Source organism: Devosia sp. RR2S18 (assembly GCF_030177755.1).
Lineage (GTDB): Bacteria > Pseudomonadota > Alphaproteobacteria > Rhizobiales > Devosiaceae > Devosia > Devosia rhizosphaerae.
Window position 1 is genome coordinate 3401889 of record NZ_CP126539.1, and the last position, 55971, is coordinate 3457859.

Annotated in this window: 54 protein-coding genes, 1 tRNA gene and 1 riboswitch (2 of these 56 running past the window's edge); of the genes, 21 read left to right on the plus strand and 34 right to left on the minus strand. The window is 62.1% G+C overall.

All coding sequences use genetic code 11. From position 1 onward, the window contains the following. A protein-coding gene (locus QOV41_RS16725) for a CbtB domain-containing protein (protein ID WP_284577931.1) crosses the window boundary here: on the minus strand, positions 1 to 36 show its 5' end (the start). It extends 144 nt beyond the left edge of the window; 36 of the gene's 180 nt are visible here — the first part of the coding sequence; its start codon is at positions 34 to 36; its stop codon lies off the left edge, out of view. Between the two features lie 37 nt (positions 37 to 73). After that, positions 74 to 291, minus strand: a riboswitch (cobalamin riboswitch). 63 nt (positions 292 to 354) lie between these two features. On the opposite strand from QOV41_RS16725, the gene QOV41_RS16730 reads away from it, so the two are divergent. Next, entirely contained in the window at positions 355 to 609 is a 255-nt protein-coding gene (locus tag QOV41_RS16730) for a DUF2164 domain-containing protein (RefSeq protein WP_284577932.1), read from the plus strand. A gap of 58 nt (positions 610 to 667) precedes the next feature. Continuing rightward, a complete protein-coding gene (locus tag QOV41_RS16735; RefSeq protein ID WP_284577933.1) occupies positions 668 to 1024 on the plus strand; it encodes a DMT family protein in 357 nt (118 codons plus the stop codon). Here QOV41_RS16735 and QOV41_RS16740 read toward each other — a convergent pair. After that, entirely contained in the window at positions 1005 to 2093 is a 1089-nt protein-coding gene (locus tag QOV41_RS16740; protein ID WP_284577934.1) for a zinc ABC transporter substrate-binding protein, read from the minus strand. The genes QOV41_RS16735 and QOV41_RS16740 overlap by 20 nt on opposite strands. A gap of 97 nt (positions 2094 to 2190) precedes the next feature. Between QOV41_RS16740 and QOV41_RS16745 the strand changes: the two genes are divergently transcribed. From QOV41_RS16745 to QOV41_RS16755, 3 genes are read left to right on the plus strand one after another with little or no spacing between them, the layout of a single operon-like run. Further along, positions 2191 to 2973 (plus strand): ATP-binding cassette domain-containing protein, encoded by a 783-nt coding sequence (locus QOV41_RS16745; RefSeq protein WP_284577935.1) that lies wholly within the window; start codon positions 2191 to 2193, stop codon positions 2971 to 2973. Next, on the plus strand, positions 2963 to 3781 hold the full coding sequence (locus QOV41_RS16750; RefSeq protein ID WP_284577936.1) for a metal ABC transporter permease: 819 nt from the start codon (positions 2963 to 2965) through the stop codon (positions 3779 to 3781). Before QOV41_RS16745 ends, QOV41_RS16750 begins: the two co-directional genes overlap by 11 nt. Further along, complete coding sequence (locus tag QOV41_RS16755; protein WP_284577937.1) at positions 3771 to 4187, plus strand: Fur family transcriptional regulator; 417 nt, start codon at positions 3771 to 3773, stop codon at positions 4185 to 4187. Before QOV41_RS16750 ends, QOV41_RS16755 begins: the two co-directional genes overlap by 11 nt. 9 nt (positions 4188 to 4196) lie before the next feature. Here the strand turns inward: QOV41_RS16755 and rsmD are convergent, their stop codons facing one another. The 9 genes from rsmD to QOV41_RS16800 all read right to left on the minus strand — a co-directional run bounded on the left by rsmD (position 4197) and on the right by QOV41_RS16800 (position 15761). After that, on the minus strand, positions 4197 to 4751 hold the full coding sequence (gene rsmD / locus QOV41_RS16760) for a 16S rRNA (guanine(966)-N(2))-methyltransferase RsmD (protein WP_284577938.1): 555 nt from the start codon (positions 4749 to 4751) through the stop codon (positions 4197 to 4199). Positions 4752 to 4754: 3 nt separating this feature from the next. Then, a complete protein-coding gene (locus QOV41_RS16765; protein ID WP_284577939.1) occupies positions 4755 to 6512 on the minus strand; it encodes a pseudouridine synthase in 1758 nt (585 codons plus the stop codon). A 107-nt stretch (positions 6513 to 6619) separates the two neighbouring features. Continuing rightward, a complete protein-coding gene (locus QOV41_RS16770; protein WP_284577940.1) occupies positions 6620 to 7318 on the minus strand; it encodes a hypothetical protein in 699 nt (232 codons plus the stop codon). Positions 7319 to 7402: 84 nt separating this feature from the next. Next, positions 7403 to 7987 carry a signal peptidase II gene (gene lspA / locus QOV41_RS16775; protein ID WP_284577941.1) on the minus strand — a complete coding sequence of 195 codons (585 nt, stop codon included), beginning with the start codon at positions 7985 to 7987 and terminating at the stop codon, positions 7403 to 7405. A 127-nt stretch (positions 7988 to 8114) separates the two neighbouring features. After that, entirely contained in the window at positions 8115 to 11087 is a 2973-nt protein-coding gene (ileS, locus tag QOV41_RS16780) for an isoleucine--tRNA ligase (protein WP_284577942.1), read from the minus strand. Between the two features lie 193 nt (positions 11088 to 11280). After that, the gene (locus QOV41_RS16785) at positions 11281 to 12255 is read right to left on the minus strand and encodes a bifunctional riboflavin kinase/FAD synthetase (RefSeq protein ID WP_284577943.1); all 975 of its coding nucleotides are present in this window, start codon (positions 12253 to 12255) and stop codon (positions 11281 to 11283) included. Positions 12256 to 12259: 4 nt separating this feature from the next. After that, positions 12260 to 13126, minus strand: a complete 867-nt coding sequence (locus QOV41_RS16790; RefSeq protein ID WP_284577944.1) for a TIGR01459 family HAD-type hydrolase — start codon at positions 13124 to 13126, stop codon at positions 12260 to 12262. Positions 13127 to 13228: 102 nt separating this feature from the next. Next, positions 13229 to 14449 (minus strand): EAL domain-containing protein, encoded by a 1221-nt coding sequence (locus QOV41_RS16795; RefSeq protein ID WP_284577945.1) that lies wholly within the window; start codon positions 14447 to 14449, stop codon positions 13229 to 13231. Positions 14450 to 14552: 103 nt separating this feature from the next. Continuing rightward, positions 14553 to 15761 (minus strand): ROK family transcriptional regulator, encoded by a 1209-nt coding sequence (locus QOV41_RS16800; protein ID WP_284577946.1) that lies wholly within the window; start codon positions 15759 to 15761, stop codon positions 14553 to 14555. A 181-nt stretch (positions 15762 to 15942) separates the two neighbouring features. On the opposite strand from QOV41_RS16800, the gene QOV41_RS16805 reads away from it, so the two are divergent. After that, positions 15943 to 17370: a sigma-54-dependent transcriptional regulator gene (locus tag QOV41_RS16805; protein WP_284577947.1), complete on the plus strand. Its 1428-nt coding sequence runs from the start codon at positions 15943 to 15945 to the stop codon at positions 17368 to 17370. Positions 17371 to 17373: 3 nt separating this feature from the next. Here the strand turns inward: QOV41_RS16805 and QOV41_RS16810 are convergent, their stop codons facing one another. The 3 genes from QOV41_RS16810 to QOV41_RS16820 all read right to left on the minus strand — a co-directional run bounded on the left by QOV41_RS16810 (position 17374) and on the right by QOV41_RS16820 (position 19484). Further along, positions 17374 to 18339: a DMT family transporter gene (locus QOV41_RS16810; protein ID WP_284577948.1), complete on the minus strand. Its 966-nt coding sequence runs from the start codon at positions 18337 to 18339 to the stop codon at positions 17374 to 17376. Between the two features lie 22 nt (positions 18340 to 18361). Next, positions 18362 to 18553 carry a hypothetical protein gene (locus tag QOV41_RS16815; protein WP_284577949.1) on the minus strand — a complete coding sequence of 64 codons (192 nt, stop codon included), beginning with the start codon at positions 18551 to 18553 and terminating at the stop codon, positions 18362 to 18364. A 568-nt stretch (positions 18554 to 19121) separates the two neighbouring features. After that, on the minus strand, positions 19122 to 19484 hold the full coding sequence (locus QOV41_RS16820) for a DUF427 domain-containing protein (protein WP_284577950.1): 363 nt from the start codon (positions 19482 to 19484) through the stop codon (positions 19122 to 19124). Between the two features lie 178 nt (positions 19485 to 19662). Between QOV41_RS16820 and QOV41_RS16825 the strand changes: the two genes are divergently transcribed. Together QOV41_RS16825 and groL are read left to right on the plus strand one after the other, a co-directional pair. Further along, the gene (locus tag QOV41_RS16825) at positions 19663 to 19953 is read left to right on the plus strand and encodes a co-chaperone GroES (RefSeq protein ID WP_284577951.1); all 291 of its coding nucleotides are present in this window, start codon (positions 19663 to 19665) and stop codon (positions 19951 to 19953) included. Between the two features lie 52 nt (positions 19954 to 20005). After that, on the plus strand, positions 20006 to 21646 hold the full coding sequence (gene groL / locus QOV41_RS16830; RefSeq protein WP_284577952.1) for a chaperonin GroEL: 1641 nt from the start codon (positions 20006 to 20008) through the stop codon (positions 21644 to 21646). A gap of 189 nt (positions 21647 to 21835) precedes the next feature. On the opposite strand, the gene QOV41_RS16835 is transcribed toward groL, so the two are convergent. The 6 genes from QOV41_RS16835 to QOV41_RS16860 form a co-directional block, all read right to left on the minus strand. Continuing rightward, positions 21836 to 22585 (minus strand): TSUP family transporter, encoded by a 750-nt coding sequence (locus tag QOV41_RS16835; RefSeq protein WP_284577953.1) that lies wholly within the window; start codon positions 22583 to 22585, stop codon positions 21836 to 21838. A gap of 130 nt (positions 22586 to 22715) precedes the next feature. After that, on the minus strand, positions 22716 to 23423 hold the full coding sequence (gene hisG / locus QOV41_RS16840; RefSeq protein ID WP_284577954.1) for an ATP phosphoribosyltransferase: 708 nt from the start codon (positions 23421 to 23423) through the stop codon (positions 22716 to 22718). Next, the gene (locus QOV41_RS16845; protein ID WP_284577955.1) at positions 23420 to 24484 is read right to left on the minus strand and encodes an ATP phosphoribosyltransferase regulatory subunit; all 1065 of its coding nucleotides are present in this window, start codon (positions 24482 to 24484) and stop codon (positions 23420 to 23422) included. Before QOV41_RS16845 ends, hisG begins: the two co-directional genes overlap by 4 nt. Next, positions 24481 to 25977: a histidine--tRNA ligase gene (gene hisS, locus QOV41_RS16850; protein WP_284577956.1), complete on the minus strand. Its 1497-nt coding sequence runs from the start codon at positions 25975 to 25977 to the stop codon at positions 24481 to 24483. The genes QOV41_RS16845 and hisS overlap by 4 nt, the downstream gene beginning before the upstream one ends. Positions 25978 to 26093: 116 nt before the next feature. Continuing rightward, positions 26094 to 26354: a hypothetical protein gene (locus QOV41_RS16855; protein WP_284577957.1), complete on the minus strand. Its 261-nt coding sequence runs from the start codon at positions 26352 to 26354 to the stop codon at positions 26094 to 26096. Positions 26355 to 26698: 344 nt separating this feature from the next. Continuing rightward, positions 26699 to 27307 carry a DNA-3-methyladenine glycosylase I gene (locus tag QOV41_RS16860; protein ID WP_284577958.1) on the minus strand — a complete coding sequence of 203 codons (609 nt, stop codon included), beginning with the start codon at positions 27305 to 27307 and terminating at the stop codon, positions 26699 to 26701. Positions 27308 to 27456: 149 nt separating this feature from the next. Between QOV41_RS16860 and QOV41_RS16865 the strand changes: the two genes are divergently transcribed. The 3 genes from QOV41_RS16865 (at position 27457) to QOV41_RS16875 (ending at position 29926) form a co-directional block, all read left to right on the plus strand. Continuing rightward, complete coding sequence (locus tag QOV41_RS16865; RefSeq protein ID WP_463054431.1) at positions 27457 to 28071, plus strand: L,D-transpeptidase; 615 nt, start codon at positions 27457 to 27459, stop codon at positions 28069 to 28071. Between the two features lie 63 nt (positions 28072 to 28134). Next, positions 28135 to 29229 (plus strand): TadE/TadG family type IV pilus assembly protein, encoded by a 1095-nt coding sequence (locus QOV41_RS16870; protein ID WP_284577960.1) that lies wholly within the window; start codon positions 28135 to 28137, stop codon positions 29227 to 29229. A 151-nt stretch (positions 29230 to 29380) separates the two neighbouring features. Next, entirely contained in the window at positions 29381 to 29926 is a 546-nt protein-coding gene (locus QOV41_RS16875) for a hypothetical protein (protein ID WP_284577961.1), read from the plus strand. 15 nt (positions 29927 to 29941) lie between these two features. Here QOV41_RS16875 and QOV41_RS16880 read toward each other — a convergent pair. Continuing rightward, positions 29942 to 30018: transfer RNA gene (locus tag QOV41_RS16880), tRNA-His, on the minus strand. 273 nt (positions 30019 to 30291) lie between these two features. Here QOV41_RS16880 and QOV41_RS16885 point away from each other — a divergent pair. The 5 genes from QOV41_RS16885 (at position 30292) to QOV41_RS16905 (ending at position 37825) form a co-directional block, all read left to right on the plus strand. After that, positions 30292 to 32850, plus strand: coding sequence for a sensor histidine kinase (locus tag QOV41_RS16885; protein ID WP_284577962.1), 2559 nt, complete (start codon positions 30292 to 30294; stop codon positions 32848 to 32850). Positions 32851 to 32977: 127 nt separating this feature from the next. After that, entirely contained in the window at positions 32978 to 34459 is a 1482-nt protein-coding gene (locus QOV41_RS16890; RefSeq protein WP_284577963.1) for an ABC transporter substrate-binding protein, read from the plus strand. 27 nt (positions 34460 to 34486) lie between these two features. Then, positions 34487 to 35440 (plus strand): ABC transporter permease, encoded by a 954-nt coding sequence (locus QOV41_RS16895; RefSeq protein ID WP_284577964.1) that lies wholly within the window; start codon positions 34487 to 34489, stop codon positions 35438 to 35440. Continuing rightward, complete coding sequence (locus tag QOV41_RS16900; RefSeq protein WP_284577965.1) at positions 35437 to 36276, plus strand: ABC transporter permease; 840 nt, start codon at positions 35437 to 35439, stop codon at positions 36274 to 36276. Before QOV41_RS16895 ends, QOV41_RS16900 begins: the two co-directional genes overlap by 4 nt. After that, entirely contained in the window at positions 36263 to 37825 is a 1563-nt protein-coding gene (locus tag QOV41_RS16905) for a dipeptide ABC transporter ATP-binding protein (protein ID WP_284577966.1), read from the plus strand. Before QOV41_RS16900 ends, QOV41_RS16905 begins: the two co-directional genes overlap by 14 nt. Here the strand turns inward: QOV41_RS16905 and QOV41_RS16910 are convergent. The 7 genes from QOV41_RS16910 to QOV41_RS16940 form a co-directional block, all read right to left on the minus strand. Beyond that, the gene (locus tag QOV41_RS16910; protein WP_284577967.1) at positions 37822 to 38049 is read right to left on the minus strand and encodes a DUF3072 domain-containing protein; all 228 of its coding nucleotides are present in this window, start codon (positions 38047 to 38049) and stop codon (positions 37822 to 37824) included. The genes QOV41_RS16905 and QOV41_RS16910 overlap by 4 nt on opposite strands. Before the next feature lie 50 nt (positions 38050 to 38099). Further along, a complete protein-coding gene (locus QOV41_RS16915; protein WP_284577968.1) occupies positions 38100 to 39416 on the minus strand; it encodes a GH1 family beta-glucosidase in 1317 nt (438 codons plus the stop codon). Between the two features lie 81 nt (positions 39417 to 39497). Continuing rightward, complete coding sequence (locus tag QOV41_RS16920; protein ID WP_284577969.1) at positions 39498 to 40577, minus strand: Mrp/NBP35 family ATP-binding protein; 1080 nt, start codon at positions 40575 to 40577, stop codon at positions 39498 to 39500. Between the two features lie 116 nt (positions 40578 to 40693). Continuing rightward, a complete protein-coding gene (gene fsa, locus QOV41_RS16925; protein WP_284577970.1) occupies positions 40694 to 41347 on the minus strand; it encodes a fructose-6-phosphate aldolase in 654 nt (217 codons plus the stop codon). 68 nt (positions 41348 to 41415) lie between these two features. Next, positions 41416 to 42600: an amino acid aminotransferase gene (locus QOV41_RS16930; RefSeq protein ID WP_284577971.1), complete on the minus strand. Its 1185-nt coding sequence runs from the start codon at positions 42598 to 42600 to the stop codon at positions 41416 to 41418. Positions 42601 to 42660: 60 nt separating this feature from the next. After that, on the minus strand, positions 42661 to 43602 hold the full coding sequence (locus QOV41_RS16935; protein WP_284577972.1) for an electron transfer flavoprotein subunit alpha/FixB family protein: 942 nt from the start codon (positions 43600 to 43602) through the stop codon (positions 42661 to 42663). Next, the gene (locus tag QOV41_RS16940) at positions 43602 to 44360 is read right to left on the minus strand and encodes an electron transfer flavoprotein subunit beta/FixA family protein (protein ID WP_284577973.1); all 759 of its coding nucleotides are present in this window, start codon (positions 44358 to 44360) and stop codon (positions 43602 to 43604) included. Before QOV41_RS16940 ends, QOV41_RS16935 begins: the two co-directional genes overlap by 1 nt. Positions 44361 to 44553: 193 nt before the next feature. On the opposite strand from QOV41_RS16940, the gene QOV41_RS16945 reads away from it, so the two are divergent. The 3 genes from QOV41_RS16945 to QOV41_RS16955 all read left to right on the plus strand — a co-directional run bounded on the left by QOV41_RS16945 (position 44554) and on the right by QOV41_RS16955 (position 47172). Beyond that, positions 44554 to 45723, plus strand: a complete 1170-nt coding sequence (locus QOV41_RS16945; RefSeq protein WP_284577974.1) for a M20 aminoacylase family protein — start codon at positions 44554 to 44556, stop codon at positions 45721 to 45723. Between the two features lie 79 nt (positions 45724 to 45802). Then, positions 45803 to 46873, plus strand: a complete 1071-nt coding sequence (locus QOV41_RS16950; RefSeq protein ID WP_284577975.1) for an AbrB family transcriptional regulator — start codon at positions 45803 to 45805, stop codon at positions 46871 to 46873. Then, positions 46870 to 47172 carry a hypothetical protein gene (locus QOV41_RS16955; RefSeq protein ID WP_284577976.1) on the plus strand — a complete coding sequence of 101 codons (303 nt, stop codon included), beginning with the start codon at positions 46870 to 46872 and terminating at the stop codon, positions 47170 to 47172. Before QOV41_RS16950 ends, QOV41_RS16955 begins: the two co-directional genes overlap by 4 nt. 1 nt (position 47173) lies before the next feature. Here QOV41_RS16955 and QOV41_RS16960 read toward each other — a convergent pair whose 3' ends face one another. The 4 genes from QOV41_RS16960 to QOV41_RS16975 all read right to left on the minus strand — a co-directional run bounded on the left by QOV41_RS16960 (position 47174) and on the right by QOV41_RS16975 (position 51625). Then, positions 47174 to 48814, minus strand: coding sequence for an alpha-glucosidase (locus QOV41_RS16960; RefSeq protein ID WP_284577977.1), 1641 nt, complete (start codon positions 48812 to 48814; stop codon positions 47174 to 47176). Between the two features lie 61 nt (positions 48815 to 48875). Beyond that, on the minus strand, positions 48876 to 49631 hold the full coding sequence (budC, locus tag QOV41_RS16965; protein ID WP_284577978.1) for a meso-2,3-butanediol dehydrogenase: 756 nt from the start codon (positions 49629 to 49631) through the stop codon (positions 48876 to 48878). A gap of 61 nt (positions 49632 to 49692) precedes the next feature. Then, complete coding sequence (locus QOV41_RS16970) at positions 49693 to 50622, minus strand: 2-hydroxyacid dehydrogenase (protein ID WP_284577979.1); 930 nt, start codon at positions 50620 to 50622, stop codon at positions 49693 to 49695. Positions 50623 to 50680: 58 nt separating this feature from the next. Next, complete coding sequence (locus QOV41_RS16975) at positions 50681 to 51625, minus strand: AEC family transporter (protein ID WP_284577980.1); 945 nt, start codon at positions 51623 to 51625, stop codon at positions 50681 to 50683. A 178-nt stretch (positions 51626 to 51803) separates the two neighbouring features. On the opposite strand from QOV41_RS16975, the gene glpD reads away from it, so the two are divergent. Both glpD and glpK read left to right on the plus strand, forming a co-directional pair. Further along, a complete protein-coding gene (gene glpD / locus QOV41_RS16980) occupies positions 51804 to 53306 on the plus strand; it encodes a glycerol-3-phosphate dehydrogenase (protein WP_284577981.1) in 1503 nt (500 codons plus the stop codon). A gap of 49 nt (positions 53307 to 53355) precedes the next feature. Beyond that, positions 53356 to 54849, plus strand: a complete 1494-nt coding sequence (gene glpK / locus QOV41_RS16985; protein WP_284577982.1) for a glycerol kinase GlpK — start codon at positions 53356 to 53358, stop codon at positions 54847 to 54849. Here glpK and QOV41_RS16990 read toward each other — a convergent pair. Beyond that, positions 54846 to 55343 (minus strand): CAP domain-containing protein, encoded by a 498-nt coding sequence (locus tag QOV41_RS16990; RefSeq protein ID WP_284577983.1) that lies wholly within the window; start codon positions 55341 to 55343, stop codon positions 54846 to 54848. The two genes, glpK and QOV41_RS16990, sit on opposite strands and share 4 nt — an antisense overlap. Positions 55344 to 55358: 15 nt before the next feature. After that, on the minus strand, positions 55359 to 55971 hold the 3' portion of the coding sequence (locus tag QOV41_RS16995) for an aminoglycoside phosphotransferase family protein (RefSeq protein ID WP_284577984.1). 239 nt of this gene lie beyond the right edge of the window; 613 of the gene's 852 nt are visible here — the last part of the coding sequence; the start codon falls outside the window, past its right edge; it ends in the stop codon at positions 55359 to 55361.

A 55971-nucleotide genomic window follows, 5' to 3' on the forward strand; every position in this document is an offset into this window, starting at 1 on the left:
GAGAGACTGGAGGCCAGTCGAAACAGTGGTATTCATGCGGCACCCTCCGTGCGCGGAACAATCATGGGCTCTTCGCCCGGCTTGCGTGCCGGCAGGTCTCCTGGCTGGCGGTGAATGCAGCACTCTCGCCTTCCCGGCTTCCTCAGAAGCCAGTGGCAGAATGAGAGCGCCCACCGCTTACAGTTGCGGGGGCAGCCACGGATTTGGTCCCTTCTGGGTACGCCGCACCGTGTTCCCTTTTGATTCCCTTGCCACTCATGGGCGCGGGAAACCAACACGGCTCTAGCTTTGCCACTCTTTGCCCCTGCTGGCAACGCCGACTCGCGCTAGAGCTGCACGCAAAGGAGATGACCGATGCAGCCAATCAAGTTCAGCCGCGAGGAAACCAGGGCCCTTGTCGGCGAGATCCAGGACTATTTCCGCGAGGAGTTGGACCAGCAGATCGGCGCCATTCCCGCCGAAATGCTGATGCAGTTCTTTGCCGAGAAGATGGGCGCCTATTTCTATAATCGCGGTCTTTACGATGCGCAGGCCCTGGTGCGCAAAAAGCTCGACGATGTCAGCGACGAAATTTTTGGATTGGAGCAGCCGACCAAGCATCTCCGCTAGACCAGATTGCGGCGCGGCAGCGGCATGCTAGACAGGTGCCGCTGCTCCGGAGACAGAATTGGGCCTCAACGTTGCCACCCTCGCCCCGATCGGGCTGTTGCTCGCATCCAACCTCTTCATGACCTTTGCCTGGTACGGGCACCTCAAATTCCCCAGCGCCGCGCTGTGGGTAGTGGTGCTGGTGAGTTGGGGTATAGCCTTTTTCGAATATTGGCTGGCGGTACCCGCCAACCGCATCGGCTATGGCGTTTATTCAGGCGCCGAGCTGAAGACGATCCAGGAGGTTATTTCCCTCTCAGTCTTTGTGCTCTTTGCCGTGTTTTACCTGGGCGAAAAGCTCACCTGGAACCACGGTATCGGCTTTGCGCTTATCGCGCTCGGCGCCTTTTTTATCTTCAAGGGGCCGCTGAAGTGAGGCAGTCCACCATGTCGGTGGCGAGGCCACGCAGCAGTTCGGCGTAAAGATCGGGTCCGGGGATAAGGTCCGCGCCTTCAGGATCCAGCACGCCGGCCTGAGCGCCCGTGCCCTCGACGATGGCATTGATGATGGCCGGCTCGAAATTGGGTTCGGCAAAGACGCAGGTGGCGCCCAGTTCGCCCACGCGAGTGCGCAGCTCATCGATGCGGCGGGCGCCGGGCATGACTTCAGGCGAGACGGTCACCGAGCCGGCCAGCGTCAGCCCGAAACGCTGTTCGAAATACTGGTAGGCATCGTGAAAGACCAGGAAGGGCTGGTCCCGGACCGGCTCGAGCAAAGCCTCGATCTCGGTGGTCAGTTCTTCGAGAGCAGCGATCTCGGTCTCGGCGTTGGCGGTGTAGGTGGTGGCGTTTTCCGGGTCGGCGGCGGAGAGCGTCGTCGCGATCTGGGTAACCATCAGCTTGGCATTGGCCGGATCGAGCCAGAAATGCATGTCGCCGCCCTCGTGGGCATGATCGTGATCATGCCCCTCGTGGCCGTGGTCGTGACCTTCTTCAGCGGCATGATCCTCATGGTCGTCGGCGTGGTCCTCGTGGGTGTGCCCGCCTTCATGCTCATGATCATGATCCGCCTCATGGGTGTGCTCGGCGTCGTCGTGCCCTTGGTGGGTGTGGTCCTCATGACCTTCCTCGCCATGACTATGCGCCTCGAACACCCCGCCTTCACGGACTGGCAGGAGTTCGATGCCTGGGGCTTCCGATAGCGCCACCACCTCGGCGCCGCTCGAAAGGCTGTTGAGGGCGCCTTCAAGAAACACCTCCATGCCGTGGCCGCTCCAGAACACGATATCGGCAGTCTCCAGCGCGCCCGCGTCGGACGGCTTGAGCGCATAGGTGTGCGGCGAGGCGGCGCCGTCGACGATCAGCGTAGGTTCGCCGAGATCGCCCATGACAGCCGCCACTAGGGCGTGGACGGGCTTGACCGAGGCCACCACATTGGGAACGGCCCAGGCGCCGCTCGTTAAACTGGTGGACAGGACCAAAGCGAGCGGGAGGGTGAGCTTCATGATCGACCTCGTGAGAATGTTATATTATTACGCTTGAGGCGTCGTTATGCTATAACGTATGGAAAAGCGTCAAGGGGGTTGGCCCCGGAGAAGAGACATGGACGTACGCGCGGATCGCGACATCCTCATTACTTTACACAGTGCCGGGGTAAGCCGCGGCGGACGCACGCTGGTCAGCGGCGTCGACCTCACCATTGCGCGCGGCGAGATCGTCACCTTGATCGGGCCTAATGGTTCGGGCAAATCGACGACTGCCAAGATGGCGACGGGCGTGCTCAAGCCCACCAGCGGGACAGTGCGGCGCAAGTCAGGGCTTACCATCGGCTATGTGCCGCAAAAGCTTACCATCGACTGGACGCTGCCGCTGACCGTGGAGCGCCTCTTGACCCTGACCGGGCGGCATTCCGACACTGCGATCAGCGAAGCACTGGAGACGGTGGGCGCAACACGGCTGCGCAAAGCGGCCGTGCAGGAGCTGTCGGGCGGGGAATTCCAGCGCGTGCTGTTCGCGCGGGCGATGATCCGCCAGCCGGACCTGCTGGTGCTCGACGAGCCGGTGCAGGGCGTCGACTATTCGGGGGAGGTCGCGCTCTATCAATTGGTGCGGCAGATCCGCGATACGACGCGGGCGGGCATTCTCATGATCAGCCATGACCTGCATGTGGTGATGGCCGAAACCGACACGGTGATCTGCCTCAATGGGCATGTGTGCTGCAGCGGCACGCCCTCTTCGGTGCAGCGCAGCCCGGAATATCTGCGCCTCTTTGGCGAGGTGGGCTCCGAAACGCTGGCGCTTTACGAGCACCATCACGACCATGAGCATGGCGTCGACGGCCACGTGCACCACCACGAGCATGCGGAGCACCAGCATGCTCGGTGATTATTTCACGCGTGCGCTGGTCGCCGGCATTGGCTTGGCGCTCGTCGCCGGTCCGTTGGGCTGCTTTGTGGTGTGGCGGCGCATGGCCTATTTCGGCGATACCATGGCTCATTCGGCGCTTCTGGGCGTGGCGCTCTCGATCCTCCTGTCGCTCAACATGACGCTGGGCGTCTTTGCCGTAGCGGTGCTGGTGGCCGGAGCGCTGATCGTGCTGCAACGGCAGGCAACGCTCTCGACCGACGCACTGTTGGGCATTCTCAGCCACTCCACCCTGGCGGTTGGGCTCGTGCTGGTGGGGTTCCTCACCACCGTCCGCATCGATCTCATGGGCTTCCTGTTTGGCGATATCCTCGCGGTCACGGTGGAAGACATCGCCATCATCTATGGCGGCGGGGCAGCAATCTTGCTGGTCTTGTTCATGAGCTGGCGGCCGCTGCTCGCCTCAACTGTCAGCCCCGAGCTGGCCGAGGCCGAGGGCCTGCGGCCCGAAGCAGCGCGGCTGGTCCTGATGATTCTCATGGCCAGCGTCATCGCCATCGCCATGAAGTTGGTAGGCGTGCTGCTGATTACTTCGCTGCTGATCATTCCGGCGGCAACGGCACGGCGGCTCAGCGCTACGCCTGAACAGATGGCCGGGGTGGCAGCCATTCTGGGCGGCATTGCCGTGGTAGGCGGATTATTCGGTTCAAGAAATTGGGATACCGCATCGGGACCCTCAATCGTGGTAATGGCTCTAATAGTGTTTTTGGTGTCGCTGGCGGTTCCCGTCGGGCGGCTGTTTGGCAGGAGAGCAAGCGATGGCGCATAGCCACGACATTCCGGCAGATCTGACGCGCAACCAGAATCTGGTGCTCGACGCTCTCAGCCAGTCCGGCCTGCCGCTCAGTGCCTATGACATCCTCGACCGGTTGCGGAGCGAGGGTCTGCGGGCACCCCTGCAGATCTATCGAGCGCTCGACAAGCTCGTCGAACGTGGGCTGGCGCATCGGCTGGAGTCGCTCAATGCGTTCGTGGCCTGCGCCGACACGCACTGCCACCGCAAGGGCCTCATCGCCTTCGCCATTTGCGAGAACTGCGGCAAGGTGGACGAGTTTGCCGACCCTGCCATCGAGGAGCGGCTGGGAAACTGGGCCGGCAAGAAGGGCTTCAAGGTCGAGCGCACGACGATGGAAATCCGCGGCAAATGCGCGGATTGCCTGAAGGCGGCAGCTTAGCGCTTTACGCTAGACTAGCCGCAGGAAGTGGACTGCGGCGGCACCATATTCGCGGCGGTCATCAAGCTCAAAGCCGGCGGGCATCGTGATCTCGGCGTCGGCGCTTTCTTCGAAGACAATGGTGGCATCCGGCGCCAGCCAATTATCGGCGTGTAGACCGGCAAGGGCCTTCTCGCCCAAGCCCTGCCCATAAGGCGGGTCGAGGAAAACCAGGTCAAACGGCTTGATCGAGCCGGGCACACCCAAAGCGGTCGCATCACGCCGCAAGAGCTTGGCAACGCCGCCTGCCCCAAAGGCTTCGATATGATCGCGAATGAGACCACGCGCCTCGGCTCCGGTGTCGACGAACGTCACATGCGTGGCCCCGCGCGAAAGGGCCTCGAGCCCCAGCGCGCCGGTACCGGCAAAGAGGTCTAGGACACGAACACCCTCGAATACCGGGCCGAGGCGCGAAGCAAGAATGTTGAACATGGATTCGCGCACGCGATCGGCCGTCGGGCGGATCGAGCCGTCCGACGGTGAGTTCAACTGCTTGCCGCGATGTTTGCCCGCAACAATCCGCACGGTTTAGCCCCGCGGCTTGCGTGGGCCGCTCGGGCGCCCTGCCCCACCGCCGGGCTTGCCGGCGGGACGACCTGCGCCACCGGAAGGACGACCACCCGGCCGGCCACTGCGCGGCGGCGCTGCGCCTTCTCTCTTAGGATGGGGCTTGCCGTCACGCCGGGTGGCCGGCTTGCCATAGGTCTTGCTGGTGGGACCAAGCTCGTCGCGGCCAGGGCGGGCCGCGCGCGGCGGCCGTGGCCCATCGGTGCGGAAGCTCTTGGGATTGTCGGAGAAGTTGCGGCCAGGGCGCTTGGACGCGACGGCGGCCCCTGCGCCGCGCTCGCTGTCTGGCCGAACTCGCGGCGCAAAGCTGCGTGCCGGCCGCTCGGCACCAGGCGCATCGGTGCGGCGAGGCGCGCGCGGGCGATCGCCGGCAGGTTTGCCGGCGCGGGGGCGCTCGGCAAAACCGCGACTGGGCCGGTCGCCCTCCTCGCGGCGGGGCCGGTCACCGAAAGGCTTCTTGGCGCCGAAGGGCTTCTTGTCACCAAAGGCTGGGCGGTCACCGAAGGCCGGCTTGGCGCCACGAGCGGGCCGGTCGCTCTTGGCATCCCAGTCCTTCTTGGCAGGCCGGTCCGTCTTGGCGGGACGCTCAGGCCGCTTGCCGAAATTGCGGGCGGGTTGTTCGTCCGGATCGGGTCGACCGGGACGCTTGCCGAGATTTTTCTGCTTGAACTCTTCGGGGGCCCGACCGTCCTCGTCGAAATGGATGCGGCGAGGCGGCGCCATGTCCTCTTCGCGCGGCTCGGGACGGCGGGCCATGGGCTTGCGCGTGTCGAAGCGCCCGGGGCGATCCTGGCGCGGCCGCTCGGCGCGCCACTCTTCCTCGGTCTTTTCAGCGTGGTCGGTGAAGCGAAAGCGCTGGCGCGCGATCTCGACGGTGTTGGTGCCGCGGCCGGTCTCACGTTCGCGCGTGGGCTTGCCAACCAACTGGCTGATTTCGGGCATCTCGCTGTCGAAATCGACATCGGCCGCATCGGCGAGCTTTTTGCCGAGCTGGTCGCGCAGGACCTTGGCCCGCACCGTCTCGATGCCGCCAACGGGAATGTCGTTGAGCTGGAACGGACCATAGCTGACGCGGATCAGGCGATTAACCTCGAGACCCAAGGCGCCAAGCACGTTCTTGACCTCCCGGTTCTTGCCTTCGCGCAGGGCCATGACCATCCAGACATTGCTGCCCTGCTCGCGCTCCAGCGTGGCTTCGATGGAGCCGTATCGGACGCCATCGACCTCGATGCCGTCCTTGAGCTGGTCCAAAGCGGCCTGGGTGACCGAACCATGGGCCCGCACGCGATAGCGGCGCAGCCAGCCGGTGGCGGGCAGTTCGAGCACGCGCTTGAGCCCCCCATCATTGGTGAGGAGCAAGAGGCCTTCGGTGTTGATATCGAGCCGACCAACCGAGACCACGCGGGGCAAGCCCAGCGCTTCCACCGCCTCGAAAACGGTTGAGCGACCTTCTGGATCTTTCTCGGTGACCACCAAACCTGCCGGCTTGTGATAGAGCCAGACGCGCGTGCCCTGGCGGGCGGCCAATGGCGCGCCGTCGACCATAATCTTATCGCGATCGGTGACATTGAAGGCTGGTGTCAGCACCTTCTTGCCGTTGACGGTGACGCGGCCGGCGGTGATCCAGGTCTCGGCGTCGCGGCGCGAGCAGAGGCCGGAACGGGCGATGACCTTGGCGAGACGATCGCCGGTAGAGGGCTGGGTGGGGGTGTCGCTCACGGGCGGACTCCTGACATGCGTGACCCGGATGGGCGGCGCGGAAAAGAAAAAGTGCGGCTGAACCAAGCCAGCCGCACGGTAACAATCATTGGCAGGCGACAGACCTGCTACTGGCCGATCTCACTGCCGAGCAAGCGGCCCTGCGGATCGTTGCTGAGCGTGCGGCTGCTCGGGCCGCTCTGCTGGAGTGCACGGCGCACTTCGGCGGGGCAGCGCGGATCACGCAGGGAAACCACTTCGCCATTGCCAATCGCGCAGACCATCTCGGCATCACCAACCCGAGTGAAGTACTCATCCGGTGGCAGGTAGAGCGGGCGCTGTTGGTTGGCAGTGACCTGCATATTGGCCTGCTGCATGCGCGCGGTGAGCGTCCGCGCTTCCTCAGGGGTCAACGGCCGGCCGGCCAAGGTGCGGAGATCGACGACCTTGGCATTGCGCAGGCGCTGAATGTCGGCCTCGGTGAGGTTGGACGCATCGATGCGCACCGTATCGCTGTTGGCGGGCAGTTGCGCGCCGGCCACCTGCTGGGTGGGTGCCGGCAGCGCATCGGCGCTCCTGGGCAGCACCAGCGGCGCGCGGGCAGTGGTGAGGTCGTCCTTTTCGGCGGCGCCGGGGATGAGCCCGATGCCGGCCGCTGTGGGATTGAGCACCTCGCGCTCGAAGGTGCCGATGTCGGTCATCGCATTGGTGCCTTCCATGGTGGTGCAAGCACCCAGGCCCAGCGCTAGAACAAGGCCGAGAGCGGCGATTCCCGCACGGGCGGCAGCGGAGAGAGCAGCGTGCTGCCCGGTCAATCCATTACGCATGAAACGTCCTTGTCGATGTCGGCGGCGCTTATACAGCATAGCGTCGCCTAAGACCAGATTCTGGCGGCAACGTGTTCTTGCCGGTCAGCCTACTGCCTTGCGGGGTTTTCCCAAGCCCAGCGCGTCCACAAATAACAGGATGACACCGGCAGTGATGGCCATATCAGCAATGTTGAAGATGTAGAACGAATACTGGCCCCAGTGGAAGTGGAAGAAATCGGCAACTGCTCCGTAGAGCAGCCGATCCAGCGCATTGGAGAGCGCCCCGCCGACACAGAGCGCCAGCGCTAGCCGGATCAGCAGGGTATCTGCCCGCCACCACCAGACCGAGAGCCCGATGATGGCAACCAGCATGATGATCCCCAGAGCCCAGACGGGGAGGTCACCCAGAAGGCCATAGGAGATGCCGGTGTTCCAGACGAGCACGTAGTCGAAAAAGTCGGTGAGCCGCACGATCTCGCCGCCCCGCCAGCCGGTCATGCCGAGGGGAATATAGTGCGTGAATATCTCGACGCACTGCGCCTGGCCCAGGGCAATGCACTCGCTCGCGACATGATAGGCTTTGTGGGCTCGATCGATGGCAAAGGCGAGAATGCCGGCGAGCAGGGAAATAAGCGCGGAGGGGTGGCGGAGGAAATGGAGGCTCACGAGGGGATTGCGCGCCCCCACCTAGCCTCCCCCCACTGGGGGGAGGAACAGTTCCGCGTTCTGGGCTGGATGCAGTCAAACCCGCAAGCCTGTCCCTCCCCCTCCCAGGGGGAGGCTAGGTGGGGGTTCCCATATACACGACCCACTCTCAGAGTCCGGCCGCCGCGCGCTCGCGCAGCGCCTGGGCGTCGCGCAGGGTGACGTCCGGGAACTCGGGATCGGTGCCCACTTCGGGCAGCACCTTCCAGGAGCGGGCGCAACGCTGGCCTTGCGCCGGGGCCGGCACCACGGTGACGCCCGGCACCTCCTCGAGACGGAAGCCTTCGCTCTCGCCGGCAAGGATCTCGACGTCCGAAGTGATGGCGATTTCCGCCATATCTTGGCCTTCGAGTGCCGTGCGGTAGCGCTCGTCACTGATATAAACCTTGGGCGCCGCTTCAAGCGATGAGCCGATGCGCTTTTCGCGCCGTTCGATTTCGAGCGCGCCGGTCACCACGCGACGGACGGCACGGATCAGTTGCCAATTGCTGGCCAGATCTGAATCCAGCCACTCGGCCGGCACCTCGGGAAAGAGCCGCAGGTGCACGCTGCTGCCGTCCTCGGGGTAACGCTCCAGCCAGCACTCTTCCATGGTGAAGACCAGGATGGGTGCCAGCCAGGCGGTTAGGCATTCAAAGAGATGATTGAGCACGGTCAGCGCGGCGCGGCGGCGCACCGAGGAGATCGGATCGCAGTAGAGCGCATCCTTGCGGATGTCGAAATAGAACGCCGAAAGCTCGATGTTCATAAAATTGGTGAGGACGGTGACGACCTTGCGGTAGTCATATTCCTTGTAGGCGTCCCGCACCTGACCATCGAGCTGCGCCACCCGGTGCAGCATCAGCCGCTCGAGCTCGGGCATGTCACCGAACGCAACCGCGTCCTTGGCTTCGTAGTGCGCCAGATTGCCCAGCAGCCACCGCAGGGTGTTGCGCAGCTTTCGATAGCTGTCGACGGTGGTCTGGATGATCTCCTTGCCCAGACGCAAATCTTCCGAATAGTCGGACGAAGCCACCCAGAGGCGCAGGATATCGGCGCCGTATTGCTTGATGATGTCCTGCGGGGCGACGGTATTGCCCAGCGACTTGCTCATCTTCTTGCCTTCACCGTCCATGGTAAAGCCATGGGTGAGCACGCTGTCATAGGGCGCGTGGCCATTGGTGGCGCAGGATTCAAGCAGCGAGGAGTGGAACCAGCCACGGTGCTGGTCCGAGCCTTCAAGATACATCGAGGCCGGGAATTTGAGATGCGGCCATTTCTGCTTGTTGCGCAGCACAAAGGCATGGGTTGAGCCCGAGTCGAACCACACATCGAGCACGTCGCGGACCATCTCGTAATCGCCCGCGTTGTAGTCCGCCCCGAGATAGCGTTCGGCGGCACCAGGCTTATACCAGGCGTCGGCGCCCTCTTCCTCGAAGCTCTGGGCGATGCGGTGATTGACCGTATCGTCCTTGAGGATCTCGCTGGTTTCCTTGTGCACGAACACCGTGATCGGCACGCCCCAGGCGCGCTGGCGGCTGAGCACCCAGTCGGGACGGTCGGCGATCATGGCGCGGATGCGGTTCTGCCCGGCAGCGGGGTAGAATTTGGTGGCGTCGATGGCCGACAGGGCGCGCGCGCGCAGCGTATCGCCCTCGGCGCCGCCGATCGGGCGGTCCATATAGACGAACCATTGCGGCGTGTTGCGGAAGATCACCGGCTTCTTGGAGCGCCAAGAATGAGGGTACTGGTGCTTGAAACGGCCGCGGGCCACCATGGCACCGGCCTCGGCAAGGGCGGTGATGACCCGCTGGTTGGCGTCGCCCTTCTTGCCGGTGTCATCAATCACACGTGCGCCTTCGAAGCCCGGCGCATCCTTGGTGTAGAAGCCGGCGTCGTCGACCACATAGGGGATGGTTGTGTCGATGCCGCGCTCGGTGAGCGTGCGGCCATTGTTCATCCAGACGTCAAAGTCGTCGAGACCATGGCTGGGGGCAGTGTGAACGAAGCCGGTGCCGGCCTCGTCGGTCACGTGCTCGCCATCGAGCAACGGCACGTAGAACTGGTATCCACCGCCAAAGCCCTTGAGCGGATGGGCACACGCGGTGATGGTGCCTGGATCGACATCATGGAGGCGATTAAAGCCCGTGACTTTGGCCTTGCCGAACACCTCGGCAGCCAGATTGTCGGCCAGCACATAATGCTCGCCCATGGCCGCCCAATTGCCCTCCGGCGCTTCGGTGACCTCGTAGAGCCCATAGGAGATGCGGTGAGAATAGGAGATCGCCCGGTTGGCGGGGATGGTCCAAGGCGTGGTGGTCCAGATCACCACATGGGCGCCCTCGAGACCCCGGATGCCCGCGGCGGCATCGGCAAAGCCGGTGTCGGTGTGGGTGTCGACGGGCGTCGAGGCGCCGAGGATCGGGAACTTCACCCAGATGGTGTCGCTCTCATAGTCCTGGTACTCGATTTCCGCTTCGGCCAAGGCCGTACGCTCGACCACCGACCACATCACGGGCTTGGAGCCGCGGTAGAGCTGGCCGGAGGTCGCGACCTTCATCAGCTCGCGCGCGATCTGCGCCTCGGCGTCAAAGCTCATGGTGAGATAGGGATTGTCCCACTCGCCGAGCACACCTAAGCGCTTGAACTCCTCGCGCTGGATGCCCACCCACTGCTCGGCAAAGGTGCGGCATTCCTGGCGGAATTCAACCACCGGAACCTCGTTCTTGTCCTTGCCCTTGGCGCGGTACTGCTCCTCGATCTTCCATTCGATGGGCAGGCCGTGGCAATCCCAGCCCGGCACATAGGCCGAGTTGTGGCCCAGCATCTGCATGGAGCGCGCGACGAAATCCTTGAGCGTCTTGTTGAGCGCGTGCCCGATATGGATGTTGCCATTGGCGTAGGGCGGGCCGTCATGCAGCGTAAAGAGCGGCCGATCCTTGGCCTGCTCGCGCTGCAGACCATAAATGTCCATATCTTCCCAGCGCTTGAGCCAGATAGGTTCACGAGCCGGCAAGCCAGCGCGCATGGGGAACTCGGTCTGGGGCAGGAACAGCGTCGACGAATAGTCGGTTTCAGCGGCGCTCGCGACGGTATCGGTCATGGAACGGCAATCAAGGTTGGGAGAATTGCGCGCCTTTTAGCAAGGTGGGCGCGGTGGGGCAAAGGGTGATTTCGTCTAGTGGCTACCCCCACCTAACCTCCCCCGGGCAGAGGGAGGGAATGATAGAGTACGATAAGCCAATGGGTAGCACGACGGCTCACCTCCCCCTCTCAGGGGGAGGCCGGGTGGGGTATTATCCAAAGAACCCCAGTTTGCGATCAAGCCCGCTCAACGGCACCGCGGCGGCGAGCAGGTCGCGCGCCTTGCGGCTGTCGCGGTCCATGGCCGCGATGAGATCGTCGAGGCCGGAAAAGACCTCCTGCCCCCGAATATGGCCGATCAGCGCCACGGAAATGGTCTGCCCATAGATATCCTCGTCGAAATCGAAGAGGTGCGTTTCAAAGGGCGGCCGCTGATTGTTGAACATCGGTTTACCATAGGCCGCGACGCCATCGAGCAGGCGGTTTCCGATGCGGGCACGCACGGCATAGACGCCTTGGGCGAGCTGGAAGCCGACATGGGTAGTCGTATTGGCGGTCGGATAACCCAGTTCACGCCCGCGCTGGTCACCCTTGACCACGCAACCATCGAAGAACCAGTGATAGCCCAACAGCCGATTGGCCGCCGAGACAGCCCCTTCGGAAAGCGCCGCCCGAATGCGGGAGGATGAGATCGGCTCGTCACCCTCATCGGTCAAGGACAGGGTATCCACGGCAAAACCATGCCGCTGCCCCGCTTCCTTGAGGAAGTTGGGGGTGCCGCGGCGCTGCCGGCCGAAATGGAAGTCTGACCCGACGATAACTCCGCTGGCGCCCAGCGCATCGACGAGAAAGCGCTGCACGAAATCTTCCGCCTCGATCTGCGAGAAATCGCGCGTAAAGGGCAGGATGACGATCCCATCGAGTCCGAAGGCTTCGGCAAGCTTGGCCTTTTCGTTGCCTTCGGTCAGGCGGAACATGAATGGACTGGGCGCGAAGACATCGCGCGGGTGCGGCTCGAAAGTCAGCACCACCGCAGGAACACCAGCAGCACTGGCGCGGGCTTTCAGGGTCTCGACCACGCTCTGATGGCCCCGATGGAAACCGTCGAAATTGCCAATGGCAACGAAGGCACCACGCATTTGAGCGGGCACTTTTTCCAGGTCCAAGAGACGGAGAAAGTCGCTCACGCGCTCACCAGGCCAGCCGAGGCAGAAAGCCGGCCATGTGGGCGCGGCTGGGCGCCACCAGATCGGCAATTGCCTGGGGATCAGGCTTGCCGAAAGCATCCAACTCGGCAGCGTGGATCGAGCCGGTGACGAACAGCAAGTCCATGCCGAACTGGGCAGCACCAGTGGCATCTGTGCGCACGCTGTCGCCAATGGCCAGCAAGCGCGACTTGTCGAGTGGCTTGCCTGCCGCTTCCTGCGCCAGGCGATAGGCCTCTTCATAGATGGGCTGGTAGGGCTTGCCCGCCATGTGCACCATGCCGCCCATGGCAGCATAAAGATCGCCCAGCGCGCCGCCACAATAGATGATCTTGTCGCCATGCTCCACGACCCGGTCGGGATTGGCGCAGATCATGGGCAGCTTGCGGTCCAGCCACAGCCTGGCGCGTTCCCGGTAGGTCTCGGGCGTGTCGTCATCGGTGTCGAGATCGGTGACGACTACGACTTCGGCTTCGTCGGCGCCGGTGCGGCGCACACCCAGGCCCTCGTAAAGCGCGTCGTCTTCAGTGGGCGGGCCGACATGGTGGATGGCGCGGCCGCGATACTTGGCGATCATGGTGCGGGTAGCATCGCCCGAAGAAACAATGCCGTCATAGGCAGTGCGTGGCACGCCGAGACGGTCAAGCATATCCACGATGGGACCTGATGGTCGAGGGGCATTGGTGATCAGCACCACGACGCCGCCCGCCTTGCGGAACTCCACCAGCGCTTCGACAGCGGTGGGAAACGCCTCCAAGCCATTATGCACCACGCCCCAGACATCGCTCAGCACTGCATCATAGCGTCCGGCAAGGTCGGAGAGACCTGAGATCGAGGGAAGCGCTGCAGTCATTGGACCATCCGTTGCGTGAAGCCTGCCTGACCTATGTGGCAGCTTGCCCTGCCGGATCAAGGGGAAAGCGCGAAAGGCAGCCCTGCCCGCCGCGAGGCACTGCTAGGCCTCAACGCGCCGCAGTTGCGGAACCGCTTCCAGAAACAGATCGGGACGGATCGGACCTGGCGGGGCGATGTGGGGTCCTTGGGCCAAAGTGATACCATCATCGATGAGCTCGACGATCTGCCCCTCTCCGGAAATGCCGGTTCCCACCAGCTTGACCTCGAATCGCGCGAGGTAACCGGCGATGTCGGATGCATGAAAATCGGTGAACGCCTCGGGGGTGGCGATGAAGCTGGCGGCGTCGATCCTGAGCGACTGCACGCCCTGGGCTGCTAACTCCGCGACATTGACCCGCAGCGTGGTGATCCGATCGATCGAAAAGCGTGCCCCTTTCTTGGCAATAGAATCGGCGATGGCGCGCTCTGCTGTCGTGAACTCGGTCCACTCCCGCTCGGGCACTAGGAAGATAAGGCTAGATGCGATCGCGCGGTTGGCTTCCAGAGAAGCCATCACCTGCTCGGCGCTTGCCTTCTCGCTCAGCGAGGCGCGTGTAAGGGGTATATAGAAGCTGACCGCCTTGCCGGCAGATCGGGCGCGACGGGCCAGGGTGACGGCCTCGACCAAGGCTACACCTTCCACGAGAGAGACAAGATCGACAGCACCTCGGCGCGGCAGGAAATCGGCGGCCTCGGCCAGATCCCCATCTTCGAGCATCAGCCGCGGCACCAGCTCGTAGGCTTGCGTCCGGCGTTGCGGCAAACTCACCAGGGGCTGGATATGGTAGATCAGCCGGTTCTGCGCGAGCGCCTGCCGAAGCGCCTCGGTAGAGATGATTGGCTCGCGCTCTGGCACCGGCGGCACCAAGACCGATGTGTGGACCGCATGGGCGCCGCCACGGGCCGGCTGAGTGACCTTTTCTTCCATTTCCGCAACCGCCTCGGCAACCTGACGGATCACTGTACCAAGCACGGAAATGTCGGCCTCGACGCCCTCGAGGCGGGAGCCCGCATTGATGTCGCTCAGCGCATTGATTCGCTGGCCGAGCACGGCGCCCGCCTGCGCGTCAGTCGCCAAAAGGCGCGACAGATCTTCAATGGCCTTTTCCAGGCGGGCTTCGGCGCGCTGGCGCAGCGTGCGTTCCAGGAGAACGAAACACACGCAGCCAAACACAATGGCGCACAGGATCGATTCGGCAGGCGTGAAAGTCAGCCCGAAATAGGCGGTGGCGCCAATCGCCGCGGCGGCCAAGCCAATAAGAGTGTAGACCAGTGCCTGCACAGGAAGACGGGAGCCCCTCGGTCTGCCGGGATTCGGCTCCTAGGACATAGCATTGCCGGGCGGGCGGCAAAAGCGCCTGCCCGCAGGAGTGCCCATCTATCGCTTAGGTGGCCAGTTTGTCCCAGTCGCGGGAAAACAGCTTTCTGTAGAGCACCAGCTTGGCGGCGCCGGTGGCGGCAGCTGACGGTCCAAGGTGGCCCATGGCGACTGTCGGCATTTGGGGGGTGAGCTGCGGCAGCTGCGCCAGATGCCGCCGGGTGGCCTCGATCAGGCGCTCAAGGATGGAGCTGGGAATGATGCCGTCGAGTACGGCGCGACCGAGTTCGGTCACGGCGCGGTTGCTGACGATGGCCTGCGCTAGGGCAGAGCCACTGGCTTCGATCCACTGACCCGTCACCGGCTCGAGATCGGCCCAGTTCCACTCGCCGGGCTCACCATGGGGTATCGCCATGCCCGCGCCGCGGAGGCGGGCTTCCAGCGCGGTCATGGAGGCTACCTGGTGCACGAAGATGGGCTTGCCGTCTTCTCCGGTGACCAAGATGGCGCCCAGTTCGGCAGCGTTATGGCCATGACCTTCCCAGATCCCTGTTTCGAGCATGGCGCCACCGGCGACGAAGCTGCCGATATGGAAATAGCCGAAACCCACCGGTCGCTCGGCCGGGTTGGCGAGAAACTCGCCCCAGCACGCCGCCGTGCCGTCATTGACCCACTGCACGTCCAACCCCGTCTCGGCCGCTAGACGATTGGGAACGCTGACCTGCTCCCAGAGCTGAGCCTGCGCTGTTGGAGCACCGAGTTCGGAAAGCCCATGGGGAAAGCGGCTTGGGCTCGCAACGCCCAGGCCCATCAAACGGCCCAGCTGGTCGGTGGTCATCTGGGCGCGCATCGCGTCGACCTCGGCGGCCGCCTCGGTAAAGATGGATTCGGCGTCTGGCCAGGGATGGGCCTTCCGCGCGCTGAACATCACTTCGCCCGAGAGCTTGAACAGCATCACCTCGAGCTGTCGCCAGCCGATATGGACGCCGAAGACGAAGGCGCCGTCCGGATCGATGAACAATGGCGTTGCGGGCTGTCCCCTGCGGCCGCGCAGCACCTCGCCCCGCATGACCAGTCGGCGCTCGATCAGATCGGCCAGAATACGCGAGGTCGTCTGCGGTCCAAGGCCTGAAAGCCGCGCCAGATCTGCATTGGAGGCGCCCGGATGCATGGCAATAAGGGTCAGCACGGCGCGTTCGTTGACTATTCGAACACCCGATTGAGCAAAACCGCGGGCCAGCGATTCGCCGGCCGATGCCGTTTGGTCCCTATCCATGGCGCGCACTTAATCGTGAGAGCGGGGGCGCTGCAAGCTTCATTGTTGGGGCGACACCGCGCAATTGCGAGACAGGCAAACGGATTGTTTACCCTAACGGGATGACAATCCCCTCCAACACCGGCGTGCCCCGCGGGGCTACGGAAGCCGGGACCCGACAAACGAGGGAATGAAAGCCTCCATGGCGATGCATATTCAGGGTGCTGGTTTGCCGACTGGGCGGATGCTGCTGATCGAGGGCGACGCAGCGCAGGCGCGCCTGATGGCGACCGCGCTCGTGCAAAGCCTTGCCCAAGCACCCGCGATTGTCCGCGCCGGCGGCGGGCGCCAGGCCGCCGAAATGCTGCGGGCCGAGAGCTTCGACATCATTCTCGCCGATCTGGCGAGCCTGGCCGATTTCAGCACCAGCACTGACGAAGCGGTGGCCCGGCTGGTGCGGTTGGCCGATGGCGCCCTCGTGGTCGCCATATCTGATGGCGCTTCGGTTTCGGCCGCAGTGAGCGCCATGCGCGCCGGCGCACACGACTATGTCGCCAAGCCGCTCAATGGACTGGCACTGGCCAACCGCATCGGTGAACTGGCCGAACGGCACGGCAAGGCACGCACATTGGGGCTGGAAGCCTGCCCGCCGCGCAACATCGCAGATTTTGCCGGCTTTATCGGCTCGTCGAGCGCCATGCAGTTCGTTTATGAACAGATCGGCCGGGTGGCGACGTCCTCGGCCCCGGTGTTCATCACCGGTGAAAGCGGCACCGGCAAGGATGTCTGCGCCGAGGCGCTCCACGCCAAGGGCCCCCGCGCGGGCAAGCGGCTGGTGGCCATCAACTGCGCCGCGATCCCGCGCGATCTGATGGAGAGCGAACTCTTCGGCGTGGCCCGCGGGGCGTTCACCGGCGCTCATGAAGACCGCAAAGGGGCAGCCGAACTCGCCGATGGCGGTACGCTCTTTCTCGATGAAGTGGGCGAGATGGACTTGTCGCTCCAGTCCAAGCTCCTGCGGTTCCTCCAGACCGGCACGCTCAGCCGCGTCGGCGAAGCGGGGGTGCGCAAGGTCGATGTGCGGGTGATCTGCGCCACCAACCGCAACCCGATGCAGCTCATCAGCGAGAAGAAGTTCCGCGAGGATCTGTTTTACCGCCTCCACGTCTTGCCCATCCACCTGCCGCCGCTGCGGCAGCGCCCCAGCGACGTCATGCAGCTCGCCCAGCATTTTCTCGAGCGTTATGCCAGCGAGGAGCACAAGCGGTTTGCCGGATTTTCGGCGGAAGCGGCGGCGGCGCTCACCGCGGCTGATTGGCCGGGCAATGTGCGGCAGCTGCAGAACCTGATTCGGCGGCTCGTCGTGATGTTTGATGGCGGCGAGATCGGTCGCGATATGCTGACCGCAGCCGACATCGAGTCGCGGACGGCGGCACCCAGTGAGCCGACTCCCCGCTTGGAACGGCGTGCCGGCGTGCTGCCGATGTGGCAGCAGGAGCAGCGCATCATCGAGGATGCGATTGCCAGTTTTGGCGGCAATATTTCGCTGGCCGCGGCAGCGCTCGAGATCAGCCCCTCTACCATCTATCGCAAGCGCCAGAGCTGGGCAGAACTGGCAGCCGCCAGCTAGGCCTTACGGCGTGCTGGCCTCACGCGAGCGCGCCCGGTCGAGCCCCAGATAGTGCTCGCGCAGAATGACCGCGACGCCGGATGCTACGATAATGGCAGCGCCGATCAGCATGGCCGGTGTCGGCACCTCGGAGAAGATCACGAGGCCGATGATGATGGTGAGCAGCAGCGAAGTATATTCGAAGGGCGCAATCACCGACATATCGGCATAGCGATAGCAGGAGGTGAGCAGCAATTGCCCAACGCCACCGGCAATGCCGGCCCCCACCAGAAGCGCCGCCTGTTCAGGAGTGGGCCACACCCATCCAAACGGCAGGGTCATCAGCGAGAGAACGCTGGCTGTGATAAAGAAATAGGTGGCGATCGTCTCGGTGCGCTCGGTCTGCACTAGGTGGCGCACCTGCATGATGGCGAAGGCGGAAAACACTGCCGCGCCGAACGATGCCAAGGCGCCGATGGTCTCTTCATTGCTGATCGATCCACCATTCGAGAGCACCGTCAACCGCGGCCAAAGGATGACCAAGACACCGGCGAGGCCCACCAGCACCACTGTCCAGCGGAAGACGTAAACGCGCTCCTTAAGCAGCAACGCGCTGAAAACAACGATCAAAAGGGGTGCGGCATAGCTGATCGCCGTGGTCTCGGGCAGCGGCAGTCGCGTTAGGGCAAAAAAGCCCAGACCCATAGAGGTGACGCCTACCAGACCTCGGACCACATGGCCCCAGGGGTTGCGCGTTTGCAGCGCTGTGCGCAGCTGGCGCTTCCATCCCAGATAGACGACCACTGGCAGGATAGCAAAAAACGAGCGGAAAAACACCATCTCCCCAGCGGGAATGGTGGCGGTGGCCTTGAGCTGGGTGGCCATGACCACAAAGCAGACCACCGAAAGCACCTTGAGCACGATCCCCCGCAGCGGCCCGGCAGCGGGACGTGCAGTCGTGTTTGATTGCGCGGGCGCCGGAGTGGTCACGAAAGCCTCGGGGAAGCGCCGCTCAGCGGCCGGATTGCTCCAGCTTTTCCTTGGCGATGCGAGCGGTCGCAAAGGCCTTGTGCTCGGGTCCGACGGCACTGCCGCTCTTGACGACCTTGCCGTCGGCGTCCTGAAGTTCCCAATGCCAGTTGGCGTTCGGGCCGCTGCCGCCCTTGAGGCGCAGCTTGATTTGAAGCGAGTTGTCCTGGGTCATGGCCGCCTTCTAGCAGAAGCAAAGGGATGCACAATCATTTAGATGAGCGACAGGCCGGAGTGGCGAAACACCCCCACCCGGCCTCCCCCTCACGAGGGGGAGGTGAAGGGGGCTTTGTGCCCAAGCCAGAGTGGAGAAATCCCTCCCCTGCCAGGGGGAGGAGAAGAGAGCTCCATGCAAGTAACCGAGTGGAGCGATCCCTCCCTCTCGTGAGGGGGAGGTTAGGTGGGGGTCTCTTACCCATTACGCCAATCTATCCACCTATCCCCCTCCCCAAAACCTCAGCTACACTCCCCTCCATTCCCCCGCAGGAGCGGCGCTGCAGCCACCAGACAGGCGGGTGGAACCACGGGACTTCGGGGAGATCGCCCCCGGAGTGGGTCCGAGCGGTGTTGGTCGGATATACGCCTCTCCCTGCCTGCTTGGGGAGACGCAACACCAGCTGGTCCGGCAAATTCCGGCTAACCCCGAGGCAAAGTCGTCTCACCTACTACAATCCCAAGAGACGGCGTCGCCTCGGGGTCCGCTCCACCTTTGAGCAACCGCGGGAGGCGGCGCTTTGGCACGACTAGATTTCGGTTTGCCGGTACTCCACCTTGTCACCCCAAAAAGCCACATAGTCGCGAATGGGCTCTACCAGGGGGCACGGCTCGGGATAGTACCAAGCCGCGTCCTCGGCCGTGGCGGTCAGGGTCTTGATCGTATAATAGTGCGCTTCACCCTTGTAGGGGCACGTGGTGCGGGTCTCCGACAGCTCGAGAATCCCCGGTTGGATGTTCTCGAGCGGGATATAGATCCGCAGCGGCGCGCCCGGCTCATCGAGTTCCAGGGCATTGGTGGAACTGGCGATTTCTGCGTCGTCAAAGAGAACATGGACCCGGCCCTGCGCTTTGCGGATCTTGATGTCCTTGTCCAAACATTGTTGCGTCATATATCCCTGCCAAGATGCGAATTACCAACGGAGCCTAACGCGTGATGCTGGCTCGAGGTTCACGCGATCTTGACTCCGTTCCGGCTCCCTCCTATATCCCCGGCACCGTGTTAGCACTCCCCTCCTCCGAGTGCTAACAGGGACGAAATTGCAGTCTAATGTGCCATAAGGAGCAATCATGGGCTTCCGTCCTCTTCACGACCGCGTCGTCGTGCGCCGCCTCGACAGCGAAGAAAAGACCAAGGGGGGTATCATCATCCCCGACACCGCCAAGGAAAAGCCCTCCGAGGGCGTGATCGTTTCCGTGGGCCCTGGTGCCCGTGATGATCAGGGCAAGATCGTCGCTCCCGACGTCAAGGCCGGCGATCGCGTGCTGTTCGGCAAGTGGAGCGGCACCGAGGTCAAGCTGAACGGCGAAGACCTGCTGATCATGAAAGAATCCGACATCATGGGCGTGGTCGAGGGCTAATAGCTCTCCCGCTCACCTCCCATTTCAACTCTACTGTTAAGGAGCGCCCTCCATGGCCGCTAAAGACGTAAAGTTCTCCACTGATGCTCGCGAGCGTATGCTGCGCGGTGTCAACATCCTCGCCAATGCGGTGAAGGTTACCCTCGGTCCAAAGGGCCGCAACGTCGTCATCGAAAAGTCCTTCGGTGCACCGCGCATCACCAAGGACGGCGTCACCGTCGCCAAGGAAATCGAACTGGAAGACAAGTTCGAGAACCTGGGCGCTCAGCTGCTGCGTTCGGTTGCCTCCAAGACCAACGACATTGCCGGTGACGGCACCACCACTGCGACCGTTCTGGGTCAGGCTATCGTGGTTGAGGGCGTCAAGGCTGTTGCCGCCGGCTTTAACCCGATGGATCTCAAGCGCGGCATCGACATGGCCGTTGCTGAAGTGGTCGAGAAGCTGAAGTCCTCTTCTTCCAAGATCAAGGACTCCTCGGAAGTTGCTCAGGTCGGCACCATCTCTGCCAATGGCGAGAGCGAAATCGGCGAGATGATCGCGCAGGCGATGCAGAAGGTCGGCAACGAGGGTGTCATCACCGTCGAGGAAGCCAAGACTGCCGAGACCGAGCTCGACGTCGTTGAAGGCATGCAGTTCGACCGCGGCTATCTCAGCCCCTACTTCGTGACCAATGCCGAGAAGATGACCGCCGTCCTTGAGGACCCGGTGATCCTGCTGCACGAAAAGAAGCTTTCCAACCTGCAGGCCATCCTGCCAATTCTTGAATCGGTTGTGCAGTCGCAGCGTCCGCTGCTGATCATCGCCGAGGACATCGAGGGTGAAGCCCTTGCAACCCTCGTCGTGAACCGTCTGCGCGGCGGCCTCAAGGTCGCAGCCGTCAAGGCTCCTGGCTTCGGCGATCGCCGCAAGGCAATGCTCGAAGACATCGCCATCCTGACCGGTGGCCAGGTGATCTCGGAAGATCTCGGCATCAAGCTCGAGAACGTGACCATCGACATGCTCGGCACTGCCAAGCGCGTTGAGATCACTAAGGAGAACACCACCATCGTCGATGGTGCCGGCTCCCAGGAAGACATCCAGGGTCGCGTTGGCCAGATCAAGGCACAGATCGAGGAAACCACCTCGGACTACGACAAGGAAAAGCTGCAGGAACGTCTGGCCAAGTTGGCGGGTGGTGTTGCCGTCATCCGCGTCGGCGGCTCCACGGAAGTGGAAGTCAAGGAGCGCAAGGACCGCGTCGATGACGCCCTGAACGCTACCCGCGCTGCCGTTGAAGAAGGCATCGTTCCCGGTGGCGGCGTCGCACTGCTGCGCGCTTCGCACAACATGACCGTCAAGGGTGCCAATGCCGATCAGGACGCTGGTATTGCCATCGTTCGCCGTGCCCTGCAGGAGCCAGTTCGCTGCATCGCCAACAATGCCGGTGCCGAAGGCTCCGTGGTTGTCGGCAAGATCCTCGAGAACTCGGCAGCTTCGTTCGGCTACAACGCCGCAACTGGCGAGTATGGCGACCTTGTTGCCCTGGGCGTCATCGACCCCGTTAAGGTGGTCCGTACCGCTCTCCAGGACGCAGCTTCGGTTGCTTCGCTCCTGATCACCACCGAGGCGCTCATTGCCGAGCTGCCCAAGGATGCTGCTCCGGCTATGCCGGGCGGCGGTGGCATGGGCGGCATGGGTGGCATGGACTTCTAAGAAGTCCGGCGCTCACAAAGCTTCGGGGTTCGTTTCTTCCCAGTCACGAACCCCACGAGAAAGGCGCGGTGTCACCACCGCGCCTTTTTGTTATCCCCGTCGCAGCTCAATGCGCTAAACTCGCTCTAAATGCGCAACCCGTTGGGGGGACGAACGAGTGGGCCTCTCGATGATGAGTTCTACAGCGTCTCAGCCAAAGAACAGCAGCCGCGCCGCAAGAATGATGGAAATCAGCACTACCAGTGGCCGGATGATCTTGGCGCCGTAACGGATGCCGGTGCGTGCCCCGATATAGCCGCCCGCGAGTTGTCCGGCTGCCATGGCGAGGGCCGCAGGCCAGACGACGTCACCGGCGGGAATGAAGACGGTCAGGGCTGCCAGGTTCGAGGTCAGGTTCAGCACCTTGGTGTTTCCCGACGCTCGGGTGAGCCCCAGCCCAAACAGCATCACAAAGCCGATGGCGAAGAACGATCCCGTACCGGGCCCGAAAATGCCGTCATAGAAGCCAATGACGAGTCCAAGCACCGGAACCAACAGCCGAAAGGGAAGTCGAGCCGCCTTGTCCACATCAGACAGGTTGGGGGCAAAGAGGAAGTAAAGGGCAATGCCGATCAGCGCGACGGGGACAGCGATGTTGAGCAGGCTTGTGTCAATCTGCCGGACGATCATCGCACCCAGGAAACTGCCCGCATAGGTCAGGGCGATGGCGGGCAGCAGCGCCTTGAGGGAAACAAAGCCACCGCGCCAATACGTCGCCGCAGCCATGGCGGTGCCAAACACCGACTGGAACTTGTTGGTGGCAAGCGCTGCCACTGGTGGCAGCCCTGCGGACAGGAGTGCCGGCAAGGCGATCATGCCGCCGCCGCCGGCGATGGCATCGACAAAGCCCGCGAGCAGGCCCACACCGGCCAGCGCCAAAAGAACGAGGGGGTCGAGCATGATTTACTCTGGTTGGTGCGGCGGAGCGGCCTCGGTCACGCGCCGTTCGGGGAAGGGAATGTTGATCATGGACGACATAAAGCCCCGCCACGGCTGCGCCATAGCCCCGCTCCGGAACTGCGACAAAGGGTTAGATTTTGACCTTCAATTTGAGCTGCCCAAGCAGTTGGTCCCGCAGCTTTGTCTGCTCCGGGCTCCATTCCGCGGTGCGGGAGACGGCAAGGCAGGCCTGGCTCTGCAGCATGACGCCATCCTCAAGCACGCGCAGTCCGTTGGCCGCCAGAGTGGAACCGGTCGTGGTGATGTCGACGATGATGTCAGCAACGCCCGACGCTGGCGCAGCCTCGGTAGCGCCGAGGCTTTCGACGGTACGGTATTCAGCGATGCCCGCCCGGGCGAAATGCTGGCGCGTGATGGTGATGTATTTGGTTGCGACACGCATCCATCGCCCGTGGCGGGAGCGAAAATCGCTGGCCACGTCCGCTAGGTCGTGCATGTGGGTGACATCGATCCAGGCGTCGGGCACCGCTACGACCACGTCGGCATTGCCAAAGCCGAGTTCGGCGGCGATCGAAACGGCTCGTGGCCCCTGCTCGCTGGTTTCATGGATCAGATCTATGCCGGTGACGCCTAGATCGATATTCCCGCGGATAAGTTCACGGGCAATCTCGGCGGCTGGGAAAAAGCGCACTGTTACATCTGGTGCACCCTCAAGCGTGCCCAAATATGAGCGCGCCCCACCCGGACGATGGATGGTGAAGCCGCGACTAGCGAACCAATCGCGCGTGAGCTCTTCGAGCCGTCCCTTGGAGGGTACAGCCAAGGTTATCCCGCTCATTTGGGCCACTCCGCTTCCAGTCGGTCAACCCAGAGCGCACAGCCGGACGCCGCTATTGGAGCTGTAGCGCCGAGCCGCTCCAGAAGGCGATCATACTGCCCACCCGAAACGAGAATGGTGCCGCCCTGCCCCCGCATTTCAAAGACGATGCCGGTGTAGTAGTCGAGCCGTGGCGAGAAGCTGGCGTCGAAGGTGACCCGCGCTTCCCCGAGGCCGTCCAGATGCCGACGGAGCGTGCGAATAGGCGCACCCAGCATCAGTTGGTATTTCTCGGCAAGCGCCTCGATGCGTCGCAACGCCTCGAGGACAGGCCCTGAGATCGAAAGATAGTCTCGCAGCAATTGCAGCGTCGCCGGCGGCACGTGCTCGGCGTCCAGCGCTTGTTGCTCAAGAAAGCGATCGGCGATCTCTTCCGGCGTGCGGCCTTCTGAAAGGCTCAGCCCGGCCGCCACCATCTGTTCGGTGACGTCGGTCACAAGCGCATCGCGGCTCGGCTGACTGGCGCGTGGAAGATCGGGAGCAGTTTCGAGGCGTGCGAGCAGGCGCTTGAGCGCTTCGACATGACCGAAACGGTGGCGAATACGGGGCCGCCACGGGTCTGGCATTTCGGCCTGCGCTAGAACGGCTTCAAAGAGACCCACGCCGCCCAGTAGGATCTGCGGCACGACGCCGTAATGGGACAGGGCAGCGCGCGCGAAAGTCAGCACCTGGTCCAGCGCCACATCGCCGTCAGGCTGTGCTAGGAGTTCGATACCGGCCTGGTCGAATTCGGCCGCTCCATCCTCGCGCTGCCGGAATATCGGGCCGAGATAGGAGAACGCAGCGGGCTGGCCGACGCCATTGGCGATATAATCGGTGACGATCGGGAGCGTAAAGTCGGGGCGCAGGCAGTACTCGCCGCCCGTGCTATCGCTGGTCAGTAGTAGACGGCGACCGAACTCCTCGCCCGCAAGGTCAAAGTAGGGGTTGGCCGGCAAGAGGAGCGGTGGTGTCGCCCGGCAGGCGCCCTGCGCCTCGACCAGCGCTTCCAGCTGCGCGCGGCGGAGGGCAGGAGAACTCATTGCTCGCTCAACAGCTTTTGGATGGCAGCAACAAGCTCTTCGCGCTTGATCTCGAACTGCCCTGGGCGCGCGGCCTTCCACTCGGCATTGTCCGTGATCTCGGCAGCAGCTTGTTTGCCCGCAACGAGGTCCTTTACCTGAAGGATGCCCTGCTCGCGCTCTTGGCTGCCTTCGATGATGACTGCGGGGGCATTGCGTTTGTCGGCATAGGCAACCTGCTTGCCGAAATTCTTGGTGGATCCAAGGAACATCTCGGCACGGATGCCGGCCTGCCGCAATTCGGAAACCATGGCCTGGTAGCGCGCGGTATGGTCCTTATCCATAACAAGGACTACCACGGGCCCGATGGGAGCACTTGCGCCCAAATTGCCGGTAAGCTTAAGCGCATTGACGAGGCGCGATACGCCGATGGAGAAGCCGGTCGCGGGAACTGGTTCGCGCCGGAACCGGGAGACGAGGCCGTCATAACGGCCACCGCCGCCAACCGAGCCGAAGACGACCGGCTGTCCCTTTTCATTGGTGATGGTGAAGGTCAGTTCGATCTCGAAGACGGGACCTGTGTAGTATTCGAGGCCGCGGACCACGGAAGGATCGAGGACTACCCGACCACCAAAGCCTGCCGCGCTAACCAGCCCGAAAATAGTGGCGAGTTCCTGAACGCCCGCCAGCCCCGTTTCGGAGCCGCCGATCAGCCCGGCGAGAGTGTTGATGGTGGCAATGACGTGTTCATTGCTGCCCTTTTGCACGCCCGCGGCAGGCACCCCGCTTTCGATATAGGCTAGCAGTGGCTCAATCTGCCCGTCCGACAGACCCGCACCCTTGGTGAAGTCGCCGCTCTCGTCCTTGCGTCCAGCGCCAAGAAGCAGCCTCACGCCCTCAACACCAAACTTGTCGAGCTTGTCGATGGCCCGCAGCACGGTCAGCTTCTGCTCGTCCGACGTGACGCCCGCCGTGGCCAGCACGCCGTCGAGCACTTTGCGGTTGTTGACGCGAACAATATACTGGCCGGTAAGACCGAGCGCCTCCATGACGTCGGCCATCATCATGCACATTTCGGCGTCGGCTTCCGGACCGGGCGCACCGACGGTGTCAGCATCGAATTGCATGAACTGACGGAAGCGCCCGGGGCCAGGCTTCTCATTGCGGAAGACGTAGCCCTGTCGATAGGAGCGATAGGGCTTGGGCAGAACTTCGAAGTTCTCGGCGAAATAGCGGGCAAGCGGCGCAGTCAGATCGTAGCGCAAGCTCATCCACTGCTCATCGTCATCCTGCAGGGAGAAGACCCCGGCATTGGGCCGGTCGGTGTCGGGCAGGAACTTGCCGAGCGTTTCTGTGAACTCGAATAGCGGCGTTTCCACCGGATCGAACCCATAGCGATAATAGACCGTCTTGATCTTGTCGATCATGGCGCCCACGGCAGCGATCTCGCTGGCGTCCCGATCTTCAAAGCCACGCGGCAAACGCGGCACGATCAGCTTGGTCTTTTCGGTCATCTGGATAGTCCCGGGAAATCGCGCCGTTGTTAGCGGATCATAACAGGGTAGACAACTGCCGCACGGCCAATGCGGCAGTTGCAGGTAGGGAGGCCGAAGATCCAGCCTCCCTTGCTTCACATGCCCGGTCTCCGCAGCGGATCGGGCACACCCGACACCAGGCGGACGTCAGTCCAGTGGGCGGGCACTGCCTCGGGCGGCAGGCCCAGATCGGCGCGCAGATAAGCCGGTATGTTTGCCGGGAGCCGTGGCCGGTTCCACCAGGCGTGAACTGCGGCGCCGAGCACGGCAAAGAGCCCGCGCTGATGAACGGCATCGGCAATGGAGAATTCCAGGCGAAGTACAACAGGCGCCTGCGGGGCAGCATCATAGGTCATGCGATAATCCGGCGCGCGTACGCAAACCGGCCTCTGGTTGCAGTGGAGGTGATGAGCCTGCAATCGGAGCGCGAAGCGACCCGGTTTCAGCCCATCAGTTCAGTGGTGTTGAGAAAATGTCCGCGGCGGTAAGGCCGAGAGCGGCAAAGGACGAGCACTTAGGCTCGGTGATTTTGCCATTTGCTTACAACCGGACGGAGGACAAACACGGTATTCATGTAGCGCCTCCCTCGGGTTGGCTTTGTTGGACGCCAACCGTTTAGCTCACGAGTACGTGAGCGGCAAGCTATTAGTGTGGCGGGTTGTCGCAGGCGAGCGGCGTTGTTGCCTTTAAGCAACAGACTTCATGTGGGGCGGACGAACGCAGCGCGCAGGGTTTCGACTTCATTGCGGCAGAAGCAGTCTTCAACGTGGTCGTTGACCATGCCCATGGCCTGCATAAAGGCATAGCAGGTCGTTGGCCCTACAAAGGCGAAGCCCCGCTTGCGCAAATCCTTGGAGAGGGCCCGCGACGCATCTGATTGAGTGATTTGGCGCAAAGTTTCCCAGCGGAAATCATCTGCACGGTGATCCACCGAAGGTTCAAACCGCCAGATATAGGCGGCAAAGGAGCCGAATTCCTGCTGCACCGCGATCGTGTGCTGAGCATTGTTGATCGCGGCAGCGATCTTCCCGCGGTGGCGAATAATGCCAGGGTCGGCGAGCAGACGCTCTATGTCGGTCTCTGTCATGGCAGCGACGCGCTCGACGTCGAAATCATGGAAGAGTTCCCGGAAGCGCTCCCGCTTTCGCAAGATGGTGATCCAGGAGAGCCCCGCCTGGAACCCTTCGAGGCAGATTTTCTCGTACAGTCTCCGGTCGTTTGCGACCGGCCTGCCCCACTCATGATCATGATAGTGGCAGTAGAGCGGATCATCACCGGCCCAGCGGCAGCGGATCATTTCGGCAGACATGGGGGTAAGCTCCCGTTCGCTTCAACTAGGCACATTAGCCGCTGATTCACCATCGGGGTGAGCCGCAGCTTAACCATTTGGCTTCACCCAGCATTGGCGCTTGTGCGGCAAAGTGCACCCTACTTTTTCGTTGGGGACGCACAATGAACATGATGGGGAAGATCGCGCGAGTGGCGCTCGGCACGGGGCTCGCACTGGCAACGCTGCTACCGCTGCCGGCGCTGGCGCAACAACGCTGGGGGTTTGGACCGCCGCCCGGCATCACGGTGACCCAGGGCACTCCCAAACACGCGCTGATGCTGCAAGCCAATGCGCAGGTTCACCCCACTTTTCTGCGCCAGATCGTGCGGTATTCCACCCATGAGCGGAGCGGCACCATCGTGGTCGATACGCGAGCCCACTTCCTCTACTTCGTTCTCGGCGACGGCCGAGCGTTGCGCTACGGCATCGGCGTCGCAAAGTCGGGATTCGAGTGGACCGGTACGCACCGGGTGACCCGCAAAGCCGAGTGGCCAAGCTGGACGCCCCCTGCCGAGATGCTGAAGCGGCGCCCGGACCTGCCACGCCATATGTCCGGCGGACCGAACAACCCGTTGGGCGCGCGGGCCCTCTACCTCGGCTCGACACTCTATCGCATCCACGGCACCAACGAACCCTGGAGCATCGGCCAAAACGTATCATCGGGCTGCATCCGCATGACCAATGCGGATGTCGTCGATCTCTATGGACGGGTAAAACTGAACACGCGCGTAGTGGTCCTTTGATAAGGATTTTCGCTTACTATCGGGAGGCCTGCACCAAACCTATTAGCTTCCGGACCTAGACCTATGCACCGCTTCACCGACCTCCTGTTGCGCTTCGGCCGGGACGAACGTGGCGTCTTTGCCGTGGTCTTCAGCGTCATGGCGATCGTGCTCATCGCTCTCGGCGGTGCAGTCGTGGATTATGTTCGGCTTGAGCAGACGCGGAATAGAGCTCAGGTCGCTCTCGACGCTGCGGCTTTGGCCCTGCAGCCAGAGATATTCAAGAAACCGCTGCATGAGGCGGACATAAAGGCCAAAGCGCAAGCCTTGATCCAGGATCGCGTCGGCTCAGAAGGGTTAGGTGGAGACGAAATCACGAGCTCCGTCGAGATTGCCCGCGCCGACGTCGTCAATGGTTCACTCTACCTAGAGGGCAAAATAAACGTGCCAACCGCATTCGTTCGCCTCGTTGGGGTGAATAATCTGGGAGCAACCTTTTTTGCGGAGGCGACTCGGAAGATGTTGAACCTTGAAGTCGCAATGGTTCTCGATAATTCGGGTTCAATGCAACAGAACAACCGCATGGCGTACTTAAAAACGGCCGCGACTTGCGCCACGAATATACTCTTCTTCGACGATGCGGTGGATGAAGATACTTGCGAACCCCTTGTCGGCGCTGCTAGCTCCGACAAGGTAAAGATCGGGATCATCCCGTTCACGACTATGGTCAATATTGGCACTCAGTTTGCAAACGCAAGCTGGCTGGACTGGAGTGGGCAGTCAAGCATCGCCAAGCTGAACTTCGACAATGACGACTACGACGGGAACAACTTCGACGGTTTGGTAGACCGGAAGGCACTATTCACGAAGACCAACACCGCCTGGCGGGGCTGCGTTGAAGCTCGCCTCGCGCCGAACGATACTACGGATGAACCCGCAGTCAACTCCAGCGCCAAATTCGTGCCGTTCTTTGTCCCAGATGGCCATTACGGCACCTCTAGTAGTTACATTTCAGATACTGGCGGAACTTGCGCGATAGATAAATGCACAAAGACCGTTGAATATGGCTGGGGCGGCAATACCACAAACCACAAGCGTCAGGTTGGAAATGTTACGACCAATTTCGGAGCGGCCAGTTTGTATCGGCTCCGACTGGACGCTAGTTTCTCGCACTTCTAGCTGGAGTGGCTATACTGAAGTTTACAGCCCTCTTTCTCGCAAAGAGCTCCAGGAACGCCTTTGCAAGTACGACGGGACCAATCCAGGGAGCAATGCTACGAATGCCTCCTGCCCCACCGTATCATTGCTTCCGCTCTCGAGCAGCTCTACGATGGTGAAGTCTAAGATTGCAGCCATGACTGCAAGCGGCGGCACCAACATTCAGCAAGGCACCGTGTGGGGGTTTCACGCACTAACGCCTTCGGAACCGCTATCGGAGGGGCTGCTCAACAACAGTGCTTCCGTCGAAAAGGTGCTTATCATCATGACGGATGGGTTCAACGAACCCGACTTCAGATCCTACTCCGGTGACTGGAACGGCAACGAGTATTCTGCTTGGGGGTACAGAAAGGACGGCCGCCTCGCGGACGTAGATGGTATGCTCAACAATGCGAACGAATACAACGCCTTCAACAGCAAAGCCGACATAACGGCGGTCATGGACCAGAAAACACTAGACACCTGCACCAACGCGAAGAATGCAGGGATAGAGGTGTTCACCATTGGTCTAAGCTCGCCATCTCAAGCCACTACCGACATGTTGACCGAATGCTCGTCGGGCACGGGCTACCACCATTTCCCAACGGATCCTACTCAACTCGAGGGGGTATTCAAGAACATCGCGGCGCAGCTGGCACAGCTCCGCTTGGCCCGATAATGCAACCTAGGAGAATGGTACCGCCTCCCCGGATTGAACGGGGGACCTCTAGATCCACAATCTAGCGCTCTAACCAACTGAGCTAAGGCGGCAAAGGGCTCATCAAGGAACGGCCGAAGCGACATTCCGAAAGCGGGCGGAACATAGGGGCATAATCGGAGAATGACAAGCACGCATTTGACGGTTTTGCCCATACTCAGGAATGGTGCGCCGCCACGGGGCTTAACCATGGGAACACGATCGCGCCAAGGTGCACTGGACCCCCGGTTTTTGCACCTATATTGAAGGAAACCTGAGGCTTCCGGCATAATTGTGCCGAAATGGCACGAAATGGATGCCCCGGGAGCCGGAGATCAAGGCCGTTGATGAATGCCGACTGGACCACATCGCCGAGCGCCCGCCGCGTGTTGCAGCACGCCGACGATACGCGGCCGGCTTGGCTCTGGTCGAGTGACGGACAGCGGCTGATTTGGCACAATGGCGCCGCCGAGCTGTTTCTGGCCAAGATCAAGAAGTTCGGTCTCAAGCGCGCGCCAATGGCCGAGCCTATCAAGGGACAAATCGCCCGAAACATTCGCCTCGGCTCACCGGGGCGCACGAGCCTGGCGCGAATTCAATTTCTCGCAGGCGAAAAGCCTGCTTCCACGACCTGTGCCACAACGCCCCTCGTCTTGACGGACGAGCAGATCGCTCTGCTGATTGTTGGCGTGGACCCCATTGCTGCTGAGATTTTGGAGGCGGCGGGCGATGAAGCGGTGCCAGCGCCAGAGCAGTGGAGCGAAGAAATTGCGGCGCCTGGCCTTCCTAGCTATGGCGATTTCGAGTCTCACGCCTATGAACGGGAACTGGAAAGCTGGAGAGAGGCAGACGGGCAAGAGAGTCTTGCCACCGAACAACTCACTGGTGCCGAGCCGCCGACTAATGATGCGGATGATGAAATACCGGTAGGACCGGAACCGAGTGTCGACATCGGGCCAGCCGCGACACAGCCTAAACCGACACCCATAGAACCACAGCCCGAAGCGCCGCGCGCAGAAGTCGGAGGGGCTAGCCGGCTGAGCCAGTTGGTCGAGCGCCTGGCGGCAGGAGATGCATTCTATGGTCCGCTGACGCAATCAGAGGATGAAGTTGCGACAGCAGGAACGGAAGCTCAGGACGTAGCCTCGCCGGCAGAAGAACCAGAGCTTCCCGCACCCCCGGAAAGCGCTCAGCTCTACAAGGTGATTGGTCGCGGCTTCCTTCCTGATACCGTTGCGGAGACAAAACCGGCTGCCGCAACGCCTGAAGAGGAGCCGGATGGCAAGAACTCGCCACTCGAGGTAGGTGGAATAGAAGCGACAGAGCCCGAGCGGTCTTCAAACGAGCTGACCACCGCTGGTGCGGATACTGAGACGGTCGAACGCGTCTCGCGCTACAATTTCGACGAGCTCTCGCGCATACTGACGGACCGCGTGGGCAATGTCGCCCAGCCCTCCCACGCCATTGCCGAAGCGCAGCGGGCGGGGTCATTGGTCAATTTGGGCGGTGAGACTCTGGTGCTGAACAGGCTGCCCCTGGGCATCCTGGTCTTCCGAGACCAGCAGGTCTTATTTGCCAATCGAGCGATCACCGAGATGGTTGGCTACGACTCGGTCGAGAACCTACGTCAAGCAGGACTGGCGGCGGTGTTTCCAGCGGCCGGTCCAGAGGGCCAGGAGGCAGGTCCGGTTAATCACCTGGTGCAACGAGATGGTACGCTGGTTCCGGTGACGGCAAGGCTGCAATCCATCTCCTGGCAGGGGCGCCCCGCCCTTATGCTGTCGGCCAGCACGACCGAAGTTCGCACAAGCCACGAGGCTGCAGTGCGCGCGTTCGCGCAGGCACTCGCGACCGTTCGCGGCGACGGTTTCTTCGAGACGACGCGGTCGGGCGTGGTTAGCGCAGTTTCTCCCGAGGCATCGAGCCTCTTGGCGAGTACATTGGCGGAAGGTAAGCCGCTGTCTGGGGCCATCGCCAGCGACGACCTGCCCGCCTTACGGGAATTCCTGGAGCGCCCGGCTCGTTTTGCAGAAACCGCCCGGCCCGCGCTAACCGTTCGGTCGGCGGAAGGCAAGGCTGAACTGTATGTGTTTGCCCAAGGACAAGCTGGTGTGACCACCGGCTATTTCGGTCTGGTTCGTGCGCAGCAGCCTTCCCAGCTACGCCTTGCTGGTTCGACCGAAGCGGATCCTGCGCTGTTGGCGCGAATCAGCCGCGGCGTCCGCCGGCCACTCAACACCATTATAGGATTTTCCGATCTTATCCGGTCCAAGGCGTCCAGCGCGCTGGAGAACGAACGCTACGCCAGCTATGCCGATGATATCACCACGGCAGGCCTCGAGATCGCAGCACTCGTTGATGAACTTGATGACTATGCGCGGCTGCGCGATGGTCGCTACCTACCCCAGCGCGTCAGCGTCGAACTGACAGCGCTTCTGGAAAGCTGCGTATTGCGCATCCGGCCCCAGGCCAACACTGCCCGGGTGATCGTCCGCAACGCCATCTCGGAGACGCTGCCCCGGATCACCGCTGATCGTGCTTCGCTCGCCCAGGCCGTGCTGAACCTGCTTGCCAGCGCCATCGACCAAACCCCGACAGGCGGTGCAGTGGTCATTTCCGCCCAGCGCCAGGACGACGGTGGCATAGCCATTCATGTGCGTGACAGCTCTTCCAGTGCTGTGGATATGGCTGAGCGGTTCGTCGTGTTCCGCGATGGTGTGGACCGCAACGGGCGCGCGATCGTACCAGTCCGCTCAAGTGTCGGCCTGTCACTGACGCGCGCCCTATTGGCGGTCAACACCTTTTCACTATCGGTGAACCCAGCCGGCGCTCAGGGCATGCTGTTCACTCTGGTGATCCCGTCCGACCTAGTAGAATCCGAAGCTCAGCCAGGCGTGGCAGAATAGCAGCGCAAAATAACGCTCCGACGAAAGCCTTCGGGAGCAAGCAATAACAACAAGACCAGGTGTCATGTCGACGTGACTGCCCTATAAGGGGCGCAAGCGGGCCTTCCGCAATGCAATGGGGACTGCAATGGCAAAGACAACCCAGTTGTTCGGTTTGATTTTGAGCTTGGGACTAGCGCTCACTAGCGCTGCCTTGGCTCAGCCGAGCGAGATACGCATTGGCGTGGCGCTGGAGCCGCCAATGCTCGACCCCACCGCTGGGGCGGCGGAGGCCATCGACGTCGTCACCTACCAGAACATCTTTGAGGGTTTGGTCCGTATCGACCAGGATGGCGCCGTGCAGCCCGGCCTGGCGCAGGACTGGACCATCTCCGAGGATGGGCTGACCTACACATTCGAGCTCGCATCTGACGTCACATTTCATGACGGCTCAACCTTCGACGCAGAAGACGTCAAGTTCACGTTCGACAGGATCTTGGCGTCTGACAGTATCAATGCGCAGAAGGCTCTGTATGAGCCCATCGAGGCAGTTGAGGTCATTGACCCGCAGACCGTTGAATTCACCCTCAGCCGCCCGGATGGGTTATTCCTCTTCAATCTGGGGCGCGGCGACGCTGTCATTGTTGCCCCAGAGAGCGCTGAGAACAACGCTGCTGAACCAATTGGAACGGGTCCTTTCGCCTTTATCCAGTGGGACCGCGGTAGCCGCGTCGTCCTTGAGCGCTACGAGCCCTATTGGGGCGAGTTGCCTGCCTTGACCAAGGCATCCTTCGTATTCATTGGCGACACTGCCACGCTGACCAACGCCCTGCTGGCTGGCGATATCGACGGCACCAACAATTTCGCTGCCGAAGCTTTGCCGATCTTTGAAGCCAACCCCCAGTTCAAGGTTCTGGTGGGCACTACAGAGGGCGAGACGGTTTTGGCGACCAACAACGCACGGGAGCCGTTCAATGACGTCAGAGTGCGCCAGGCGATCGCGCACGCGATCGATCGCGAAGAGATCATCGAAGGCGCCACTTATGGCTATGGCGAGCCGATCGGCAGCCATTTCGCGCCGCACCATCCGTACTATGTCGATCTGACCGAAACCTATCCTCATGATCCCGACGCAGCACGGCGGCTGCTGACGGAGGCAGGTTACCCCGAAGGTTTCATCGCAACCTTGAAACTGCCGCCAGTAGCTTATGCGGGCCTGTCAGGGCAGATTATTGCCAGCCAGCTTGCAGAAGTCGGCATCCGCCTCGAACTCGTCAACATGGAATGGGCGCAGTGGCTCGAGGACGTCTTCACCAACAAGGACTACGACTTCACCATCGTCGCGCATGTGGAGCCGTTCGACATTGGCATCTATGCCGATCCTGACTACTACTTCGGCTACGACAATCCAGAGTTCCAGGCGCTGGTCGAAGAGCTTAATGCCACAACAGACGAAGAACTGCGTCGAGAACTGGCTGTCGAAGCGCAAACCATCCTGGCAGAAGATGCAGTCAACGGCTACTTGTTCGAACTGGCTCAGACGGGCGTCTGGAATGCCAAGCTGGAAGGCATGTGGCAGAATGCGCCGATCGAAGGCGTGGTGTTGCGGGACATTCGCTGGGTCGAGTAAGTCGGGCCCTGGTTCTGCGCCCCGTAGATGATACTCTACTCTTTCCGACGGCTCGTCGGCTTCGCCGCAACCTTGCTGGTCGCGGCGGCTGTCATCTTTATTCTTCTGGACCTCCTGCCGGGTGACCCAGCCCGTTTCATTCTGGGCATCAATGCAAGTGCCGAAGCCGTCGCGAACCTCCGTCTTCAGTTGGGGCTCGATGCGCCGGCGCATGAGCGCTTCTGGGGATGGCTAGCCGGCATGTTTACCGGCGATTTTGGGGTGTCCTATACGCAGCGGGCTCCCGTAGGCACCCTCATCTGGGATCGTCTCGGCGTCACCGTGCCGCTGACCGCGATTGCGATGATCATTTCCGCGGCTGTCGGGCTACCCGCTGGGATCATGGCGGCGCGGCGCCGTGGGAAAGCACCCGATACGATCACCATGGTTGTGGCGCAGCTTGGCATTGCAGTCCCAAATTTCTGGTTTGGAATGCTCCTCACGCTGCTGTTCGCCGTGACGCTGCGTTGGCTTCCCCCAGGCGGGTTCACGCCCTGGCATGAAGATGTCTGGGCAGCGCTCCGGAGCCTGGCACTCCCCGGACTAGCCTTAGGTCTGCCGCAAGCCGGTATTCTTGCCCGTGTCATGCGCACGGCCCTGGTGGACGTGACCGGACAGGACTTCATCCGCACCGCCCGTGCCAAAGGACTTACTAAGGGAGAAGCGGTGTGGCGCCACGGCGTGCGGAACGCATTGCTGCCAGTGCTGACCATATTGGGCCTGCAGTTCGCCTTTTTGATAGCCGGTACGATCATCGTCGAAAACGTCTTCTATCTGCCGGGTCTGGGAAGGCTGATCTTCACTGCGATATCTGAACGCGACCTGGTTTTGGTACGTGGGGCTACCATCATCCTGGTGTTGGCGGTTACTGCAACTATGCTCGTCACCGACATCGCCTATGCGTTAATCGACCCTCGGCTGCGGGAAGGTTCGGTCAGATGAAGCGCCTCCTCGCACACCCAAGCCTCATTGTTGGGCTTGCTGGGGTTGCGCTGTTCGCAGCCCTGGCCCTCGTTTCGCTTGTTTGGACACCTTACCCAATCACGGAAATCGACATCTCCCGACGCTTTGCCGCGCCCAGCGGTGCCCATTGGCTCGGAACTGACCATCTCGGGCGAGATCTCTTGTCCCTGACCATGGCGGGTGCGTGGACCAGCTTCGGCGTGGCGGCATTGGCAGTCGCCATCGGTGCTGGGATTGGCATCCCCCTGGGCCTGGTGGCGGTTATGTGGGGTGGTGCAGTCGAATGGTTGGTGCTGCGGCTCACCGATTTCGTCTTTGCCTTCCCGGCGATCGTCGTGGCTATTCTCATCACTACGCTGGTCGGCCCAGGGGCGACCAATGCGATAGTTGCGATAGGGGTGTTCAATATCCCGGTTTTTGCACGTGTCGCTCGCGGCGGAGCCTTGAGTGTGGCGCGGCTGGACTTTGTCTCGGCCGCCCGTTTGGCGGGTCTGAGCAAGGCGGCCATCGCGCGCCGGCACCTTTTACCCAACATTATGAGCCTTATCATCGTACAGGGCACCATCCAGTTGTCGCTCGGGATTCTGGCCGAGGCCGGCCTTAGCTATGTGGGCCTGGGAACCCAACCACCTGCGACGAGCCTGGGGCTTATGTTGCGGGAAGCACAGGGGGTTTTCCTCATTCATCCCTGGTTGTCTGCCGTTCCGGGCGTGAGCATCGTGCTCATCGTCATTGCACTGAATGTCGCGGGTGACGGCCTACGGGATGCTATCGACCCACGTCTTCGCCAAGGCAATGCACATGCCCTTGCTTGAAGTTGAACGACTTTGGGTGCGCTTCGGTGAACAAACGGCTGTGCGGGAGGTAAGCTTTTCTGTGGAGCCCGGCGAGCGCTTCGGCATCATCGGCGAAAGCGGCTCGGGCAAGACTCTAACCGCAATGGCCATAGCCGATCTGCTGCCAGTGAGTGCCAGTCGGAACGGTCATATTCGTTTGGATGGACGAGACCTACCTCGCAACGAAACTGATATGGCGCGCCTCCGCGGCAAGCGCATGGGCATCATTTTTCAGGAGCCGATGACGGCGCTCAATCCGCTGCTCAGGATAAAAGACCAGATCGGCGAAGCACTCGCGCTCAGCGCCAAGGCGGCCGACCAGGTCCCACAACTTCTGGAGGAAGTGGGGCTGCTCGCCGTTCATGGGGAGCGCTTCCCACATCAGCTTTCAGGAGGGCAGCGCCAGCGCGCCATGATTGCCATGGCTCTAGCCAGCGAGCCCGACCTGCTGATTGCCGACGAGCCCACTTCTGCGCTCGACCTCATCACACAGCGCCGGGTACTAGATCTCATCAAAGAAATCTGCACGAGGCGGCAGATGGCCCTGATCTTCATCAGCCATGATCTGAAGGCGGTTGCCAGTCTGTGCGATCGGGTCGCAGTGATGCACCAGGGGCGGATCGTTGAGACGGGGAGAACAGAGGACATATTTGTCGCCCCAGAGCAGGCTTACACCAAAAGCCTGGTCGCAGCGTCGCGCTTCTCTCCAACTCGTATGCACCCAGCGCCAAATGAAGGCGCACCCCTGCTAAAGGTGGAGAACCTCACACGGGATTACCGGCAGGGTGGCTTGTTGCCTTGGCGCCGGGCGCACTTACGGGCGGTGGAGGGGGTCTCTTTCGGGATCGGCATGGGTGAATGCCTAGCGCTCGTCGGTCCTTCCGGCTGTGGCAAATCCACGCTGGCTCGGATGATCGTGGGGTTAGATACGGCGACCGCAGGCACGATGGAGATCGAGGGTGCGCGATATCGTGGCGGCGACCTCCCGAGATCACACAGGGCGCATCTCTCCTTGGTGTTCCAGGATCCGTTCGGCAGCTTCAACCCTCGCCTGACAGTCGGTGCTTCCTTGGCCGAGCCGCTGCGGCTAAAGCATGGGCTGGCGCCGATGGACCATCGGGCGCGATTGGTCGAAGCCGTTGAGGCTGTCGGCTTAGATGAGGCTATGCTCGACCGCTACCCTCACCAGTTTTCGGGCGGACAGCGTCAACGCCTCGCCATCGCGAGAGCTTTGGTCACCCGTCCCCGGCTGGTGGTGCTGGATGAGCCTGTCTCAGCGCTCGATGTGTCGGTGCGCGGTGAAGTGCTCGCTTTATTGTCCAGCCTGCAGGCCAAGTACGGCCTTACCTACCTCATTATCAGCCACGACCTCGATATGGTCGCGGCGATCGCTGACCGAGTTATGGTGATGGAGCGCGGCCGCATCATCGAGGCGGGGACAGCGGAGGAGATTTTTTCGGCTCCTCAGCAGCCCCTGACAAAAGAACTCGTGGCAGCCCGGCTGCCAGAGCTCGGCTTGAAGAGCTAGTCCTCGAGCCCCAGTTCGGCGCGCAGGGCATCGATCCGCTTGGAGGCTTCTGCCTTGGTGATGTCGGTTGCGAACTGATCGGACTTGTGGGCCTGCTCGCTCAGCGTCTTAAGATAGGATGCTTGGGCATCGGTCATCGGATCGTCACCCGTGATCCAGTCCTCAGGTTTTTTCTCGAGGTTCGAGTGCTGGCTCGGATCGACTTTCGGATTGGTCGTAGACATGGGAGAACTCCGTTGTTGTTCTCCCAATGTTCACGGCACTGATGAGTTCCCTAGCGGGAGTTGTGCAGCATGCCCTGGAAAGCACGATAGCTCGATTTGGGCGTGCGTTGTTGCGTCTGGTAATCCACATGGACGAGGCCGAAACGCTTGTTGTACCCTTCAGCCCACTCGTAGTTGTCGAGCAGCGACCAGGCGAAGTAGCCCCTGACGTCTGCGCCCTGCTCTCGTGCACTCAAGACCGCTTTCAAGTGATCCTCGTAGTATTTTGCCCGGCGCGGATCGCTGTCGCCCTCGACCTCAGCCATACCATTTTCCGTCACGTACAGCGGCAGCTTGGTGTAGTCACGAGAGACCCGGACCAACAGGTCGGTAAGCCCCTGTGGGTAGATTTCCCAGCCGATGTCGGTCTTTTCAAGGTCACCCTTGACCTGCGCAATTGGAAATACAGGCTGGTCGGGGGCGGACTTGTAAAGGCCGCGCGTGTAGTAGTTGATGCCAAGCCAATCGAGGGGACGCGACACCACGGCCATGTCCTCCTCATAGCCGTCCGGCAGGTAGGCAGCGAGAGGGCCGGTAAGCTCCGTGGGGTACTCTCCCTTGAGCACGCCACCGAGATACCAGCGGTTGAAGATCGCATCGCCGACATTGGCGGCCTGCTTGTCCTCCTCGCTGTCGCTAGCGGGCTCAGATTTCTCTAAGTTAAGCACAATGCCGAGGTTCTTTGCACCATTGGCGCGCAGGGCATCGATAGCCGTGCCATGGGCAAACAATACATGGTGCATTGCACGCGCTGCCGCCCGCAGATCGCGGTAGCCAGGGGCATGAATGCCCAGAAAATGGCTGAGGAAGGCAACGCACCAAGGCTCGTTGATGGTGGCCGTCGCTTCGAGACGATCACCGAACTTCTGCGCGATGAGCACCGCGTAATCCGCGAACCAGTTGGCAATGTCCCGGTTCATCCAGCCGCCCTTGTCCTGCAGCGGCGAGGGAAGATCCCAATGGTAGAGGGTAGCGTAAGGCTTTATCCCGCGCTCAAGCATGCCGTCGATCAGCCGGTCGTAGAAGTCGAGACCCGCCTGGTTGACCGCCCCGGTTCCCCCAGGAATGAGGCGGGGCCAGGCGAAGGAAAAGCGGTAAGCATCAAAACCGCCGTCGCGGATGAGATCGAGGTCTTGCGGCCAGAGTTCGTAGTGATTGCAGGCTTCCGCACCAGTGTCGCCATTGTGGACATTGCCTGGCGTTCTCGAGAAGCTGTCCCAGATGGAAGGACCGCGACCGTCCCGCTGGCCTCCTTCGATCTGAAAGGCTGCCGTGGCAACGCCGAAGGTGAAATCAGTGCCGAAATCTTGGCGGTGAATCGAGAACATTAGACCTCCTCTGTCGGCTTGAGCCGCTTTGAGGCAGCCAATAGCTCAGCCAATCCCCCGATGCAATCGATTGCAGGAGCTTTATGGGCGTAGCGAAGGAGTGTTGGCGAGGATGTTCGTGGCGATGGTTCGAAACGCCTCGGCCTCAGGACCGGTTGGGTCTGCGGCTACTGGAGGCCTGCCGAGATCGGAGCCTTCTCGGATCGACATCACCAGCGGAACTCCGCCGATGAACGGAATCTGAACGTCAGTAGCGGCTTTCTGTGCGCCACCGGTGCCGAAAATGTCGTAGCGCCGACCCGTGTCGGGAGCGATGAAGTAGCTCATGTTCTCGATGAGCCCTAGCAGGGGCACCTGCATGCGGCGCAGCATGTCGATGGCCTTGCGGGCATCGATCAGGGCGAGATCCTGTGGAGTGGAGACGATCACCACACCGGCCACTTCCGTCTGTTGAAAGAGGGAGATGTGGATGTCCCCGGTGCCGGGCGGCAGGTCGACGACGAGGATGTCGAGTTCGCCCCAGTCGGTCTCGCGCAGCAATTGGCGCAGGGCAGATGTCGCCATCGGTCCGCGCCAGACCACCGCTTGATTGGGGTTCAGCATGGCGCCGATCGACATCGCCTTGATACCGAAAGCGGTGTGCGGGGTAAAGATGCCGTCCTCCCGAACGGCCGGTTGTCCCTCGAGCCCCAGCAGGCGCGGGATAGAGGGCCCATAGAGGTCCGCATCGAGAATGCCGATGCGCAGGCCCTCCGCTTGGAGCGCGAGGGCCAGGTTCACCGCGGTCGTGGATTTACCAACCCCGCCCTTCCCCGACCCCACTGCCAGTATATGGCGGATACCAGGAACAGCGGTCTTTCCGGGTGGCACGGGCGCGCCATGAGAAAATTTTGGAGCAGCACTGGCTGGCGGCTTGCCCGAAGTTAGCGACACCATGATCTTGCGGGTGCCCGCTATCGCTTGCGTGACCTGCTGCGCCTGTTCGCGGGCTGGGCCAAAGGCGGCCTCCATTCCGGGCACAACGGCGATGGCAAAGGCGACTGCGCCCGACGTCACGATGATTTCGGAGAGCCCGCCATAGGTCGCAAGGTCCCCGCCGCCGGGAATTTCCACAGCGGCGAGGCCGGCTTTGATCTGGGCGGCGAGGTCGGTGTCGGCCATGGCACTCTAGACGTGAATGGCCCGGCGATCGCGCTTGTGAGCTTGGATCTGCCGAGAGGAGAGGACGAGGGGCCTTGCCCCTCATCACTTGGCGCGCAGGATAGCTCTCGAGGGAGCTAGAGGATCGACTGACCCGTGCCAGCCCAATCCTTGAGGAAGCCTTCAATGCCCGCATTGGTCAGCGGGTGGTCGGCTAGCTTCTTGATGACCGCGGTCGGAATGGTCGCCACATCGGCGCCGGCAAGGGCTGCCTGGGTGACGTGATTGGCCGAACGGATCGAAGCTGCCAAGATCTGGGTCTCGAACTGGTAGTTGTCGAAGATCTGGCGGATGTTCTCGATCAGCTCCATGCCATCTAGGTTGATGTCGTCGATCCGGCCAATGAAGGGCGACACATAGGTCGCGCCAGCCTTAGCAGCGAGCAGAGCCTGATTGGCCGAGAAGCAAAGCGTCACGTTGGTCTTGATACCACGCTCTTTGAAGGTGCGGGTCGCCTTGAGACCGGCAAGAGTAAGCGGCAGCTTTACAACGACGTTGCTGGCGATCTTGGAAAGCACTTCGCCCTCGGCGATCATGCCATCATACTCAAGCGACGCCACTTCGGCCGAAACCGGGTCTGGCGTGACGTTGCAGATTTCCTTGATCACTTCCTTGAAGTCACGACCTGACTTGGCAATCAGCGACGGGTTGGTCGTAACACCATCCACAAGGCCGGCTTCATGCAGTTCGCGGATGTCCTTTACTTCCGCAGTATCGACGAAGAACTTCATCGTTCCCTCCTAAGGTTGCGTGTCGCCGTGGCATGCCGGGCGAGGTTGGTAGAGCGGGCGCAGTGCCCCTACTTGTTGGCGGCAAGGAGCGCATCAGCAAGATCGCCGACGCGCTCCTCGGGGATGCCGGCGACATTGATCCGGCTATCGCCCACCATATAGACCCCGTTCGCGGCCTTTAGATGTTCGACGGTCGCGCTATCCAAGCCGAGCAGCGAAAACATCCCACGGTGATCGGCGATGAAATCGAAGTCTTCAGAATTGGAGCGCTGGCGGATGGTCTCGGCGAGCTTTTCGCGCAGATGCACCATGCGGGTGCGCATCTGGTTGAGTTCGGCCTCCCACTCGGTGCGCAGATCGGCATCCTCCAGGATGGTGCGGATGATCTCGGCGCCATGATCGGGTGGCTGCGAGTAGGCGCCACGGATGATGTTGAGCAGTTGAGATTGCGTGATGTCGGCCTGCTCGGCATCACGAGCAATAAGAATGGCCGCGCCGATGCGTTCGCGATAAAGCCCGAAATTCTTGGAACCGGAGAAGGCGACAAGCGCCTCAGGCACCGAAGAGACGACCTTGCGCGTGCCATAGGCGTCGGCTTCGAGGCCATCGCCGAAGCCCAGATAGGCCAGATCGATGAAAGGTAGCGCGCCAGTGCGGGCGAGGCTTGCGGCGACCTGATCCCATTGTTCGGCCGACAGGTTGGCGCCCGTAGGATTGTGGCAGCAGCCATGCAGCAGGACCACGTCATCCTTGCCGAGTTGGTCGAGCGCGGCAAGCATTTCGGTGAAGCGGACACCGCGGGTTTCTGGGTCGAAATAGGGGTAAGTGGCGACCGCGAGACCTGAGTTCTCTGCAATCGGATTGTGGTTGGGCCAGGTGGGATCGGAGACCCAGACCGTCGTGCCAGGGCGGGCACGGTTGATCAACTGCATCAATACCCACAGCGAGCCGGTGCCGCCGGGAGCTTGAGCAATCCGAACGCGCGACCGATCGACACTATCGCCCAGCGTCAGATCGAGCACGGCGCTGCCGAAGCCCTTGTTGCCAGCTATGCCGAGGTAAGACTTGGTTTTTTCGGCAGCAAGGATGCGTTCTTCGGCCTTGCGGACGGCGGACATGATCGGCGTGGTGCCCTTTTCGTCCTTGTAGACGCCGACACCGAGATCGATCTTTGTCGGTCGCGGGTCAGCCGCATATTCGCCCATGAGCGCCAGAATTTTGTCGCCGGGGGCCTTGGAGAGGGTCTCGAACATATCTCTGGAAGTCCAGTGGGTAGGCGCCGCCTTTATAGGCCGCAGGGGGAAATTTGCAATTCAGCGTTTGACGCCGAGGCGGTCAAGTTCGGCGATCAGTTCCGGGATGGTCTTGAAGAGATCGCCGAGGAGCACGACATCGGCCATCTTGGAGAGCGGGGCCTCGGCATCGGTGTTGATGGCGATGATCTTTTTAACACCCTGAATGCCCGCAAGGTGTTGTAAAGCCCCAGAAATTCCGACGGCGATGTAAAGGTCGGGGGCGATGATCTTGCCGGTTTGGCCAACCTGCCAATCGTTAGGAGCGTAGCCGGCGTCGACGGCGGCGCGGGTCGCACCGACGGCAGCGTTGAGGCGCTGCGCGAGTTGCTGGATGAGCTGGAAGCCTTCGGCGGAGCCGACCGAGACACCACCGCCCACCACGATCTGCGCGGTCGCAAGGTCTGGAGTGTCGCTTTCGGTGCGATGACCGGCAATTACCCGAGCTGCAGAAGTCGCTGCAGATTCAACGGGTTCGATAGGTGCGTCATTGCCCAGAGGAGCAGCGCGGAAGGCTGATGCACGCAGGGTAAGAAGGTGTTTAGCCTGGTTCGAGGTGACCGTCTGGACCGCATTGCCGGCATAGATAGGGCGCTCGAACCGGCTGGGATCAAGGATGGCGACCACGTCGGTGATGGGCATCAGGTCGAGCTTGGCGGCCAGTCGGGGCATGACATCCCGGCCCACGGCAGTGGCACCAGCTGCTACATATTGATAGCGGACTGTTAGCGTTTCAAGCAACGAAACCACAGCATCGGGCAGCATCCCGCCGTATCCGGCGCCCTGCCCTACTAGGACGCGCGACACACCGCTGATCTTGCTGGCTTCGGTAGCCACCTGGTCAATCCCTTCGCCTAGAACCAGGAGGTCCACAGGGCCAAGTTGGCTTACCGCGTTGACGAGGCGTGCAGTGGAGGGCGAGAGCAGGCCTAGATCGTGATCGGCCAAGAGGAGAACACTCATTATAGCGCCTCCATCTGCGAAACGTCTGCGGCGATGATGGCGGCCAGGTCCTCGACCGAGTCGACCGTGCGGCCGGTGGCACGCTCGGCGGGCGGCGACACCTTCTCGATGATCAGGCGCGGCGCGAGGTCGACGCCGAATTCTGCAGCAGGACGAACGGCGAGGGGCTTGGAGCGCGCCTTCATGACCATGGGCAGCGCGGCGTTGCGCGGCGTATTGAGGCGTAGGTCGGCTGTGACGATGGCGGGGAGCGGCAGGGCGACGACTTCGCGGCCCCAATCGACTTCGCGGGTGACTTCGAGACCATCGGCGGTGACCTTGATCTCGGAGGCGAAGGTTGCCTGCGGACGATCGGTCAGCGCCGCCAGCATCTGGCCGACATGGTTGGAGTCGTCGTCCACCGCCTGCTTGCCGAGCAGCACCAGATCCGGCTGCTCCTCCTCGACCACTTTGGCGAGCAGCTTGGCGATGGCAAGCGTTTCCAATTCCGCTTCGGTTTCGATCAGCAAACCGCGATGCGCACCCATAGCCAGAGCGGTCAGGATCACGTCATTAGCGGATTTGGGACCGATGGAGACGATCACGATCTCATCGGCATGGCCCTGCTCCCCGAGCTGCACTGCGGCCTCGACCGCGTGCTTGCAAAAGGGGTTCATCGACATACGCACCCCATTGGTCTCGACACCCGAGCCATCGGGGCGGACACGGATGCGGACATTGTGGTCGACGACGCGCTTGACGGCGACAAGAACTTTCATGGGCAGCTCCGGCAAGTTGCGGATGTCATTGCAAGTTTGGCCAAGAGGGGCAAGACGCGGATGGGGAATATCGGTACACTGCGGGGGTGAATGTTGGAAAGCCATACCGTTGGTCGCGATGTTGCACCGCAGTTGACTGGGCTGGTTGGGACAGCGACATTGCCCCGACAGCGAACATTTGCCTGGACCACCTATGCCCGTATTGAACCGAATTGCCGAGTTTCACGAGGAAATCACCGCCTGGCGGCAGGATTTCCATGCTCATCCTGAGGTGCTGTTCGACGTCGAGCGCACAGCCGGGATCGTGATCGACAAGCTTCGGGCATTCGGCTGCGATGAGGTGGTCACCGGCCTGGGGCGCACCGGCGTCGTGGGCATCATCAATGGCCGAACCAACACCAGCGGCCGCACGATCGGGTTGCGCGCCGACATGGACGCGTTGCCCATGACCGAGCGCACCGGCAAAGCCTATGCCTCGACCATAGATGGCAAGATGCATGCCTGCGGCCATGACGGACACACCGCCATGCTGCTGGGAGCCGCAAAGTATCTAGCGGAAACGCGCAATTTCGATGGGCGGATTGCCGTGATCTTCCAGCCGGCCGAAGAGGGCGGTGGCGGCGGCAAGGAGATGATCAAGGACGGACTGGTCGAGAAGTTCGACATCGCCGAGTTCTATGGCCTCCACAACTGGCCGGGCATGCCGGCGGGCCATTTCGGCATTCGCGCCGGCGGCATCATGGCCGCAACCGATCGCTTCTATATCGACATCAGCGGACGGGGCGGACACGCGGCCCGGCCGCAAACCACCATCGACCCGATCCTGGTGGCGGCGCAGATGATCGTGGCGCTGCAATCGATCGTATCGCGCAATGTCGACCCGCTGCACAGTGCAGTGCTGTCGGTCACCATCGTGGAGGCGGGCGAAGCGGACAATGTGATTTCCAAGACCGCCAGCATCACCGGAACGGTCCGAACCCTCGATAGCGCCGTGCAAGATTTGATCGAGGAGCGGCTAGGCCAGTTCGTGCCGCAATTCGCGCAGAGCTTTGGAGCCGAGGCCAGCGTCCGGTATGCGCGGGGTTACCCCGTGACCGTCAATTCTGCGGAGCAGACGAGTTTCGCCGCTGAAGTCGCTGGCGAAGTGGTCGGACCGGAGCGCGTCGACGCCGATGCCGAACCCTCGATGGGCGGCGAAGATTTCTCGTTCATGCTGCAGGAGCGGCCGGGCGCCTACATTTTCTTGGGCAATGGCGAGAGCGCCGAGTTGCACACTGAAACCTATGACTTCAACGACGAGGTCATTCCCGTGGGCGTGAGCTATTGGGTGCGGCTGGCGGAGCGGGCGCTGCCAGTCAGCTAAATCTGGTGCATGGTCCTCTTGCGGGCGGCCGCCGGTGAGGTTACTGCCGACGCAGCTTTTTTCCTCCATTGGTAGCCATTTGGCACAGCTGGTCCCTACCCTTCTCACACTCCTGATCTCGTTTGCCGGCGGTGCCCTGGCGGCGTTTGCCGGACTGCCGGCGGGCTGGCTAATGGGCGGGGCACTGGCCGTCAGCATCGCGGCCATGAGCGGGGTGAAGGTGCGCATGCCCGACCGGCTGCGCGACGTCGCCTTTCTCCTGATCGGCATGTCGATGGGCGCAAGCGTTGCGCCAGACACGCTCAACCTGCTTTCGAGCTGGCCAGTCAGCCTTGCCGCGCTGGTGATCGAACTGGTGCTGATCGTGTCGCTTACCGGATGGATGCTGGCCCGCGTATTCAAGCTCGATGCGGGGACGGCCTATCTCAGCTCCTTTCCGGGCCACCTCTCATTGGTCATGGGGATCGCCTCGGCGGGGGTCGGCGATGCACGGCAGATTGCCATCATCCAGGTGATCCGCATTTTCATGCTGACCATCTGCGTGCCCATCGGTGCCATGTTCCTGCCCATCGCCCATTTCGAGCCGCTGATGTCGTCCAAGACCCTGTCGGTGGGCGAATTGCTGCTCCTGGCGGCTGGGTGTACCGCGTTTGGCCTCGTCTTTGTGTGGCGCAAGATCCCGGCGGGATTCGTGCTGGGTTCGATGGCGGCCGCCACCGCCGCCAAGCTGGGCGGGCTTTACGACGCGGCAATGCCGGAGCCACTGGTGATCACCACGTTCGTCTTGACCGGGGCGCTGATCGGCTCTCGCTTTGCCGGGATTAGCCGGCGCGAGTTTTTTCATGCTTCGCTGGGTGGGCTGATTGCCACCGGCATGACCGTGAGCATCGTTACCCTGGTGGCTTGGCTCGTCGGCATGGTGATCGGCATGCCCTATGGCCAGATCTGGTTGGCACTGGCGCCCGGGGCGCTGGAAGGCATGGGCGCTCTCGGCATCGCGCTAGGCTATGACACGGCGTTTATCGCCGCCCACCACGTTATTCGCTTGCTGCTGCTCAGCTTTGCCATTCCCGGCGTTGTCATGCTGATCCGCTGGCGTGAGAACGCCACAATCGCGGCTCACGACAAGGGCGAAGGGAGATTGCCATGATCAAACCTGTCACACTTGCCGTCCTTGCGCTCTGCGCCACCGTGGGCGGGAGTGTTGCCGCGCCCTTTTGCATAGGCGACCGCCCCGGCGTTTCGCTTGAATTCGGCATGCGCATTGGCGACGCCTATACTCAGGAAGAGCGCAACGAGTTCGACCTGATGCGCTTGCGGCAGATGGGCGTGGACGCCACCCGCGTGGAGCGCTGGAATGGCTGCATCCGCGCCTTCGTCCGCCGGGCAAGCGGGGTTGGGGAAGAAATGCAGTTCTTCGACCCCAACACATTCCGCCGGGTGGAATAGGCTAGTCTTCGTAGACGATCTTGCCCTTGCCACCACTGGCCACGCTGAGGAACGCGAACCCGCTGGGGCCCAGAGTCAGCCCCTTGCCGACCATGGTGGCGCTTTGACTGACCGGCTCCAGGACCGGCTCCTCCGCACCCTTGATGGACAGTTGCAGTGTCTGGGGTGAGAGATTGAAGGCGCACAGCATGTCCTTGTCCTCACCGGTGCGGCGGAAGGCAAGGGCGGGCTCGCTGGTATCAAAGAAGGCGATGTCGCCGGTAACGAGGGCCTGGTGCTTTTTTCGCCAAGTCAGAATCGACCGGTAGGCGTTGAGGACCGAGCCGGGGTCGCGATCCTGTGCAGCCATATTACGCTCGGAGTGGCGCGCCCGCATCGGCAGCCAGGGAGTTCCGGAGGTGAAGCCATTTGGCGCCTCACCTTCTTCCCAGGGCATGGGTATACGGCAGCCATCCCGCCCCTTGTCCTCCGGCCAGAAGCGGATGCCCCGCGGATCGGTCAGTTCCTCGTAGAGCAGGTCGGATTCGGGCAAACCCAGTTCCTCGCCCTGATAAAGGCAAATCGAGCCCCGGAGCGCCGCCAACAGCGCGATGCACTGCCGGCCCAACTCGTCAGGCGAAAGCGCATGGCCCGACCAGCGGCTGATATGACGGTGCACGTCGTGATTGGAGAAGCTCCAGCAAGGCCAGCCATCCTGACTCGCCCTGAAGAATGCTTCGATGCGCGAGCGGAAGTGTGCCGCCGAGAACTCCTGGCCGAGGAACTCGAACGAGTAGCACATGTGGAGCTTGTCGCCGCCCGATGTGTATTCGGCCATGAGCGCTACGGCGCGCTGGGCCTCGCCGACTTCTCCCACGCTGGCGGTGTTGGGGAACTCGTCCATAAGCGCACGGATGCGCTGCAGAAAGGGCACATTCTCGGGGCGATTCTTGGAGTAGATATGCTCCTGCATGTCGTATGGATTGACCGCGGTGACGAGCTTGCCTTTTGGGTGCAGCGGCGGGTTGGAACGTAACTCGTCGTCGGAGAAATAGTAGTTCACCGTGTCGAAGCGGAAGCCATCCACTCCGCGCTCTAGCCAGAAGCGCATGACGTCCAGCACCGCATCCTGCACGGCGGGATTGTGGAAGTTGAGATCTGGCTGGCTAGCTAGAAAATTGTGCAGGTAATATTGCCCGCGGGTAGGATTCCACTCCCAGGCCCGTCCGCCGAACACAGAAAGCCAGTTGTTGGGCGGAGAGCCGTCGGGCTGCGGGTCAGACCACACATACCAGTCGGCCCGCGCATTGGTGCGGCTGACACGCGATTCCTGAAACCAGGGGTGCTGGTCGGAGGTATGGCTGACCACCTGGTCCATGATGACCTTGAGGCCGCGGGCGTGGGCCTGTTCGACGAGCGAGTCGAAATCCTGGAGCGAACCGAAGAGCCGGTCGACCTCCCGGTAGTCCGAGACGTCATACCCCATATCGGCCTGCGGCGATTGCTGGATCGGTGACAGCCAAATGCAATCCACGCCCAGGCTCGCAATGTAATCGAGGCGGCGGATAATGCCGGGCAAATCGCCGATACCATCGCCATTGGTGTCCTGAAAAGACCGCGGATAGACCTGATAGATCACGCCGCCGCGCCACCATTCCTGCATGAAAAAGCTCCCTCTGATTGAGGTGGACGTTAGCCTGCCGACAGGCTGAAGGAAACGCCGCCTATTGCGGCGGCTGACCGTTGGACGCGCTGACCCCGCCATCAACCGGGATCATGGCGCCGGTGATGAAGCTGGCATCGGCGCTGGCGAGGAACGCAATCACGGCCGCGACCTCTTCGGGCTCGCAGTGCCGACCCAAGGGGATGCGCTCGCGGAAGGCCGCCAGCGCCTCCTCATCGTCAAACATGTCCTCGGTCATGGCGGTGCGGGTGAGGCTGGGGCAGACGGCATTGACGCGAATGCCGCGCTTGCCGAGATCCATGGCGAGAGCACGGGTGAAGTTGACCACGCCCCCCTTGGCAGCGTTGTAGGGCAGCGTGTTCCAGTCACCGCCGGTGCCCGATACCGAGGCGGTATTGACGATAGAGCCGCCGGATTTTTCGAGATGCGGAATGGCTGCGCGGCAGCCATAAAAGACGCCATCGAGATCAGTGGCGATTACCTTGCGCCAATCCTCGTTGCTGAGTTGGGCCGGGTCGCCGCCGGAATAAACGCCGGCATTGTTGACCAAGACGTCAAGTGTTCCGAACCGTTCAACAGCGGCCGCAATCATGCCGTCGCAGGCCTTGTCGTCAGAGACATCGGCGGTGTGGATGAGGATACGGTCGGGCGACATGCCCTTGGCGGTTTCCCCCATGTCGTTGCGGTCGACCAGCACCAAATTGGCGCCTTCGCTAGCAAAGCGTCGGGCTGTGGCTTGGCCGATGCCTGATGCCGCGCCGGTGACGAGCACGGTTTTACCGGTGAACCGATCCATGGGTATGTCCTTCATGCGTTTGGGTGTGACCGGCTAACGCATCAAGGGGAAAGGGGCTCCTTCAGACCACGGCACTCAGCAGCGGATTGCCGGCAAAATGGGCGTCGAGATTGGCGACCACGAGCGCGCCCATGGCATTGCGGGTGGTGCGGGTGGCGCTGGCGTAGTGGGGGGTAAGCACGACGTTGTCGAGTTCGCGCAGCGCGGCGGGCACGCGCGGTTCATCGGCGAAGACGTCAAGCCCGGCGCCGGCAATGCCGCCCGATTGGAGCATGTCGATGAGCGCGGCTTCATCAACGAGACTGCCGCGCGCGACGTTGACGAGGCGTCCGTTGGGGCCCAGCGCTTCGAGCACCTGGCGCGAGACGATCCCTTGCGTCGCCGGACCGCCCGGCGCCACGATGACCAGCCAGTCGCAGTCCCGCGCCATGGCTTCGAGATCACCATAATAGAGGTGAGGCTCCGTCGGCTGACGCTGACGGCCGTGATAGACGATCCGCATCTTGAACGCTTGTGCCCGGGCGGCAATCTCCTTGCCGATACGGCCAAGGCCCAGAATGCCAACGGTGGCGCCGCGCAGTTCGGTGGTGAAGGGGAAGTTTCCTTGCTCCCACTTGCCCTCGCGCACGAAGCGGTCCGCCGCCGGAACCTGGCGGGCGAGCGCGATCATCAGGGCCATGGCCGTTTCGGCGACGGCATCATCGAGCACGCTGGGGGTATTGGTGACGCGGATGTTGCGGGCCTTGGCAGCCGGCGTGTCGATGGTGTCATAGCCCACACCGAAATTGGCGATGATCTCGAGCTTGGGGAGACGGTCCATCAGGTCGGCATCGACCGAACCGCCCGCGACGGCGCGGATGCGGGGGCCGACTTCGGCGAGGAACGCGTCGCGATCTGCAGCCTCGTGCAGCTTGTGGACAGTAAAGCGCTCGGCCAGGGCGGCCTCGCAGGTATCGAGCAGCTTGTGCGTCTGGAGAAGGTCGATGGCCATGAGGATCCTCTTTTCTTGCCCACCATAGGGTGGGCGTGCCCGGAGGCAACAGGGAAGCTTAAGTGGGCGTGTGGCTGAGAATGGCCAGCCAGGCAGAGATGGTCAGTGCGGAAGTGACGGTGGAGATGAGGATGGTGTTGGCGGCGACGTGAATGCCGCGATGGTAGTAGGTCGCGAAGACATAGACATTGATGCCGGCCGGCATGGCTGAGAGCAGGATGCCGTAGCGCGCCGTTTCGATGGGCACATGGAGCACCCAGACCATAAGGACATAGGCGATAGCCGGATGGACGATGAGCTTGATCAGCGAGGCGACCAGCGCCTGGTGCCAGTTTTCCGAGAGCTTGTATTCGTTGAGCGCACCGCCGATGCCGAAAAGCGCCGCCGGAACGACCGCCTGGCTCATCATCACAAAGAACGCTTCCGCGGGCTCGACAAGAGTGAGGCCGGAGAAATAGCCGATCATCCCGGCCGCGATGCCCCAGATCAGCGGATTGGAGCCGACGCGCTTGCCAGCGGTGAGCAGAGTGCGGCCCAGGGATTGCCCGTCGCGGCGAACCAGTTCCATGGTCACCATGCCGACAGTGAGCAGGATGGCGCCGTGCAGGCCAATGATGGACAGTGTTACCGGCAAGGCTTCAGTGCCATAGGCGCGTTGCATGATCGGCAGGCCGACGAGCACCGTATTGGTGAAGGTGCCGGAGAACCCGGCTGATACGCCCTCCCCCGGCCGGTTTTTGAACAGGCGGATAGCGATGACGATGCCCAGGACGAAGCAGACCAGCGCGCCCAGGTAATAGGGACCGATGATGGCGAGGTTGAACGCGGCAGTGAAGTCGGACGTTAGCAGGGAATAGAAGAGCAGGCAGGGTGTCGCGAAATTGTTCACGAAGGCGATCAAGCTCTTAATGCCTTCAGCCGGGAACAAGCGGAAGCGCACGGCGCTGTAGCCGAGCGCCATGAGTGCGAAGATCGGCGCGATGACGGAAAGGATGGCGAGCATGGCCGCACTTTCGTGGCCGGGAGGGTGACACTGCCGTAGCTTTGCTGCAGCCGATGGTCAACTCGATCTTGAATGGTAGATGCGGCGAATTGCTGCTGGTCGAGAAAAGCGAAACAGTGATGTTTTCAAACGAAAGCCAAACGCGTACAAACGAAACGCGATACACGGGACCCACATCATGAGCCAGAGCGACAGCGTCGACATCTTCGTCATCGGAGGTGGCATCAACGGCACCAGCATTGCGCGGGACGCCGTCGGCCGCGGGTTCACCGTCGCTCTGGCAGAGATGAAGGATCTGGCGTCCGGCACCAGTTCGGCGGCGACCAAGCTGGTGCATGGTGGCCTGCGTTATCTCGAGCACTATGAGTTCCGCCTGGTGCAGGAAGCGCTGGCCGAGCGCGAGGTGTTGTGGGCCGAGGCCCCGCACATCATCTGGCCGCTGCGGTTCGTGCTGCCGCACCACAAGGGATTGCGTCCAGCGTTTATCCTGCGCTCTGGGCTGGCCATGTATGACTATATGGGAGGCCGACGCCTTCTGCCGCCCACCAAGACGCTGGACCTGAAGCAGCACGAGACGGGCAAGCCGCTAAAGCCCGAGTTCAAGCGTGGGTTTGAGTATTCCGATTGCTGGGTGGACGATGCCCGCTTCGTCGTGCTGAACGCCCGCGACGCTGCCAATCGCGGCGCCACCATCCATGTCCGCACCAAGGTGACGAGCGCACGACGCGAGAATGGCGGCTGGGTGCTGGAGCTCGACGGGGAGGACGGCCGGCAGACCGTACGCGCCAAGCTGCTGATCAATGCGGCCGGGCCGTGGGTGGATGACGTGATCACGGGCACCATGGGCAAGAATGGCGCGCACAATGTGCGACTGGTCAAAGGCAGTCATATCGTGGTTCGGCGGCTCTATGAGCACGACCGATGCTACATTTTCCAGAATGCCGATGGCCGGATCATTTTCGCCATTCCCTACGAGCAAGACTACACCCTGATCGGCACGACCGATGAGGACTATCACGGCGACCCCAGGGACGTGGCCATCTCTGACAAGGAGACCAACTATCTCCTGTCGGCGGCGAGCGAGTATTTCGCTAAGCCGGTCACCAGCGAGGAGATCGCCTGGACTTATTCGGGGGTGCGCCCGCTGTTCGACGATGGGGCCAGCGCCGCCCAGGAAGCTACCCGCGACTATGTACTCAAGATGGACGGCGACAAGGCCACGGGCGCGGCCGTGCATGTGTTTGGCGGCAAGCTGACCACTTCCCGCAGGCTGGCAGAGTCGGTGCTCGAAAAAATCGAAGAAGTGCTAGGCAAGAAGGGCATAGCCTGGACCAAGGGCTCGAAGCTGCCGGGTGGTGAGTTCGAACCGCTCAATTTCGAAGCGGAACTGCGGCGCCTCGGCATGGATTATTCCGGCCTGCCAAATGGCATGCTGCGCCGGTTGATGCGGCAATACGGAACCAAGGCGCGATCTATTCTCGGTGATGCCAAGGACGTGAGCGCATTAGGCCAGCATTTCGGCGCTGACCTCTATCAAGCCGAGGTGGACTATCAGGTGAACATAGAATGGGCGCGCACGGCCGAGGACGTGTTGTGGCGGCGCACCAAGCTGGGCCTGCGCGTCGGCAAGGAAGATGTGGGCCGGCTAGAGGACTATCTCGGGCAGCGCGTACCAGCATAATCTAAAGGGACCACCGCTGGGGAAAGGCGGGGCAAATGGAGGGGTTTGCATGAGCGGTTTGGTGCTGGCGATCGACCAGGGAACGACTTCGAGCCGAGCGATCGTGTTCGGAACAGACCGAACAATCCAAGGCGTCGGCCAAAAGGAGTTCACCCAGCATTTTCCGCGCGATGGTTGGGTGGAACATGATCCCGAGGAGATCTGGGAGAGTGTCGTCTGGTCTATCCGCACTGCGCTTGAGGCTGCCGACGCCGAGGGCAAGGACATTGCTGCGATCGGCATCACCAATCAGCGCGAAACCGTCTTGGTATGGGATCGCAAGAGCGGCAAGCCGGCTCACAATGCCATTGTCTGGCAGGACCGGCGGACCGCGGAATATTGCGCCGAACTCAAGCGTGGCGGCCATGAGGCTGAAATCACCCGCAAGACCGGACTGTTGATCGACCCCTATTTTTCGGGCACCAAGCTTAAGTGGCTGCTTGATCATGTCGAGGGCGCGCGGGCGCGGGCCGAGGCTGGCGAACTGGCCTTTGGCACGGTCGATTCCTACCTCATCTGGCGGCTGACCGGCGGCAAATCCCATGTGACCGACGCGACAAATGCCTGCCGGACGCTCTTGTTCAACCTCGAGCAGAACGCCTGGGACGAGGAGTTGCTGGCGCTGTTCGGGGTGCCGCGCGCGATGTTGCCGGACGTGAAGGATTGCGCCGACGATTTCGGCACCAGCGACCCGGCGCTGTTTGGCGCCGCCATTCCCATCCTGGGCGTTGCCGGCGACCAACACGCTGCGGTGATCGGGCAGGCCTGTTTCGAGCCCGGCATGCTTAAATCCACCTATGGGACCGGGTGCTTCGCAGTTCTCAATACCGGCACCGAACTGTGCCGGAGCGACAATCGCCTGCTGACCACCCTCGCCTATCGCCTCAATGGCCAGAGCACCTATGCCTTGGAAGGCTCGATCTTCGTGGCCGGCGCAGCGGTGCAGTGGATCCGCGATGGGCTCAAGCTGGTCCAGCATGCGAGCGAAACCGGCCCGCTGGCCCAATCGGCCGACCCACATCAAAGCGTCTACATGGTCCCAGCCTTTGTGGGGTTGGGCGCCCCCTGGTGGGATGCGGAAGCGCGTGGCGCCATCTATGGCCTGACGCGCAATACGGGACCGGCAGAGATCGCCCGCGCGGCCCTAGAGGCAGTGTGCTATCAAACGCGTGACCTCCTGGAAGCCATGCGCAAGGATTGGCGCGGAGGTGGCGACACAGTGCTGCGGGTGGATGGCGGCATGGTGGCATCGGACTGGACCATGCAGTTTCTCGCCGACATTCTCGACGCCCCGGTGGACCGTCCCACCATTCTCGAGACGACTGCATTGGGGGCCGCTTGGCTCGCCGGCTCCAAAGCCGGTGTGTGGCCGAGCATGGAAGAGTTTGCCAGCACCTGGGCTCAGGACCGGCGCTTCGAGCCCGCAATGGACAATGGCGAGCGCGAGCGGAAGGTGCGGGGCTGGAACGAAGCGGTGCGGCGAACGCTCTCGAGCGCTGCCTAGACCACCCAAGCCTGGAAGCTGCCGCCGGCAATCATCGCCCAATAGAGCTTGCCGCCCGGTCCGCGCGCAGCGGCAAGGCCGAATTCGGTAAATTTCGGACTGAGCAGGGTCGAGCGGTGGCCCGAGGAGTTCATCCAGCCCTGGATGGCACCTTCGAGGCTCGTATAGCCCTTGGCTACGTTCTCACCCACGGCGCCGAGATAGCCGGCGGTGGTGACGCGTTGGCGCAAGGTGACGCCTAGATTATGGCTCAAGGTGTTTTTCTGCGCCATCAGTCGCGCCTGCGCACGAGCGGCGTTCTCAAGGCTTGCATTATAGGTCCAAGGCGGGGCGCCGTTAGCCTTCCGCACGGCATTGATGGCCGTCAGGATTTCTGCGTCCGTCAGCGTCTCGGAAGTGCTCGCGCTCTTGGGCAGAACAGGAATGGTGGCGGAGCAGGCCGCGAGCGCCGCAGCGGCGCCGAGGACAAGAAAGCTGCGGCGAGCTATGCGCATCGAGTGGTCCAAAAATCAGGCCATCTGATCGTAGGCGGTCAATAGGTGGGGCAGCACGGCAAGATCGGTGGTGATGGGGTTGCCGGCAGCCAAATCCCAGCACGCCGAAAGCGCCGAGTGCGCCGCGGCCCAGCCGAGTACGCGCTTGCGATTGTAGCCGAGACGCGCCACGAACGCATCCGCCAAAGCCGCTATCCGGCGCGGGTCCGCTGCCAGCTGCGTTTCACCCGGAGGGTTACGGAAGACATTGGCCACCTCATAAGCGGGATCGCCGATCAGCCCTTTGGGATCGATCGCCAGCCAGCCCCGATCCGAGGACAGGATGTTGTCGTGGTGGAGATCGCCATGAAGCGGCACCAGCGGCGCGGGCTTATCGAAGAGCTTGAGTGCAATGCCGCTGGCGCGGGCGTAGAGATCGCGCGCCGTGCGAGGCCAGGCGCGGACATCGGTGGCAAAGAGCGCCTCGAAGCGCTCGTGCAGCGGCTGCAGCTGGGGCGGCGCTCCGGCGCGCGCCCGATGGAGATTGGACACGATCGTGCAGATGGCTATCGTTGCCTGGTCATCATGGCCGGCCCGGACCGCGTCGCCCAGCGTGCCGCCATCGAGCCATTCCATGAAGATGGTATCG

Coding starts and splice junctions, on each gene's coding strand:
- glpK (WP_284577982.1), top strand. CDS start 53,356: ATGAGCGGTTTGGTGCTGGCGATCGACCAGGGAACGACTTCGAGCCGA.
- QOV41_RS16790 (WP_284577944.1), bottom strand. CDS start 13,126: ATGACTGCAGCGCTTCCCTCGATCTCAGGTCTCTCCGACCTTGCCGGA.
- QOV41_RS16855 (WP_284577957.1), bottom strand. CDS start 26,354: ATGACCTATGATGCTGCCCCGCAGGCGCCTGTTGTACTTCGCCTGGAA.
- ileS (WP_284577942.1), bottom strand. CDS start 11,087: ATGACCGATACCGTCGCGAGCGCCGCTGAAACCGACTATTCGTCGACG.
- QOV41_RS16755 (WP_284577937.1), top strand. CDS start 3,771: ATGGCGCATAGCCACGACATTCCGGCAGATCTGACGCGCAACCAGAAT.
- glpD (WP_284577981.1), top strand. CDS start 51,804: ATGAGCCAGAGCGACAGCGTCGACATCTTCGTCATCGGAGGTGGCATC.
- QOV41_RS16940 (WP_284577973.1), bottom strand. CDS start 44,360: ATGAAAGTTCTTGTCGCCGTCAAGCGCGTCGTCGACCACAATGTCCGC.
- QOV41_RS16730 (WP_284577932.1), top strand. CDS start 355: ATGCAGCCAATCAAGTTCAGCCGCGAGGAAACCAGGGCCCTTGTCGGC.
- QOV41_RS16955 (WP_284577976.1), top strand. CDS start 46,870: ATGATCAAACCTGTCACACTTGCCGTCCTTGCGCTCTGCGCCACCGTG.
- QOV41_RS16750 (WP_284577936.1), top strand. CDS start 2,963: ATGCTCGGTGATTATTTCACGCGTGCGCTGGTCGCCGGCATTGGCTTG.
- QOV41_RS16815 (WP_284577949.1), bottom strand. CDS start 18,553: ATGACCCAGGACAACTCGCTTCAAATCAAGCTGCGCCTCAAGGGCGGC.
- QOV41_RS16945 (WP_284577974.1), top strand. CDS start 44,554: ATGCCCGTATTGAACCGAATTGCCGAGTTTCACGAGGAAATCACCGCC.
- QOV41_RS16805 (WP_284577947.1), top strand. CDS start 15,943: ATGGCGATGCATATTCAGGGTGCTGGTTTGCCGACTGGGCGGATGCTG.
- QOV41_RS16905 (WP_284577966.1), top strand. CDS start 36,263: ATGCCCTTGCTTGAAGTTGAACGACTTTGGGTGCGCTTCGGTGAACAA.
- QOV41_RS16895 (WP_284577964.1), top strand. CDS start 34,487: ATGATACTCTACTCTTTCCGACGGCTCGTCGGCTTCGCCGCAACCTTG.
- QOV41_RS16745 (WP_284577935.1), top strand. CDS start 2,191: ATGGACGTACGCGCGGATCGCGACATCCTCATTACTTTACACAGTGCC.
- QOV41_RS16910 (WP_284577967.1), bottom strand. CDS start 38,049: ATGTCTACGACCAATCCGAAAGTCGATCCGAGCCAGCACTCGAACCTC.
- QOV41_RS16935 (WP_284577972.1), bottom strand. CDS start 43,602: ATGAGTGTTCTCCTCTTGGCCGATCACGATCTAGGCCTGCTCTCGCCC.
- fsa (WP_284577970.1), bottom strand. CDS start 41,347: ATGAAGTTCTTCGTCGATACTGCGGAAGTAAAGGACATCCGCGAACTG.
- QOV41_RS16865 (WP_463054431.1), top strand. CDS start 27,457: ATGATGGGGAAGATCGCGCGAGTGGCGCTCGGCACGGGGCTCGCACTG.
- QOV41_RS16770 (WP_284577940.1), bottom strand. CDS start 7,318: ATGCGTAATGGATTGACCGGGCAGCACGCTGCTCTCTCCGCTGCCGCC.
- QOV41_RS16960 (WP_284577977.1), bottom strand. CDS start 48,814: ATGCAGGAATGGTGGCGCGGCGGCGTGATCTATCAGGTCTATCCGCGG.
- QOV41_RS16740 (WP_284577934.1), bottom strand. CDS start 2,093: ATGAAGCTCACCCTCCCGCTCGCTTTGGTCCTGTCCACCAGTTTAACG.
- QOV41_RS16915 (WP_284577968.1), bottom strand. CDS start 39,416: ATGTTCTCGATTCACCGCCAAGATTTCGGCACTGATTTCACCTTCGGC.
- QOV41_RS16860 (WP_284577958.1), bottom strand. CDS start 27,307: ATGTCTGCCGAAATGATCCGCTGCCGCTGGGCCGGTGATGATCCGCTC.
- QOV41_RS16920 (WP_284577969.1), bottom strand. CDS start 40,577: ATGGCCGACACCGACCTCGCCGCCCAGATCAAAGCCGGCCTCGCCGCT.
- QOV41_RS16870 (WP_284577960.1), top strand. CDS start 28,135: ATGCACCGCTTCACCGACCTCCTGTTGCGCTTCGGCCGGGACGAACGT.
- QOV41_RS16845 (WP_284577955.1), bottom strand. CDS start 24,484: ATGAGTTCTCCTGCCCTCCGCCGCGCGCAGCTGGAAGCGCTGGTCGAG.
- QOV41_RS16970 (WP_284577979.1), bottom strand. CDS start 50,622: ATGGCCATCGACCTTCTCCAGACGCACAAGCTGCTCGATACCTGCGAG.
- groL (WP_284577952.1), top strand. CDS start 20,006: ATGGCCGCTAAAGACGTAAAGTTCTCCACTGATGCTCGCGAGCGTATG.
- QOV41_RS16835 (WP_284577953.1), bottom strand. CDS start 22,585: ATGCTCGACCCCCTCGTTCTTTTGGCGCTGGCCGGTGTGGGCCTGCTC.
- QOV41_RS16975 (WP_284577980.1), bottom strand. CDS start 51,625: ATGCTCGCCATCCTTTCCGTCATCGCGCCGATCTTCGCACTCATGGCG.
- hisG (WP_284577954.1), bottom strand. CDS start 23,423: ATGAGCGGGATAACCTTGGCTGTACCCTCCAAGGGACGGCTCGAAGAG.
- budC (WP_284577978.1), bottom strand. CDS start 49,631: ATGGATCGGTTCACCGGTAAAACCGTGCTCGTCACCGGCGCGGCATCA.
- QOV41_RS16930 (WP_284577971.1), bottom strand. CDS start 42,600: ATGTTCGAGACCCTCTCCAAGGCCCCCGGCGACAAAATTCTGGCGCTC.
- hisS (WP_284577956.1), bottom strand. CDS start 25,977: ATGACCGAAAAGACCAAGCTGATCGTGCCGCGTTTGCCGCGTGGCTTT.
- QOV41_RS16990 (WP_284577983.1), bottom strand. CDS start 55,343: ATGCGCATAGCTCGCCGCAGCTTTCTTGTCCTCGGCGCCGCTGCGGCG.
- QOV41_RS16800 (WP_284577946.1), bottom strand. CDS start 15,761: ATGGATAGGGACCAAACGGCATCGGCCGGCGAATCGCTGGCCCGCGGT.
- QOV41_RS16875 (WP_284577961.1), top strand. CDS start 29,381: ATGGTGAAGTCTAAGATTGCAGCCATGACTGCAAGCGGCGGCACCAAC.
- QOV41_RS16825 (WP_284577951.1), top strand. CDS start 19,663: ATGGGCTTCCGTCCTCTTCACGACCGCGTCGTCGTGCGCCGCCTCGAC.
- QOV41_RS16885 (WP_284577962.1), top strand. CDS start 30,292: ATGAATGCCGACTGGACCACATCGCCGAGCGCCCGCCGCGTGTTGCAG.
- QOV41_RS16890 (WP_284577963.1), top strand. CDS start 32,978: ATGGCAAAGACAACCCAGTTGTTCGGTTTGATTTTGAGCTTGGGACTA.
- QOV41_RS16900 (WP_284577965.1), top strand. CDS start 35,437: ATGAAGCGCCTCCTCGCACACCCAAGCCTCATTGTTGGGCTTGCTGGG.
- QOV41_RS16820 (WP_284577950.1), bottom strand. CDS start 19,484: ATGACGCAACAATGTTTGGACAAGGACATCAAGATCCGCAAAGCGCAG.